The sequence below is a fragment of the Pseudarthrobacter sp. 1G09 genome (assembly GCF_050038305.1).
Taxonomy (GTDB): Bacteria; Actinomycetota; Actinomycetes; order Actinomycetales; family Micrococcaceae; genus Arthrobacter; species Arthrobacter equi.
Genome location: NZ_CP188306.1, coordinates 509,173 through 563,042, shown reverse-complemented (window position 1 = coordinate 563,042; position 53,870 = coordinate 509,173). Strand labels below are relative to the sequence as shown.

Annotated in this window: 62 protein-coding genes and 1 tRNA gene (2 of these 63 only partly in view); 24 read left to right on the top strand and 39 right to left on the bottom strand. The window is 66.7% G+C overall.

The window, feature by feature from the left end:
* Positions 1-103, top strand: the final stretch of a protein-coding gene (locus ACP3TD_RS02695) for a hypothetical protein (protein WP_426765248.1). The gene continues 188 nt to the left of window position 1, outside the view; only the last 103 of its 291 coding nucleotides appear in the window; the start codon falls outside the window, past its left edge; the stop codon is at positions 101-103.
* On the opposite strand, the gene ACP3TD_RS02690 is transcribed toward ACP3TD_RS02695, so the two are convergent.
* A complete protein-coding gene (locus ACP3TD_RS02690; protein ID WP_426765247.1) occupies positions 88-846 on the bottom strand; it encodes an ANTAR domain-containing protein in 759 nt (252 codons plus the stop codon). The genes ACP3TD_RS02695 and ACP3TD_RS02690 overlap by 16 nt on opposite strands.
* A gap of 100 nt (positions 847-946) precedes the next feature.
* Here ACP3TD_RS02690 and ACP3TD_RS02685 point away from each other — a divergent pair, with 100 nt between their 5' ends.
* On the top strand, positions 947-2,506 hold the full coding sequence (locus ACP3TD_RS02685) for a carboxylesterase/lipase family protein (RefSeq protein ID WP_426765246.1): 1,560 nt from the start codon (positions 947-949) through the stop codon (positions 2,504-2,506).
* On the opposite strand, the gene ACP3TD_RS02680 is transcribed toward ACP3TD_RS02685, so the two are convergent.
* Genes ACP3TD_RS02680 through ACP3TD_RS02665 form a run of 4 tightly spaced genes read right to left on the bottom strand, consistent with a single transcriptional unit; the run spans position 2,484 to position 4,183 of the window.
* Positions 2,484-2,924, bottom strand: a complete 441-nt coding sequence (locus tag ACP3TD_RS02680; RefSeq protein WP_426765245.1) for an SRPBCC family protein — start codon at positions 2,922-2,924, stop codon at positions 2,484-2,486. The two genes, ACP3TD_RS02685 and ACP3TD_RS02680, sit on opposite strands and share 23 nt — an antisense overlap.
* Positions 2,924-3,193 (bottom strand): hypothetical protein, encoded by a 270-nt coding sequence (locus ACP3TD_RS02675; protein WP_426765244.1) that lies wholly within the window; start codon positions 3,191-3,193, stop codon positions 2,924-2,926. Before ACP3TD_RS02675 ends, ACP3TD_RS02680 begins: the two co-directional genes overlap by 1 nt.
* Before the next feature lie 14 nt (positions 3,194-3,207).
* The gene (locus ACP3TD_RS02670; protein ID WP_426765242.1) at positions 3,208-3,363 is read right to left on the bottom strand and encodes a hypothetical protein; all 156 of its coding nucleotides are present in this window, start codon (positions 3,361-3,363) and stop codon (positions 3,208-3,210) included.
* A 46-nt stretch (positions 3,364-3,409) separates the two neighbouring features.
* Entirely contained in the window at positions 3,410-4,183 is a 774-nt protein-coding gene (locus tag ACP3TD_RS02665) for an SDR family NAD(P)-dependent oxidoreductase (protein ID WP_426765240.1), read from the bottom strand.
* A 349-nt stretch (positions 4,184-4,532) separates the two neighbouring features.
* Between ACP3TD_RS02665 and ACP3TD_RS02660 the strand changes: the two genes are divergently transcribed.
* The 5 genes from ACP3TD_RS02660 to ACP3TD_RS02640 all read left to right on the top strand — a co-directional run bounded on the left by ACP3TD_RS02660 (position 4,533) and on the right by ACP3TD_RS02640 (position 9,159).
* On the top strand, positions 4,533-5,870 hold the full coding sequence (locus ACP3TD_RS02660; protein WP_426765238.1) for an MFS transporter: 1,338 nt from the start codon (positions 4,533-4,535) through the stop codon (positions 5,868-5,870).
* Positions 5,871-5,903: 33 nt separating this feature from the next.
* Positions 5,904-6,827, top strand: coding sequence for a transketolase (locus ACP3TD_RS02655; RefSeq protein WP_426765237.1), 924 nt, complete (start codon positions 5,904-5,906; stop codon positions 6,825-6,827).
* Positions 6,824-7,843, top strand: a complete 1,020-nt coding sequence (locus ACP3TD_RS02650) for a transketolase family protein (RefSeq protein ID WP_426765236.1) — start codon at positions 6,824-6,826, stop codon at positions 7,841-7,843. The genes ACP3TD_RS02655 and ACP3TD_RS02650 overlap by 4 nt, the downstream gene beginning before the upstream one ends.
* A 116-nt stretch (positions 7,844-7,959) precedes the next feature.
* Entirely contained in the window at positions 7,960-8,619 is a 660-nt protein-coding gene (locus tag ACP3TD_RS02645) for a GntR family transcriptional regulator (RefSeq protein WP_056082735.1), read from the top strand.
* Between the two features lie 93 nt (positions 8,620-8,712).
* A complete protein-coding gene (locus ACP3TD_RS02640) occupies positions 8,713-9,159 on the top strand; it encodes a transferase (RefSeq protein WP_426765235.1) in 447 nt (148 codons plus the stop codon).
* Positions 9,160-9,218: 59 nt separating this feature from the next.
* On the opposite strand, the gene ACP3TD_RS02635 is transcribed toward ACP3TD_RS02640, so the two are convergent.
* The 12 genes from ACP3TD_RS02635 to ACP3TD_RS02580 form a co-directional block, all read right to left on the bottom strand.
* The gene (locus ACP3TD_RS02635) at positions 9,219-10,268 is read right to left on the bottom strand and encodes a HoxN/HupN/NixA family nickel/cobalt transporter (RefSeq protein ID WP_426765234.1); all 1,050 of its coding nucleotides are present in this window, start codon (positions 10,266-10,268) and stop codon (positions 9,219-9,221) included.
* The gene (locus ACP3TD_RS02630; protein WP_426765233.1) at positions 10,268-11,098 is read right to left on the bottom strand and encodes an urease accessory protein UreD; all 831 of its coding nucleotides are present in this window, start codon (positions 11,096-11,098) and stop codon (positions 10,268-10,270) included. The genes ACP3TD_RS02635 and ACP3TD_RS02630 overlap by 1 nt, the downstream gene beginning before the upstream one ends.
* Before the next feature lie 134 nt (positions 11,099-11,232).
* On the bottom strand, positions 11,233-11,847 hold the full coding sequence (ureG, locus tag ACP3TD_RS02625) for an urease accessory protein UreG (protein ID WP_426765232.1): 615 nt from the start codon (positions 11,845-11,847) through the stop codon (positions 11,233-11,235).
* A gap of 30 nt (positions 11,848-11,877) precedes the next feature.
* The gene (locus ACP3TD_RS02620; RefSeq protein WP_426765231.1) at positions 11,878-12,546 is read right to left on the bottom strand and encodes an urease accessory protein UreF; all 669 of its coding nucleotides are present in this window, start codon (positions 12,544-12,546) and stop codon (positions 11,878-11,880) included.
* A 132-nt stretch (positions 12,547-12,678) separates the two neighbouring features.
* Positions 12,679-13,164, bottom strand: coding sequence for an urease accessory protein UreE (gene ureE, locus ACP3TD_RS02615; protein WP_426765230.1), 486 nt, complete (start codon positions 13,162-13,164; stop codon positions 12,679-12,681).
* Positions 13,165-13,183: 19 nt separating this feature from the next.
* Complete coding sequence (ureC, locus tag ACP3TD_RS02610; protein WP_426765229.1) at positions 13,184-14,956, bottom strand: urease subunit alpha; 1,773 nt, start codon at positions 14,954-14,956, stop codon at positions 13,184-13,186.
* Positions 14,953-15,306, bottom strand: a complete 354-nt coding sequence (locus ACP3TD_RS02605) for an urease subunit beta (protein WP_426765228.1) — start codon at positions 15,304-15,306, stop codon at positions 14,953-14,955. Before ACP3TD_RS02605 ends, ureC begins: the two co-directional genes overlap by 4 nt.
* A gap of 9 nt (positions 15,307-15,315) precedes the next feature.
* Complete coding sequence (locus ACP3TD_RS02600) at positions 15,316-15,618, bottom strand: urease subunit gamma (protein WP_426765227.1); 303 nt, start codon at positions 15,616-15,618, stop codon at positions 15,316-15,318.
* A gap of 201 nt (positions 15,619-15,819) precedes the next feature.
* Positions 15,820-16,377, bottom strand: coding sequence for a cysteine hydrolase family protein (locus tag ACP3TD_RS02595; RefSeq protein ID WP_426765226.1), 558 nt, complete (start codon positions 16,375-16,377; stop codon positions 15,820-15,822).
* A gap of 61 nt (positions 16,378-16,438) precedes the next feature.
* Positions 16,439-17,443, bottom strand: coding sequence for a LacI family DNA-binding transcriptional regulator (locus ACP3TD_RS02590; protein ID WP_426765224.1), 1,005 nt, complete (start codon positions 17,441-17,443; stop codon positions 16,439-16,441).
* On the bottom strand, positions 17,443-18,030 hold the full coding sequence (locus tag ACP3TD_RS02585; protein ID WP_426765222.1) for an HhH-GPD-type base excision DNA repair protein: 588 nt from the start codon (positions 18,028-18,030) through the stop codon (positions 17,443-17,445). The genes ACP3TD_RS02590 and ACP3TD_RS02585 overlap by 1 nt, the downstream gene beginning before the upstream one ends.
* A 60-nt stretch (positions 18,031-18,090) precedes the next feature.
* Positions 18,091-19,626 carry an alpha-N-arabinofuranosidase gene (locus ACP3TD_RS02580; RefSeq protein ID WP_426765221.1) on the bottom strand — a complete coding sequence of 512 codons (1,536 nt, stop codon included), beginning with the start codon at positions 19,624-19,626 and terminating at the stop codon, positions 18,091-18,093.
* Positions 19,627-20,116: 490 nt separating this feature from the next.
* Here ACP3TD_RS02580 and ACP3TD_RS02575 point away from each other — a divergent pair, with 490 nt between their 5' ends.
* Positions 20,117-20,971, top strand: a complete 855-nt coding sequence (locus tag ACP3TD_RS02575; RefSeq protein ID WP_426765220.1) for an ANTAR domain-containing protein — start codon at positions 20,117-20,119, stop codon at positions 20,969-20,971.
* 52 nt (positions 20,972-21,023) lie between these two features.
* Here ACP3TD_RS02575 and ACP3TD_RS02570 read toward each other — a convergent pair whose 3' ends face one another.
* The gene (locus ACP3TD_RS02570; RefSeq protein WP_426765219.1) at positions 21,024-21,677 is read right to left on the bottom strand and encodes a dihydrofolate reductase family protein; all 654 of its coding nucleotides are present in this window, start codon (positions 21,675-21,677) and stop codon (positions 21,024-21,026) included.
* Between the two features lie 137 nt (positions 21,678-21,814).
* Positions 21,815-22,090: a three-helix bundle dimerization domain-containing protein gene (locus tag ACP3TD_RS02565; protein WP_426765218.1), complete on the bottom strand. Its 276-nt coding sequence runs from the start codon at positions 22,088-22,090 to the stop codon at positions 21,815-21,817.
* Positions 22,091-22,187: 97 nt separating this feature from the next.
* On the opposite strand from ACP3TD_RS02565, the gene ACP3TD_RS02560 reads away from it, so the two are divergent.
* Entirely contained in the window at positions 22,188-22,694 is a 507-nt protein-coding gene (locus tag ACP3TD_RS02560) for a hypothetical protein (RefSeq protein WP_426765217.1), read from the top strand.
* Here ACP3TD_RS02560 and ACP3TD_RS02555 read toward each other — a convergent pair.
* The 7 genes from ACP3TD_RS02555 to ACP3TD_RS02525 all read right to left on the bottom strand — a co-directional run bounded on the left by ACP3TD_RS02555 (position 22,684) and on the right by ACP3TD_RS02525 (position 27,626).
* Positions 22,684-23,439 (bottom strand): anti-sigma factor domain-containing protein, encoded by a 756-nt coding sequence (locus ACP3TD_RS02555; protein ID WP_426765216.1) that lies wholly within the window; start codon positions 23,437-23,439, stop codon positions 22,684-22,686. The genes ACP3TD_RS02560 and ACP3TD_RS02555 overlap by 11 nt on opposite strands.
* Entirely contained in the window at positions 23,426-24,043 is a 618-nt protein-coding gene (locus tag ACP3TD_RS02550; RefSeq protein WP_426765215.1) for an RNA polymerase sigma factor, read from the bottom strand. Before ACP3TD_RS02550 ends, ACP3TD_RS02555 begins: the two co-directional genes overlap by 14 nt.
* A gap of 13 nt (positions 24,044-24,056) precedes the next feature.
* A complete protein-coding gene (locus ACP3TD_RS02545) occupies positions 24,057-24,803 on the bottom strand; it encodes a class F sortase (RefSeq protein WP_426765214.1) in 747 nt (248 codons plus the stop codon).
* A 124-nt stretch (positions 24,804-24,927) separates the two neighbouring features.
* Entirely contained in the window at positions 24,928-25,758 is an 831-nt protein-coding gene (locus ACP3TD_RS02540) for a DUF4397 domain-containing protein (RefSeq protein ID WP_426765213.1), read from the bottom strand.
* Positions 25,759-25,864: 106 nt separating this feature from the next.
* Complete coding sequence (locus ACP3TD_RS02535; RefSeq protein WP_426765212.1) at positions 25,865-26,884, bottom strand: LacI family DNA-binding transcriptional regulator; 1,020 nt, start codon at positions 26,882-26,884, stop codon at positions 25,865-25,867.
* A 138-nt stretch (positions 26,885-27,022) separates the two neighbouring features.
* Entirely contained in the window at positions 27,023-27,223 is a 201-nt protein-coding gene (locus ACP3TD_RS02530) for a helix-turn-helix transcriptional regulator (protein WP_261618571.1), read from the bottom strand.
* Between the two features lies 1 nt (position 27,224).
* Positions 27,225-27,626, bottom strand: coding sequence for a hypothetical protein (locus tag ACP3TD_RS02525; RefSeq protein WP_426765211.1), 402 nt, complete (start codon positions 27,624-27,626; stop codon positions 27,225-27,227).
* A gap of 194 nt (positions 27,627-27,820) precedes the next feature.
* Between ACP3TD_RS02525 and ACP3TD_RS02520 the strand changes: the two genes are divergently transcribed.
* On the top strand, positions 27,821-28,987 hold the full coding sequence (locus ACP3TD_RS02520; protein WP_426765210.1) for a GDSL-type esterase/lipase family protein: 1,167 nt from the start codon (positions 27,821-27,823) through the stop codon (positions 28,985-28,987).
* A gap of 112 nt (positions 28,988-29,099) precedes the next feature.
* On the opposite strand, the gene ACP3TD_RS02515 is transcribed toward ACP3TD_RS02520, so the two are convergent.
* Positions 29,100-29,172 (bottom strand) — tRNA-Lys (locus tag ACP3TD_RS02515).
* 204 nt (positions 29,173-29,376) lie between these two features.
* On the opposite strand from ACP3TD_RS02515, the gene ACP3TD_RS02510 reads away from it, so the two are divergent.
* The 4 genes from ACP3TD_RS02510 (at position 29,377) to ACP3TD_RS02495 (ending at position 32,533) form a co-directional block, all read left to right on the top strand.
* Positions 29,377-30,036 carry a hypothetical protein gene (locus ACP3TD_RS02510; RefSeq protein ID WP_056082820.1) on the top strand — a complete coding sequence of 220 codons (660 nt, stop codon included), beginning with the start codon at positions 29,377-29,379 and terminating at the stop codon, positions 30,034-30,036.
* A 349-nt stretch (positions 30,037-30,385) separates the two neighbouring features.
* Entirely contained in the window at positions 30,386-30,949 is a 564-nt protein-coding gene (locus ACP3TD_RS02505; protein ID WP_426765209.1) for a nuclease PIN, read from the top strand.
* Position 30,950: 1 nt separating this feature from the next.
* The gene (locus ACP3TD_RS02500; protein WP_426765208.1) at positions 30,951-31,961 is read left to right on the top strand and encodes an anion permease; all 1,011 of its coding nucleotides are present in this window, start codon (positions 30,951-30,953) and stop codon (positions 31,959-31,961) included.
* Positions 31,962-32,125: 164 nt separating this feature from the next.
* Complete coding sequence (locus ACP3TD_RS02495) at positions 32,126-32,533, top strand: hypothetical protein (protein ID WP_426765207.1); 408 nt, start codon at positions 32,126-32,128, stop codon at positions 32,531-32,533.
* Positions 32,534-32,586: 53 nt separating this feature from the next.
* On the opposite strand, the gene pstB is transcribed toward ACP3TD_RS02495, so the two are convergent.
* The 4 genes from pstB to pstS all read right to left on the bottom strand — a co-directional run bounded on the left by pstB (position 32,587) and on the right by pstS (position 36,711).
* Positions 32,587-33,366, bottom strand: coding sequence for a phosphate ABC transporter ATP-binding protein PstB (gene pstB, locus ACP3TD_RS02490; protein ID WP_015935591.1), 780 nt, complete (start codon positions 33,364-33,366; stop codon positions 32,587-32,589).
* A gap of 71 nt (positions 33,367-33,437) precedes the next feature.
* Positions 33,438-34,550: a phosphate ABC transporter permease PstA gene (pstA, locus tag ACP3TD_RS02485; protein WP_426765206.1), complete on the bottom strand. Its 1,113-nt coding sequence runs from the start codon at positions 34,548-34,550 to the stop codon at positions 33,438-33,440.
* On the bottom strand, positions 34,551-35,483 hold the full coding sequence (gene pstC, locus ACP3TD_RS02480) for a phosphate ABC transporter permease subunit PstC (protein WP_056082832.1): 933 nt from the start codon (positions 35,481-35,483) through the stop codon (positions 34,551-34,553).
* Between the two features lie 106 nt (positions 35,484-35,589).
* Positions 35,590-36,711: a phosphate ABC transporter substrate-binding protein PstS gene (pstS, locus tag ACP3TD_RS02475; RefSeq protein WP_426765205.1), complete on the bottom strand. Its 1,122-nt coding sequence runs from the start codon at positions 36,709-36,711 to the stop codon at positions 35,590-35,592.
* Between the two features lie 253 nt (positions 36,712-36,964).
* On the opposite strand from pstS, the gene ACP3TD_RS02470 reads away from it, so the two are divergent.
* Together ACP3TD_RS02470 and radA are read left to right on the top strand one after the other, a co-directional pair.
* On the top strand, positions 36,965-38,092 hold the full coding sequence (locus tag ACP3TD_RS02470) for an FUSC family protein (protein WP_426765204.1): 1,128 nt from the start codon (positions 36,965-36,967) through the stop codon (positions 38,090-38,092).
* Between the two features lie 65 nt (positions 38,093-38,157).
* Positions 38,158-39,531 (top strand): DNA repair protein RadA, encoded by a 1,374-nt coding sequence (gene radA / locus ACP3TD_RS02465; protein WP_045731868.1) that lies wholly within the window; start codon positions 38,158-38,160, stop codon positions 39,529-39,531.
* 75 nt (positions 39,532-39,606) lie between these two features.
* Here the strand turns inward: radA and ACP3TD_RS02460 are convergent, their stop codons facing one another.
* The gene (locus ACP3TD_RS02460; protein WP_426765203.1) at positions 39,607-39,876 is read right to left on the bottom strand and encodes a hypothetical protein; all 270 of its coding nucleotides are present in this window, start codon (positions 39,874-39,876) and stop codon (positions 39,607-39,609) included.
* 110 nt (positions 39,877-39,986) lie between these two features.
* On the opposite strand from ACP3TD_RS02460, the gene ACP3TD_RS02455 reads away from it, so the two are divergent.
* Positions 39,987-40,475 carry an NUDIX domain-containing protein gene (locus ACP3TD_RS02455; RefSeq protein ID WP_426765202.1) on the top strand — a complete coding sequence of 163 codons (489 nt, stop codon included), beginning with the start codon at positions 39,987-39,989 and terminating at the stop codon, positions 40,473-40,475.
* A 90-nt stretch (positions 40,476-40,565) separates the two neighbouring features.
* Here the strand turns inward: ACP3TD_RS02455 and ACP3TD_RS02450 are convergent, their stop codons facing one another.
* Genes ACP3TD_RS02450 through ACP3TD_RS02430 form a run of 5 tightly spaced genes read right to left on the bottom strand, consistent with a single transcriptional unit; the run spans position 40,566 to position 44,438 of the window.
* On the bottom strand, positions 40,566-40,862 hold the full coding sequence (locus tag ACP3TD_RS02450; protein WP_426765201.1) for a hypothetical protein: 297 nt from the start codon (positions 40,860-40,862) through the stop codon (positions 40,566-40,568).
* A 17-nt stretch (positions 40,863-40,879) separates the two neighbouring features.
* Positions 40,880-41,284: a universal stress protein gene (locus ACP3TD_RS02445; protein WP_426765200.1), complete on the bottom strand. Its 405-nt coding sequence runs from the start codon at positions 41,282-41,284 to the stop codon at positions 40,880-40,882.
* Positions 41,281-42,837: a tripartite tricarboxylate transporter permease gene (locus tag ACP3TD_RS02440; RefSeq protein WP_426765199.1), complete on the bottom strand. Its 1,557-nt coding sequence runs from the start codon at positions 42,835-42,837 to the stop codon at positions 41,281-41,283. Before ACP3TD_RS02440 ends, ACP3TD_RS02445 begins: the two co-directional genes overlap by 4 nt.
* A gap of 9 nt (positions 42,838-42,846) precedes the next feature.
* Positions 42,847-43,422, bottom strand: coding sequence for a tripartite tricarboxylate transporter TctB family protein (locus ACP3TD_RS02435; protein WP_426765198.1), 576 nt, complete (start codon positions 43,420-43,422; stop codon positions 42,847-42,849).
* Positions 43,423-43,427: 5 nt separating this feature from the next.
* The gene (locus tag ACP3TD_RS02430; RefSeq protein WP_426765196.1) at positions 43,428-44,438 is read right to left on the bottom strand and encodes a tripartite tricarboxylate transporter substrate binding protein; all 1,011 of its coding nucleotides are present in this window, start codon (positions 44,436-44,438) and stop codon (positions 43,428-43,430) included.
* Between the two features lie 140 nt (positions 44,439-44,578).
* Between ACP3TD_RS02430 and ACP3TD_RS02425 the strand changes: the two genes are divergently transcribed.
* The 4 genes from ACP3TD_RS02425 (at position 44,579) to ACP3TD_RS02410 (ending at position 49,521) form a co-directional block, all read left to right on the top strand.
* The gene (locus ACP3TD_RS02425) at positions 44,579-45,463 is read left to right on the top strand and encodes a LysR family transcriptional regulator (RefSeq protein ID WP_426765195.1); all 885 of its coding nucleotides are present in this window, start codon (positions 44,579-44,581) and stop codon (positions 45,461-45,463) included.
* Positions 45,464-45,640: 177 nt separating this feature from the next.
* Positions 45,641-46,555: a 5-dehydro-4-deoxyglucarate dehydratase gene (kdgD, locus tag ACP3TD_RS02420; RefSeq protein ID WP_426765194.1), complete on the top strand. Its 915-nt coding sequence runs from the start codon at positions 45,641-45,643 to the stop codon at positions 46,553-46,555.
* 27 nt (positions 46,556-46,582) lie between these two features.
* Positions 46,583-48,196: an aldehyde dehydrogenase (NADP(+)) gene (locus tag ACP3TD_RS02415; protein WP_426765193.1), complete on the top strand. Its 1,614-nt coding sequence runs from the start codon at positions 46,583-46,585 to the stop codon at positions 48,194-48,196.
* A complete protein-coding gene (locus tag ACP3TD_RS02410) occupies positions 48,193-49,521 on the top strand; it encodes an enolase C-terminal domain-like protein (protein WP_426765192.1) in 1,329 nt (442 codons plus the stop codon). The genes ACP3TD_RS02415 and ACP3TD_RS02410 overlap by 4 nt, the downstream gene beginning before the upstream one ends.
* Positions 49,522-49,540: 19 nt before the next feature.
* Here ACP3TD_RS02410 and ACP3TD_RS02405 read toward each other — a convergent pair whose 3' ends face one another.
* The gene (locus tag ACP3TD_RS02405) at positions 49,541-50,779 is read right to left on the bottom strand and encodes a beta-ketoacyl-[acyl-carrier-protein] synthase family protein (protein ID WP_426765191.1); all 1,239 of its coding nucleotides are present in this window, start codon (positions 50,777-50,779) and stop codon (positions 49,541-49,543) included.
* A gap of 8 nt (positions 50,780-50,787) precedes the next feature.
* Entirely contained in the window at positions 50,788-52,401 is a 1,614-nt protein-coding gene (locus ACP3TD_RS02400) for a peptide chain release factor 3 (RefSeq protein WP_426765190.1), read from the bottom strand.
* A gap of 141 nt (positions 52,402-52,542) precedes the next feature.
* Here ACP3TD_RS02400 and ACP3TD_RS02395 point away from each other — a divergent pair, with 141 nt between their 5' ends.
* The 3 genes from ACP3TD_RS02395 to disA all read left to right on the top strand — a co-directional run.
* The gene (locus ACP3TD_RS02395; RefSeq protein WP_426765189.1) at positions 52,543-52,749 is read left to right on the top strand and encodes a hypothetical protein; all 207 of its coding nucleotides are present in this window, start codon (positions 52,543-52,545) and stop codon (positions 52,747-52,749) included.
* Positions 52,750-52,844: 95 nt separating this feature from the next.
* Positions 52,845-53,336: a 2'-5' RNA ligase family protein gene (locus ACP3TD_RS02390; protein WP_426765188.1), complete on the top strand. Its 492-nt coding sequence runs from the start codon at positions 52,845-52,847 to the stop codon at positions 53,334-53,336.
* Between the two features lie 264 nt (positions 53,337-53,600).
* Positions 53,601-53,870: the 5' portion of a DNA integrity scanning diadenylate cyclase DisA gene (gene disA / locus ACP3TD_RS02385; protein ID WP_015935570.1), read on the top strand. 807 nt of this gene lie beyond the right edge of the window; only the first 270 of its 1,077 coding nucleotides appear in the window; it begins with the start codon at positions 53,601-53,603; its stop codon lies off the right edge, out of view.

Sequence of the window (53,870 nt, the reverse complement as noted above, 5' to 3'; positions counted from 1 at the left end):
TGAAAGGTGTGCCGAGGCGGACCTGGTGGTCCGGGCACCGTACAGCAGCTCCCCGCTGACAGTGGTTTCCGTGGAGCCGAAGGATCCCTATTCGTCGAAGTAGGTGAACGTCTTCGCGCCGCCGGCTACCGAGGACACCACCAGCGAGGCAACGTCCCGCAGCTTCATGTTCCTGCTGTTGGAGGCTTCGCGCAGCACCTTGAACGCCTCATCCTGGCTGCAGCGGTTCTGCGCCATGATGGCACCCGTGGCCAGGTCGATGACCGTCCGCGTCTGCATGGCGGCGGTCATTCCATCCTTGGTGTCCTGGAGCTTCGCCATCCGCAGCGTCAGGGCCAGGCCCTTGGCCGCCTGTTTCGTGAACGCCTCGGCCATGGCAACGGCATCGGCGCTGAAAGCCTGTGGCTGCCCGCTGTACAGGACCAGCACGCCGCGGTCCTCACCCTCGAGCTGCAGCGGCATGGCCAGCACGGACTGGGCGCCCTGGTGCGTGGCCGCGGCGGCATAGTCCGGCCACCGCGTTTCCTCCCGCAGGTCCTGGACGTGCATGGTGGCTGCGCTGCTGACAGCGGAATCTCCGGGCCCCTGGCCGTACTTGAGTTCCAGCTGGTCAAGCAGCCTTGCCTTGGTGTCGCTGGCGGCCGCTGCTGTGGGTTTCTTGGGGCGGCTGACGGAGATGCTGCAGAACAGCTCCCGGCCGACGTTGCCCAGCCGGGCTACCGCGTAGAGGGCAAGGCTGTCCAGGAGCCGGACCAGATCAGGACTCTGCAGGACAAGGTCCTGCACGTGGGCTGCAACATCGGCAAAAACCTTGCCACCCGAAACCCCGGTGTCAACCACAAGCATTCCCTCCCGGACACAATTGATAAGCCATGGCACACCATGGCCGCCCACTGCCGAACGGTAGTCCTCAGCGTACCCGCGGACACCCCGTAAGGTGTCAATCATGAAGCTCGCCTCCAGCAACGACGGAACCTTCCGCGGAGCCACCCTGGCAGTAGACGGCGCCCCCGTGCACCGGTTTCTCGGCATCCCTTACGCCCAGCCGCCGTCGGGGGAACTGCGCTTCCGCCCGCCGGTGGCCCTCCCCCAATGGACCGGTGAGGTGGACGCCACCGGGTACGGCCCCGCAGCCCCCCAGAACCCGGACGCCCGGGATCCACACGAAACCCCGCTGGCCTGGAGCGAGGACGGCTGCCTGAACCTGAACATCTGGACGCCGGACACCGGCGGGACGGCCCGGCCGGTGATGGTCTGGATCCACGGCGGCGCCTACCTGATGGGCTCCAACAGTGACGGGATGTACGACGGCGCCCGCCTCGCCGCAGCGGCGGGCACGGTGGTGGTCGCCATCAATTACCGGCTGGGTGCGCTCGGCTTCCTTCACCTGGCGCACCTGCTCGGCGATGATTTCGGGGATTCGTCCAACCTCGGCCTGCTCGACCAGCTCGAGGCGCTGCGCTGGGTGCGTGACAACATCGCCGGGTTCGGCGGTGACCCGCACAATGTGACCCTTTTCGGGGAATCGGCGGGCGCGGCAGCCGTCGGCACCCTGCTGGGCATGCCGGCGTCGGAAGGCCTCTTCAGGCGGGCCATCATGCAAAGCGGCACAGCGGAGCGCTTCCGCACCCCGGAGGCGTCTGCGCGCGTGACTGCTGACTTCCTGCGGCTTTGCGGCCTGGACGAATCGTCAGCAGGTGAGCTGCGCACCCTCCCGGTGGAACGGCTGCTGGCTGCCCAGCAGCAACTCGAAGAGAGGATCGCCGCCGACAGCTACGCGGTGCCGCTCCCCTTCCAGCCAACAGTGGGGACCCCGTCACTGCCGGAACCTCCACTGGACGCTGTCCGCAGCGGAATCAACAGTGGCGTGGACCTGCTGGTGGGCACCAACCTCAACGAGGGGTCCTTCGCCGTCGAAATGCGCCCGGACCGGCCGGAAGACCCTGGTTACCCGGACCGGGCCGCCGCGGTCCTGTCCGCCGGCGGCCTGCCTGGAGACTGCGCGCCGGAATATGCGGAAGCTCTGGCGGCCGTGCTGGCACGCGAGCCCCGCGGGAAGGAAGTACTGGAGGCTGCCATTGCCGATGTTGTGTACCGCCAGCCCAGCAACAACCTGCTTGACGCGAGGCTCCAGGCAGCAGGCAGCGCTGCTCACGGCAGGACGTTCGCCTACCTGTTCACCTGGCGCAGCCCGGCCATGGGCGGCAAGCTGGGATCCTGCCATGCGCTGGAAATTCCGTTCGTGTTCCGGCGCCTGGATTCCCCGGACGCCGCCTACCTGACCCGGGGCAAAGCTCCGCAGGCCCTCAGTGACACCATAAGCGGAGCCTGGGCGGCCTTCGCCCGCACCGGGGCCCCAGACCAGCCCGGCCTGGCATGGCCCGAATACGGGCAGGGGCGCTGCACCATGATCCTCGACGACGCTACCCGGCTGGAAGCGGACCCACGGCGCAGGATCCGGGTGTTTTTTACCGGGAACCGGGTCAGGCAGCAGCCAGTGAGTTAAGCGTGTCCCGGAGGCCCTTCAATGCGGGGTCGCGGAGCTGCATGAACAGCGGTTTCAGGAGCGGCTGGATGATCTTGGCCGGCCCCTTGATGCTGAACTCGGCCGTGTACTTCACCACGGATCCGGCGCCGTTGGGGGCGACGTCGATGGAATCGAAGGAGACTACGGTCTTGTTCTCCCCGCGCAGCTTGATATGGCTGCCCGTCAGCTCGATGACCTCGTAAATCAGCGACTGGCGTTTCCCCCGGAACTCGGCCTCAGCGTGGTACTTGTGTCCCACGGCCACGGGCCCCGACGTGATTTTGTCCATCACAGGGGTGCCGGGGTCCCACTTGCTGGTGTTTTCGAACTCACTCAGGAAGGCAAAGGCCTTCTCAGCGGACAGTTTGGTTTCCACACTTCCGGCTACTGTGATCATCACTCCAGTCTAGGAGTACCCGGCAGGTGGAAGGCGGCCATTTTGTAGCAAAGGTTGCCGTCCAACTTGCGCGGGGTGATCCACACCTCGTAGCCGTCAGCGGCGGTGAACAGGGCACGGCTGCCGGTAGCATCGCCTGCGAGCCACACGGCGGAAGAGTCCGGCATGGCGTTGTCCACCACGCCGGACCGCACCGTCCGCCGGTCCTTCCGGACCTCCACAGGGACACCAATCAGGCGGGCCCACTCGGAATACGGGTAGGAATCCACGGCATCTCTCCTGCTCAGCATGTCTCGAAGTCGCTGAGGACCTTGATGTTGCCCATCAAGGCGCCGTCGGCGGCGTCCGCGCCGGTCAGCCCGGCGAAGGCGTGAATGTCGCAGAAACCCGCAAGGGCTTCCCTGGCGAAGTCCGAAGGGTCATTGACGATCTTTGTCATGGTGGGCTCTCTGGCATCCGGAAGGGGGTTAAGGGTTGCAGTTCCCTTAGTGCATGTGGCTTCCGCCGTTAATGTCCACCACGGTTCCGGTGAGGTACGCGGAATCCTCGGAGGACAGGAAAGTGATCACGGAAGCTACTTCCTCGGTGCTGGCGTTACGGCCCAGCGGGATGCCGGCGTTGATGGCGGCTTCCTGTTCCTCGGTGCTGCCCACGCGGATGTTGGTGTCCACCGCGCCCGGGGTGATGGCGTTGACGGTGACGCCGGTGGTGCCGAGTTCCCGGGCCAGAGCCTTGGTGAGGCCCAGGATGGCTGCCTTGGCTGCGGAGTAGGGGACCTTGCCGAAGACGCCGCCGCCTCGCTGGGCAGAGACGGAGGACATGTTCACGATGCGGCCCCAGCCGTTCCCGATCATGTCCGGCAGGAATGCCTTGGTCACCAGGTAGGTGCCGGTGGCGTTGACGTCCATGACCTTGTGCCACAGCTCGAGGGTGGTATCCAAAAACGGGACGGGCGACGTGATGCCGGCGATGTTTGCCAGGGCGCCCACGGGCGGCAGGTTGCCGGCGGCCACCTCGGCGGCAACGGCGGCCTGGGCCGTGGTCACGGAGGCCTCGTTGGCGACGTCGATCTCGTGGCCGTACGCGGGGACGTTGAACTCGTTGCCGATTTCCGCGGCCACCTTGGCGGACTTTTCGCCGTCGAGGTCCAGGATGACGATGCCCCAGCCTTCACGGGCGAAGCGGCGGGCGGTGGTGATGCCGATGCCCCGGTCCGAGGTGGCTCCGGTGAGGACGGCAGTGCGCTGGATGGTGGTCATGGTTGGTACTCCTTGAAAGTGTTTTGTGGATCGGTTGCTCCAGTTGTCGTCATGAGGCGTCCAAACGACAACCATGGAGCAGTCGACGGTCAGATGAGGTTGCTGATGAATCTTGCTGCTTTGGCGGCGGCTGCGGGACGGCATCCGAGTCTGAAGTGGAACATCGTTGATCCCTTGGTTCGTGCAAGCAGTAGTGATGCCGACCACACTAGCTGCGTTAACTGTCAACAGTCAACCCACAAAGTCGACTGTTGACAGTGGGCATGATGCGGGTCACACTTAGGGATATCATTTGTTAACAGTCGACAGCGGTGACTTCCTGAGACCGCTTTTCGAAAGGGAACCCAACATGAGCAAAGATGCTCTGACCATGCGCGGTCCGGTCCACGGAACCAAGGACGCCAGGCGCGTCGCCGTTGGCTCCGGTGTGGGCGCTGTGATCGAGACGTATGACTTCATCGGTTTCGGCACCGCCGCTGCGCTGTACTTCGGAACCGCGTTTTTCCCCGGAACCGATCCGGTCACCGGCACCCTCGCTTCCTTCGCTACGCTGGGCGTCGGCTTTGCGGCCCGTCCCCTGGGCGGCATCATCGGCGGCCACCTCGGCGACAAGGTAGGGCGCAAGCCCGTTCTGGTGGCCTCCCTGATCCTGATGGGCCTGGCCACGTTCGCCATCGGGCTCCTGCCCACCTACGCCGCGGTGGGGCTCCTCGCCCCCGCCCTGCTCGTTTTCGTCCGCATCGTCCAGGGCCTGGCCTTCGGAGCGGAATGGGGCGGCGCCATCCTGATGAGCTATGAGCACGCACCCTGGAAGGCCAAGGGCAAGTACACCGGCATCGTCCAGGCGGGCTTCCCGGTGGGCCTGCTGCTGGCCAACCTGACCTTCCTGTTCAGCGTCAACCTCGGCGGCGAACTGGCTTGGCGCATCCCTTTCCTTGGCAGCATCGTACTGGTGGCGGTAGGCCTGATCATCCGCTCCAAGGTCCCGGAGTCCCCGGTCTTCGACGAGGTCAAGGACAGCGGCGCCATCGTAAAGTCCCCCATCGTGGAGGTCATCAAGACTGACTGGCGCAACATCGTCAAGGGCATCGGCCTCCGCGTGGCCGAGACCGCCGGCTACGCCGTGTCCATCACCTACATGATTTCCTACCTCAACAGCCAGCACCTGGCAGACAAGAGCCAGACCCTCATCGCCCTGTGCATCGCCTCCGCCATCGGCATCTTCGCCACCCAGGCCTGGGCTGCGCTGACCGACCGCATTGGCCGGCGTCCGCTGTATGTCTGGTCCACGCTGTTCGCGGCCCTCTTCGCCATCCCGATGTTCCTGCTGGTCAATACGGGAATGTTCATCGCCATCATCATCACCATCGTCATTTCCTACGCGGTCTGCCAGAACTCGCTCGCCGGCGCCCAGGGCGCCTGGTTCCCGGAGCTCTTCCAGGCCAAGACCCGGGCCTCCGGCGCCAGCCTGGCCTACCAGATCTCGGCCATGGTCTCCGGCTTCACCCCCTTCATCACCACCCTGCTGTTCGTCAGCTTCGGCTGGATGGGCCCGGCCCTGCTCTTCGGTGCCTACGCCCTGATCGGCCTCTGGGCTGCGGTGGCTACCCGGGAAACCTGGGGTAAGCGGGAGCGCGAACTGGCCGAAGAAGCCACCAAAAGCACCCCCAACACCATCAACGCCTGAATGACCGCGCACCCAACAACCACGGAGCACGCAATGCCTACAGATACCGTCCAGGACACCCCACAGGGACAAACATTGCAGGAACAGAACCTGCAGACCGCGGTGACCCCGGAACGGGTGGAGAAGATCAGCGCCGCCGCGTACCGGATCCGGCACCACGCCCTCAACATGGGCGAAGTCCAAGGCCAGGGCTACGTGGGCCAGGCCCTCGGGGCTGCCGACATGCTCGCCACCGTGTACGGGGACCAGCTGAACTTCCGCGCCGAGGACCCGCACTGGGAAGCCCGCGACCGGTTCCTGCTGTCCACCGGCCACTACGCGATCGGCCACTACGCAGCCCTCGCCGAAGCCGGAATCGTTCCAGTGGACGAACTTGAAACCTACGGCTCGGATTATTCCCGGCTGCCGATGTCCGGGATGTCCACGTACACCCCCGGCATGGAAATCTCGGGGGGTTCCCTGGGCCACGGCCTGACCATCGCCGTCGGAATGGCGCTGGGCCTGCGCTATCAGGGCTCGTCCGCCCGGGTGTTCAACTTCCTCTCCGACGGCGAGCTGGACGAAGGCTCCACCTGGGAAGCGGCCATGGGTGCGCACCACCACCAGTTGGGCAACCTCACCGCCATGGTGGACATCAACGCCCTGCAGGCCGACGGAAAAACCGACACCGTACTCCGCACCGAGCCGGTCACCGAGAAGTGGGAATCGTTCGGCTGGTACACGCAGCGGGTGGACGGAAACGACGTCGGCGCGCTGCTCTCAGCGTTCGACAACGCAGCCGCCCAGGCCGCCGCCGTCGGACGTCCTTCCGTGATCCTGTGCGATACGAAGGTGGGCCGCGGCGTCCCGCTGCTGGAGGACCGCGAAAAGGCGCACTTCATGCGCATCGAAGAGAACGAATGGCAGACCTGCCGCGAGCAGCTCACCGCCGGATATGAAGGAAAGGCTTCAGCATGAGCACCACCACCGAGGCTCCCGACACAACGGCGGCCACTAAGCCCAAGCTCAAGACCTCGGCGATGATCGCATCGTTCGCCGATCCCGGCCAGAAGACGGCGTCCGCGCCGTTCGGGCACGCCCTGGTCAAGGCCGCGCAGGAGAACGACAAGATCGTGGGCCTGACCGCGGACCTGGGCAAATACACGGACATGCACATCTTCGCCAAGGCCTTCCCGGAGCGGTTCTTCCAGATGGGCATGGCCGAGCAACTGCTCTTCGGCGCAGCCGCGGGCCTGGCCGAAACCGGACTGGTGCCGTTCGCGTCCACCTACTCCGTCTTCGCGGCCCGCCGCGCCTACGATTTCCTGTGCCTGGACGCGGCAGAGCCGAACCTGAACGTCAACATCGTGGGCGGCCTGCCCGGCCTCACCACCGGGTACGGCCCCAGCCACCAGGCCACCGAGGACATGGCGATCTTCCGCGGCATGCCCAACCTGACCATCGTGGACCCCTGCGACAGCATCGACATCGAACAGGCCGTGCCGCAGCTGGCAGCGTCCGAGGGCCCCACGTACCTGCGGCTGCTCCGCGGAAACGTGCCCACAGTCCTGGACGAGTACGGCTACACGTTCGAGCTCGGCAAGGCCAAGGTGCTGCGCGGCGGCAACGACGTCGTGTTCATCTCCTCCGGGCTGATGACCATGCGTGCGCTGCAGGCAGCGAAGGCCCTCGCGGCACATAACGTGGACGTCGCCGTCGTGCATACGCCCACCATCAAGCCGTTCGACGCCGAGACCGTCCTGAAGGAGATCAACACGGACAGGCTCGCCGTCACCCTGGAAAACCACTCCGTGGTGGGCGGCCTGTTCGAAACGGTTGCCTCCGCCGTCGTCACCGCGGGCCTGGGAAAGCGTGTCGTTCCCATCGGCCTCCCGGACCAGTTCCTCGATGCCGGCGCCCTTCCCACCCTGCACGACCGGTACGGGCTCGCCACCAGCCGCATCGTGGCTAAGGTCCTCGCCGAACTCGGGTAGAGAGCCACTAGACCATCAGAAAGCGCGGCACCGGTCCTAAGCCGGTGCCGCGCTTTCTGCCGTACCATCGAACTACGACTGTAAACAGTCGACTTATGACACTGAGGACGGATGCCATGGCCGGACTGACAGCCCCGCTGCTGGGACTGCAAAAGAAAAGCCTGCGCGAGCAGGCCCTCTCGGCGCTGCGGACCGCCATCACCAGCGGCGAGCTGGCACCGGGCCGGCACCTGGTGGAAACCGAACTGTCCGAAATGCTCCAGATCAGCCGGGGCACGCTCCGGGAAGCCTTGCGGCAGCTGGAACAGGAGGGCCTTCTCTCCGCCGGACCGCGTGGCCGCCTGTCCGTGCGGCACCTGGACCACAAGGAGATCCGGGACATCTTTGCGGTGCGCGCGGCCCTGGAGTCCCTTGCTGCCCGGACACTCTGCGAGTTGGCGGACCGCCAGCACGTCACCGAGTCGTTGCACGCCGCCATCGACGCCATGGCCGCGAATGCCGGGGGAACGCTGGAGGAACGCATCGAGTCGGACCTGGAGTTCCACCGGACCCTCTGCCGGCTGACCGGCAATGAAACGCTCCTGCACTCCTGGGAGTCGCTGGAGGGCTCCATCCGGATGTCCATCATGTTTGCCGGACAGGAAAAAGGCGTCAGCAACATGAGCGTTGACCGCCACCGGGACATCGTGGATGCCATCGATACCGGTGACGCCGGGCTGACACGGAAGACCATCCTCGAACACATGGACACCGCCGCCGCGAACCTCGTCTCCTAGGCCTTCCGTCCGGCTGCGTCCCGGGAATCACTGCGGACCGTCAACCGTTAACTTACTGTGCGGTAGGAAACCCGCCAGTTGGTTAGGGATGTGATGAGCGCAAAGTTTGAATCAGTAGAAGACGACGCCGGCAAGGTCACCCGATACGTCCGGCACGCCAATGGCGGTGGCTTCGTTTCGCCCGGGGCGATTGTGGCCGAGAGCGCCCAGATCGGCCCCATGACGTACGTGGAGCACGGTGCGGTGATCGGCGCCGGTTGCCGGATCGGACACGGCAGCTGGGTTGACCGCGAAGCCAAGATCGGCACGCGGACGGTCATCGGCGACGGTGTCAGAATTGGCCGCGCCACAGTGATCGGTAACCGCGCCAACATCGGCAGCCACTCCCGCATTGGCTCCGGCGTCCTGATCGGGCACGGAATGCACCTTCACTCGGACACCACCATTCCGGACGGCGGGCAGAAGCTGCATGGTGTGCAGGCTGCAGCACCTCCCAAGAGCCGCGCGCACCGCAGGCCGAACCGCGGCATGGCCGCCTGACGCCAGGGCCCACCCAGGCGTCAGTGCCCGGTCCCCATGGACCGGCAGCGCGCCCCGTGTCAGGCGGAGGTTTTGATGGTCCTTCGCGACTTCAGGATCGCCCCGCCCCAGACGGCGAGGAAGGCCGCCACCAGCAGGAGTCCGGCTTCACCAAGGTCGATCTCCCCCAACCAGCTGGTGAGCGGATCGGCCAGGCCAAAAGCGGCGTTGGCGAACCCGCCGAGCGTGATGACGGCGATGAACAGTGCCGACAGCGCTGAAACGCCTGTGACCGCCGCATTGAAGCCGAGCCTGTGCTGCGGGCTGTGGATCGCTGACCTGTACATGCGCATCATCGCCACGCCGTTGACCGTGTCGCAGAGGGTCATTGCCGCGGTGAAAGCGAGGGGAAGCGCCATGAGCGCCACCGGGGACGCCCCGGCCAGGGATGCGGCCGTGGTCACCACCAGCAGCCCGATGGTGGTGGCGGTGTCGAACCCGAGCCCGAACAGGAAGCCAATCACGTAGATGTTCCGTGGCCGCTGCACCCGTGCGAGCGGCCTGGACAGGAGCCGGGCAACAAAGCCTTTGCTTTCCAGGTCTTCGTCCCTGATGGCCGCACCGCTGCGGGCGCTCCGCAACGCCTGCGCGGCACGCAGGAACGCCTGCCCGTTGAACAGTCCCATGGCCAGCAGGAACAGCCCGGACACGCCACTGCCGACCAGGCCCAGCACGTGGTTGCCGGTGGTTCCGTCTTCCATGAACTGGCCGATCACCGCCGCGCCCGCAACCACCAGCAGCCCGGCCAGGACCACCACGGAGCTGTGGCCCAGGCTGAAGGCGAACCCCACGCTGACGGGGTCCTTCCGCTGCGCCACGAATTTGCGGGTGGAGTTGTCGATGGCGGCGATGTGGTCCCAGTCGTAGCTGTGCTTGACGCCGGCCACGTAGGCGGTCAGTACCAGGCCGAGGGCAAGGGGCGCACCGGCTGTTGCCGAGCCGGCGACGAGGAGGACGACGGCGGCAATATGCAGCGCGGCCACGGCACCAAAGGTGGCAAGCAGGCGGGTCCGGAACGGCAGGGTTTCCCGGTCGCGGTACAGGGTTGCAATGTTTGCCAGGGCCGTCATCAGTGCTTCCTCAGGTTCAGTGGGCCTTGCCCGTGCCAGCGTTCCCTCAGGAGGTCGGCGCAGGCGGCGAGCAGGCGGTTCAGTTCACCGGTGCTGTTGGACAGCGAGCGCAGCACCAGGCCGGTGGTTCCGGCAACGGTGCGGGTGAGGGTGATTCCGGTCCGGGCGTCGTATCCCGCCGTGAGGTGGTGAAGGTGGTCTGCGAGCGCCTGGTCCACCCGGGCGTCCACCACCACCAGTGAGCCCAGGTGGCTGAAGCCTTCCATGAACCCCAGCCCGGTGACGTCGCCGAGCGGCGGCCGGATCAGCAGGTTGTCGAGGGCCAGCTGCTGCGTGCCGCCATCCGTTTCGATGTGGATATCGTTCCGCAGCCGCACTTCCTCGTACCGGAAGGCGGCGCCGTCCGGCGACCAGCCAGGGGTCACCACTTCTGCCATGACAAGGCTCGACGAAGGCCGCAGGGTCACGGAGGTCTGTTGCCGGTAGCTGGCCTCCCGGTAGGCGATGAGCTGGTCCGGCAGAAGTTCCAGCCGCGCCCCCTCCCCCAGCCGCACACTCATCCGCTGCTCAGCAAAAGACCCGGGAGTCCGATAAACCTTCGTCGCCGACTGCGTGGTCAACAACAGGTCAGCGCCGTCACCCACCTCCACATCCAGCACAAAAAGGTCAGCCCCAAGATAAGCCCCGCCAGGATTCACAACCACATAACAAACCTGCCCGGAGTCATCCAAGTAGTGAGGCCGGAGTACCCTCAAGGCACCCCGATGGTACTGATGCTCGGCAAAGGATCGCTGACCACGAACGGCGACCCGAAGCTCAAGCTCGCCCATCGGGGGCCGATCAGCGGACGCGGGTGGAAGGGGCCGCGGCGTGGCGGGCACCGCGGAGCGGGCACGGCCCCTTCCACCCGCGGGCGCAGGCCCCGGCGAGGTGCCTGCTTGAGGTGACCCAACCGCCGTCGTACTCATGCCAAATCGAGCATCAGGACGTCGTGGCGGACCCAGTCGATGACCTTGTCGAGGCCTTCGTCGGTTTTGAGGTTGGTGAAGCAGAACGGCTTGTTGCCGCGGAACTCTTTGGAGTCCCGCTCCATGACATTCAAATCCGCGCCAACGTGGGGTGCGAGGTCGGTTTTGTTGATGATGAAGAGGTCGGATTTGATCATTCCCTGGCCGGCTTTGCGGGGGATCTTTTCGCCTTGGGCCACGTCGATGATGTAGATGGAGAAGTCAACGAGTTCGGGGCTGAAGGTGGCGGAGAGGTTGTCACCGCCGGATTCGACGAAGATGACCTGGAGGTCGGGGTGACGGGTTTTGAGTTCTTCGATGGCGGCGGTGTTCATGGAGGTGTCTTCGCGGATGGCGGTGTGGGGGCAGCCGCCGGTTTCGACGCCGATGATGCGGTCCTCGGGGAGGATGCCGTTGGCGGCGAGGATTTTGGCGTCCTCGATGGTGTAGATGTCGTTGGTGATGGCGGCCATGGAAATGCCGCCGCTCATGTGCCGGGTGAGCCGTTCCACGAGTTGGGTTTTGCCGGCTCCGACGGGCCCGCCGACGCCGATTTTGATGGGTTTAGTCATGGTGTTCCTCCTGTAAAGCAATAGGCATTGTTAGCTCATGAACATCCGGGCACGCTGGCGTTCGTGGCGCATTTGCGAGATTTCCAGTCCTGGGCTGACGGCTCCGAAGTCGTCCGGCGTGAGGTGCGCGATCGCCTCGATGGCGGCAGCGACGTCGTCGTGCGCTTTCCGCAGGATCCGTTGGCCGGCGTTCTGCCCGAGCGGGATGGCCCGCACGGCGTTCTGGGTGAGGGACGTGACGGTGGCGAAGAGGTAGGCGGTGAGTGCCTCCTGCAGCGGCACACCCAGTGAGCGGGCGACGACGGCGAACGCCAGCGGCTGGTGCCCCGCGGCCCGGCAGCGGGCCACGGAGTCCCGGTACAGGTTCAGGGCGGCCGAGGGAAACACCTCAGCCCCAATCTCCAAGAGACGGCCACCCATCTTCACACTGGCCTCCCGAACCTCCCGGGGCAACAGAGAAGCGGAGAGTAAAGAATCCAGCTCGCCAAGGTCAGCTCCTTCATAGAGCAGCCGAACAGCCAACCCATCAGAGTAGGTCAAGGACTGCGAGACAAACGCAGACAGCCACACCCCAAAAGAAGCCTCATCAGCAACAACACCGGCGTCGACATACGTCTCAAACCCCAGGGAGTGAGCAAAAGCCCCAGTAGGAAGCGCAGAGTCAACCAACTGCTGAAGAGCAAGCTGATACCCGCTCACGAAAGGCGCACCCAAGTCGACGAACCCAAGCGACGCGAGGGATATGGGGCCGCGGCGTGGCGGGCACCGCGGAGCGGGCACGGCCCCATATCCCTCGCGGCGTCCCAAGCAACCGGACCCAAAGGCGCTGAATCAGTGACTGTGTTCAGCATGGCGGAAGGGCACAGGCATGACGCGTTCCTGGCGGGCGTAGGGCACGGAGTTGTGGATGAGGTAGTCCTCGACGGTGTGGTCGTAGGCGCACACCATGACCTCGGCCCCGTACTCGCTGTCGGCGGCGAAGAATTGTGCCTGGAGGTGCCGGTTGCCGAGGGAGTGTGCGGTGACGCCCATTTCGTGGATGGTGCGGGGTGCGATGACCAGGACGTCGGTGGGAAGCACGGAAACCACGATCATGTTGGTGTCGGCGACATGGAGGATGTCGCCGTCGCGGAGGTCGCCGGATCCTGACGCGAGCCGGATGCCGATTTCATTGCCGTGGTCCGTGGTGGCGCGCTGGATGCGTTTGACCAGTTGGGCGCTGGGCAGCACCACTTTCTCGCGGTGCAGCCCGGTATAGGCGGCGAGGTCGGTTTCGGGCAGGTCGTGGAGGTTGCCGAGGATTTTCTCGATGATCACGTGGTTCTCCGGGGGGGGTTTAGAAGAGGAAGTAGCGCTGGGCCATGGGGAGGACGTCGGCGGGTTCGCAGGTGACGTCCACCCCGTCCACCGTGACTTGGTAGGTTTCCGGGTCCACCTGGATGTCCGGCATCGCGTCGTTGTACTTGAGGTCGGCTTTGGTGAGGTTCCGGATTCCGGAGACGGGCCGGATGACCTTTTCGAGGCCGAGTTCTGCGGGGACGCCGGCGTCGATCGCGGCCTGGGAAAGGAAGGTGATGGAGGTCTGCTGGACGGCCTTGCCGAAAGCGCCGAACATGGGCCGCATGGTGCGCGGCTGCGGGGTGGGGATGGACGCGTTCGCGTCACCCATCAGGGCGTAGGCGATCTGCCCGCCCTTGAGGACGAGTTCGGGTTTGACGCCGAAGAAGGCCGGGTCCCAGAGGACCAGATCGGCGAATTTGCCTTCTTCCACGGACCCGACCGTGTCCGCGATGCCCTGGGCGAGCGCGGGGTTGATCGTGTATTTGGCCACGTAGCGCTTGAGCCGGAAGTTGTCGCTGCCGGCGTTGCCGTGCCCGGAAGCCGACCCGTCGGCACCAAGGTCCGCGCCGCCGTCGGCCGCTAAAATTCCGCGCTGCTTCTTCATCTTGTCCGCCACCTGCCAGGTGCGGGTGATCACCTCGCCCACCCGGCCCATGGCCTGGGAGTCGGAGGAGGTGATGGAGAAGATGCCCATGTCCTGCAGGACGTCCTCTGCGGCGATGGTTTCCGCGCGGATGCGGGAATCGGCGAAGGCCACGTCCTCGGGGATGTCCGGGTTGAGGTGGTGGCAGACCATCAGCATGTCCAGGTGCTCTTCGATGGTGTTGCGTGTGTACGGCAGCGTGGGGTTGGTGGAGGCCGGCAGGACGTTGGGCATCCCGGCGATCTTGATGATGTCCGGTGCGTGGCCGCCGCCGGCGCCTTCGGTGTGGAAGGTGTGGATCACGCGGCCGTTGATGGCGCGGATGGTGTCTTCCACGAAGCCGCACTCGTTGAGGGTGTCGGTGTGGATGGCCACCTGGACGTCGTATTCATCGGCCACGGTCAGCGACATGTCGATCGAGGATGTGGTGGAGCCCCAGTCCTCGTGCACTTTGAGGCCGATGGCGCCGGCCCGGATCTGCTCGGCGAGGGGTTCGACGGCGGACGCGTGGCCTTTGCCGAACAGGCCGATGTTCATGGGGAACGCCTCGGCGGCCTGCAGCATCCGGTGGATGTGCCATTTGCCGGGGGTCACTGTGGTGGCTTTGGTCCCTTCCGCCGGCCCGGTGCCGCCACCGATCATGGTGGTGACGCCGCTGGTCAGGGCCGTGGCCACCTGGTCCGGGGAGATGAAGTGGATGTGCGTGTCGATGCCGCCGGCGGTGAGGATTTTGCGTTCCCCGGCGATGATCTCGGTGCTGGCGCCGATCACAATGTCGACGCCGTCGGTGATCTGGGGATTGCCGGCCTTGCCGATCCTCAAGATGTGCCCGTCCCTGAGGGCAACGTCCGCCTTGTAGATTCCGGTGTAGTCCAGGATGACGGCGTTGGTGATGACGGTGTCCGGAACATCGTCTTCCGGGCGGTCCCCGTCACGGGTGGCCTGGCCGTTCTGGCCCATGCCGTCGCGGATCACCTTGCCGCCGCCGAACACCACTTCCTCGCCGTAGACGGTGAGGTCCTTCTCGATCTCGAGGAACAGCTCGGTGTCGGCCAGGCGGATCCTGTCGCCGGTCGTGGGACCGTACAGGTCGGCGTACTGCCGCCGCGGGATCTCGAAGCTCATTTGGCGTCCCTTTCGGTGGCTGACCCGCCCGGGCGGGGGCCGCCGTCGAGCTTTCCGTTGATAGCGTTGCTGAGCCCGAACACTTCGCGGGACCCTGCGAGTTCGATGAGCCGGACGCTCCGGGAGTCCCCGGGTTCAAACCGGGCAGCCGTCCCTGCGGGGATGTCGAGGCGCCGGCCGCGGGCTGCTGCCCGGTCGAAGTCCAGCGCAGCGTTCGCCTCGGCGAAGTGGAAGTGCGAGCCCACCTGCACGGGCCGGTCGCCGGTGTTGGTCACGGACAGCTCGATGGCGTCGCGGCCCGCGTTCGCCGTCACGGGCTCCTGGCGGAGGACGTATTCTCCTGGAATCACTGCGGCTCCTTAGCGGATGGGATCGTGGACGGTAACCAGCTTGGTGCCGTCAGGGAAGGTGGCCTCGATCTGCACATCGTGGATCATTTCGGGTACCCCTTCCATGACGTCCCCGCGGGTGAGCAGCGTGGTGCCGTAGCTCATGAGGTCGGCAACGCTCCGGCCGTCGCGGGCACCTTCGATCAGTTCGTAGCTGATGATGGCCACAGCTTCGGGGTAGTTGAGCTTGAGGCCGCGGGACTGGCGGCGCCGGGCGAGGTCGGCGGCCACAACAATCATGAGTTTTTCCTGCTCACGTGGCATCAGATGCATGCGGGGTCCCTTCAACGGCCGGCGGACAGCGTGGATTCAGAGTAGGCCCCGCACATTTCCGCCACGTTTCAGGTCCATCATCCGGACGCCTCGGCGCGGACGCGCTGAAACTCCCCTGCTTTGGCTCCCCCATGGCCGCGGACGACGGCGGTTTGCCGGGACACGCCGTCGTCCTCGCTCAAAGGTGGGGAGACTCAGCGGCTACTTGGCTTCGCGGAGCCGGGCGAGGATCTCTTCCGTGGACTGGACCGGCTGGCGGTAGGTGGTGGATAGGATGCGGAGCATGTCCGCCGCGTCCTGGTCATCCTCGGAAGCCATGGCGTCCTTGGCGTAGCTGACGCGGATGTTGTGGGCGAAAGCGTCGGCGGCCGTCTGGGCGATGCAGTTGTGGGTGGAGACACCGGCCAGCACCACTTCGCCGGCACCCCAGTTCCGCAGCCGGGCCAGCAGGTCGGTGCCCACGAACGCACTGTCGCGCGTCTTGTTCAGCTGTGGCAGGTCACCCTTGGCCAGCCCCGGCACGGACTGCGCCTGTTCGGTGCCGCGGAAGATGAAGCCCTGGTCGTCGTCGAGCATGCTGAGGGTCCAGGTGGACTTGTCCCGCTCGTGCTCGGTACCCACGAGAAGCGCCTTGTGGCCGGCGGCCTCGAATCCCTTCAGCAGCCGGTTGCATTCGCCCACCACCCTGTCCTGCTGGGCGGCAAGCTCAGGCGCCTCGAAGAAAGCGTTCTGCATGTCGATGACCAACAGGGCTATCACGTGGGGACCTTCCTCTCGCCGGACTGTTGTGGGTAACGTACCCATCTCCGGCCAAAAGACGCTAGGGCGCGGACTCCCTGATCCTCAGCCGGAATTCGGCTTCAACGTGCACTCCGGCGTCGGCAGTTTCGCGCCCGGCGATCCGGTCCAGCAGCAGCGCCATGGACCGTTCGGCGATCTCGTCCATACCGGGCGAAACCGTGGTCAGGGACGGTGAGGCGAAGCGGGCTTCATCCACGTCGTCGAAGCCGGCCACTGCCACATCCTGCGGCACCCGAACTCCGCGGATCAGGAGTTCGTGCAGCGCTCCGAGCGCCAGAACATCGTTCAGGCCGAAGACGGCGTCGAACTCCACGCCCGCCTCCAGCAGGCCTGCAACGGCGGCAGCTCCGGCGTCGCGGCGCCACTCACCCGGGGCGATCAGCGCCGGGTCGAAGGGGATCCCTGCCTTCTTCAAGGCGGCGCGGTAGCCGTTGAGGCGCAGCCCGGCGGTGCCGGTGGACTCCTCCGGTGTAGCACCAATGACGGCAATGCGACGGCGGCCTCCCGCCAGCAGGTGGGAGGTCAGCGCGGCGGCGGCCTCCTCGTTCTTCATGGTGACCAGGTCGAACCGCGGGTCCACGATATGTTCGCCCAGCATCACCAGGGGCTTGGTCCCGGCCCGCTCGGCAATGGCGTCGGCGCCGATGGACAGCGGAGTGAAAAGCAGCCCGTCAGTGAGTTGCCGGAACGGGCCCTGGAGGGCGTTCAGCTCGGCACCGCTGTCTGCGGCCGACTGCTCCACCAGGACGCGGTAGCCGTGTTTGGTTGCCGCATCCATCAGCCTGGAGGCGAGCTCGGCGTAGTAGGGCGCCGAAAGGTCCGAGAGGACGAGGCCCAGCATGGAGGTCTTGCCGGACCGCAGGCTGCGGGCGGTGAGGTTGGCTTCGTAGCCCAGTTCCGCGATGGCATCTTCCACCCGCTGCTTGGTGGCGGGGCGGATGAACTCATAGTTGTTCAGGACGTTGGAGACGGTCTTGAGTGAAACACCCGCGGCCTTCGCAACGTCGTTCATGGTTACTGCCATTAACGTTCTTTTCCTGCCTTCGCCGCGGCCTTGGCCGCCTGCTTGCTGGCCCGTACCTTGACCAGGGATTCCGGGTCCACGATGTCCGCCACGGACAGGTAGGAGCCGTCCTCACCATAGTGGCCTGCCGCTTCCCGCCAGCCCGGGGCCTGGAGTCCGTGCTGTTTGCCCAGCAGCGCAAGGAAGATTTTGGCTTTCTGGTCGCCGAACCCCGGCAGGGCCTTGAGCCGCTTCAACACCTCGGCGCCGCTGGGCTCGCCCTGGGTCCAGATGGCGGTGGCGTCGCCGTTCCAATCGTTCTGCACGGCTTCGGCGAGCGCCTGGACCCTTGCGGCCATGGAACCGGGGAACCGGTGCACGGCGGGCCGTTCCTTGAACATCTCCACGAAGGCCTGCGGATCATGGCCGGCAATGGCCTCGGGAGAGACGGACCCGATGCGGGTCCTGATCTTTTCCGGGCCCGCGAACGCCGATTCCATGGTCACCTGCTGGTCCAGCAGCATGCCGGTCAGCAGGGCGAAGGCATCCTCACTCAACAACTTGTCCGCGGCGGGGTCCCCCGTGATGTGCAGCTCCATGCCGTCCATCCTCCCACCTGCGGGCGGCCGTCGTCATAAGGACGCCTCCGCAGTCACCGCCCCGGGGTGTTAGCTGCCCACTGCCAGGCGGATCATGGACCAGGACACTGCCGGGAGCTCCGCGGTGAGGTGGCCGCCGTCGGCCTTGGCCGTGACGTTTTCCGCCGGCTCCACGGACGTCGAATCATCCGCGCTTGCCTGCCAGTACGGGTCCTTATTGGCGTAGGTCAGCGCCTCCAGCACGCGGACGTTGCCCAGTCCGGCGACGGCGGCATCCAGGGTGAGTGCGTCCGTTGCCGAGCGGTTGACGGCGAACACCACTACCTCGCCCTTGTCGGCGTCGAAAGTTGCAACGGCGGACAGTGCGGCGACGCCTGCGGTGGTGCCGCCGCTGACCAGAGGGGATTCGACGGCGAGCTGCAGGACAGTGCCGGCGGCGTGCCGGGAGGTCAGGGCGAAGGGGTGGAAGGTGGTCTGCTTCCAGGCGCGGCCGCCGGGTTCGGTCATGATGGGGGCGATGACGTTGACCAGCTGGGCCAGGCTCGCGGAATGGACCCGGTCCGTGTTCTTCAGCAAAGTAACCAGCAGGTCGCCCACCACCACGGCGTCCGCCACCGTGTAGGTGTCCTCCAGCAGCACGGGGGCTACCGGCCAGTCCTTGCCGGAGGGCGCTTTGGACTCGGCCCGGCTCATGTGCCAGACGTTCCATTCATCGAAGGAGATGTTCACCTGTTTGGTGGACTTCTTCACCGACTTCACGTGGTCGATGTGGCTGACGATGTCCTTGATGAAGGCGTCCATCTTGTGCCCGGCAGCCAGGTGCTCTTGAAGGTCGCCGAAGTCTTCAAAGTACTGGTGGGCGGAGATCAGGTCCACCAGCTCGTATGTTTCGGACAGGACCACGCGCTCCCATTCGCCGAACGTGTCCATGGTGGGACCGGAACTGCCGCAGGCCACCAGCTCCAGGTCCGGATCGATCATCCGCATGCCGCGGGCCGTGTCCGCAGCCAGCCGCCCGTATTCGAGGGCGTTCTTATGGCCGATCTGCCACGGGCCGTCCATCTCGTTGCCCAGGCACCACATCTTGATGCCGTAGCCGTCCGGTGCACCGTTGGCGCGGCGCTGGTCGGAAAGCTCAGTACCGCCGTCGATGTTGCAGTACTCCAGCAGGTCCATCGCCTCCTGGATGCCGCGGGTGCCCAGGTTGACGGCCATCATGGGCTCCACGCCGGCCTTGACGGACCACGCCGCGAATTCGTCCACGCCCACCAGGTTGGGGTCCGTGGAGTGCCAGGCCAGGTCGAGGCGTACAGGCCGCTGGTCCTTCGGCCCCACACCGTCCTCCCAACGGTAGCCGGAGACGAAGTTACCACCGGGGTACCGCACGGTGGAGACGCCGAGTTCCCGGGTCAGGCCCAGGACGTCGCGGCGGAAACCGTCCTCGTCGGCGTCGGGGTGGTCGGGCTCGAAGATACCGGTGTAGACGCACCGGCCCAGGTGCTCCACGAAGGCGCCGAACGTGCGGCGGCGGACGGGACCGACAGTGAAAGCCGGGTCAAGGGTTACTTTGGCGGTTGCCGGTTCAGGGGTTGCCACGAAAAACATCCTCGTTCTCTTTGATTTACAACGTTATAGAAAACATTGTTGGCGCTGCGGTGATCCGAGTCAAGGGTGCGGCGCGGAACGGACGCCGGGACGAAACTTTTTCGCGGCCGGGCCGGGGAGCGGAACCGGCACCTGGCGTCCCACCTGCGGCTATGCGCAAAGCAAGTAGCGGTTTCGAGTATCCAAGTAATACCTAATCTGAAAGTCGAGTACCGTTACTCATTCTCCGGCCCCGGACAGCCCACTAGGTTTTTCACAGGGACAGGGCGTGTTTTCTGTTCCGGCAGGACTTAGCTCACCAGGGGGTGTGAGAGTGGCAATGCACGCACGACAGGTGAGCCCAAACTTCCCGGGTCAACGGACCCGGGTACTGAGCGGGGCCGGCGACGAGGAGGCCTTTGAGACCAAGGCCTCTCCCCCAGCCGTCGCCGGCCCTCTTCTTTCTTCACGCCTCCATGGCCCGCGGGCTGCCGCCGGGCTGCCGACGGCTGTGCCGCATAGCACTGATTCGCTCGGTCCGGCCTCAAAAGCAGCACAGGCCGCCGGGAGCGACGGCAGCCAGGCGATGCTGCTTGACCTGGTCACCAGGGCAGACTCGCTGACCGATTCCCTGGACCGGCTGGCCGTCGCTGCGGTGCGGTCGGTGGCGGGTGCCCAACAGGCGGGCCCGATTCAGTCGGCGGACACGCGCATCGAATGCGCAGTGGTGCTGACCCAGCCACGCCGGTCCCCCCTCATTACGGGGACATCGCGGGACGCGGAGCGGATGATGGCGTGGGAGCAGCAGGCGGCTGAGGGCCCCACCAGCGAGGTGCTGGCCGGCGGCCATCCCGTTGCGGTTCTTCAACGGCACGGGGATTTCCGCTGGCCGCGTTACTGCAGCGAGCTGCAGGTTGCCGGTTTTGGCAGTGTCCTGGGCGTCCGGCTCCGGCTTGACGGTGCGGGGGATGCCGCGGGTTCGGGCCCCGCCGGTGAAGTGCCGGGCGCGGACGCGGAAACCCACGCTGCGCTGGCGTTCTTCGCCCCGGATTCCAAAGCTTTCCCGCTGCAGGCTATCGCCGAGGCCCGGGCGTTCGCCGGCCTGGCGTCGCGGAGCCTGCGGATGGCCCTCGACCTGCATACGGCCCGTTCCATGGCGTCGGACCTGCGCTCGGCACTGGACAGCCGCACCTCCATCAACGTGGCGTGCGGCGTCATCATGGCCCAGAACCGGTGTTCGTACCACGAGGCGTTTTCCATTCTGGCCAAGGCTTCCAGCCACCGGAACATCAAGGTCCGCCGGATCGCGGAAGACATCCTCGAGCGGCTGCCCGAGGGTCCCCCGCAGTCCCACTTCGGGCACTAGCCCGGACGCAGGCGCACCGGTCGGTCCTGCGCTCAAACGCAGCGGGGCCGGTCTAGGCGCGGCGGGTGAAGACCATGTGGACCACTCCGGCCGGCGATGTGGTGGATTCGATGTCGAAGCGCTCGTGGAGTCCCTCCAGCCCATCCCACAGCCGCTCGCCGCGGCCAAGAATGATAGGCACCACAGCGATGTGCATGTGGTCGATCAGGCCTGCCTCGAGGAACTGCCGTACCGTGTCGGCGCCGCCGCCTATCCGGACGTCGAGGCCCGGGGCCAGCTCGCGGGCCGTTTCGAGCGCCGTTGCAGGGTCGGCGTCAATGAAGTGGAAGGTGGTTCCGCCCTCCATTTCGAGGACCGGCCGGGGGTGGTGCGTCAGGACCACGACAGGCGTGTGGAAGACGGGGTTGTCGCCCCACCATCCCTTCCACTCCTCATCCTCCCAAGGTCCGCGCTGGGGGCCGAACTTGTTGCGGCCCATGATTTCGACGCCGATTCCGGGGCCCCACTGGCTGGCGAAGGCCTCATCGACGCCAAAGGATGCCTGCCCATCCCCGTGGAGGCCCATGGCGCGGAAGGTACGGGTCCCGAAGGCCCATTCCATGAGCCGTGATCCGGCATGGCCGAATGGGGCCTCGAGCTGCTGGCCCTCACCCGTGCCGAAGCCGTCGAGGGAGACCGAGAAGTTGTGCACGCGGACGAGGGACATGTCATCTCCTGGGGTGGGCTTGCCTGGTCACCTCACCATAGGGGCATTGAACCCGGAAGCTCCAGAGCCTGCGGCCAGGAATCAGCTGCGCTGGTCCGCGCAAGCCAGTCCTTGATGAACCACAGGCCCGCAGCCGCTTAGAGCAGACTGGCCCGCAGTCGCTTAACGGCTGCGTGCTCCACGAACAAGGGAACCATCGTCCTCACAGGGCCCGAGTTGAACGCCGCATATTCCTCGCACACAGCGTCTTCAACTTGAGCTCGGGAGCACGCCGGAAATTTGCCCTCGAGGGCGTTGATCAAAGACACCAGAGCCCGCTGCTCGTCACTGCATTCCACCCTTAACCTCTTCGACGAAGCTTCAGAATTTTCACTAGCCTGCCAAGCATCTAGTATAGCTAGCGAAAAGTCCATGCCTCGGCACAGCGAGTCGATGGGACCCAGCGTTCATCCGCAGCAATTCGGGGTACGGTCCACTGATACTGCCAACCGGATGGATTGAGGAAAACCTGTGAGCACCACCAGAGCCGAGGCCGGGCGCATGCCCGCTGCGGCGCTGGCCTGGCTCCTTGGCCCGATCGCCGCCGGGCTCGGGCTGGCGGCGCATGTCCTGGGCGGCGGCGCCTCACCGTCACTGCTGATAGTTGTGGCGCTGGCGGCGCTGCTGGGCATGGCGGCGGCGATCGGCAAGCCCGGGCGGCTGCCCGGCTGGGGCCTGCTCCTCACCGCCGGGATCGCCCAGCAGTTGCTGCATTTCGCCTTCGCGGCCTTTTCGATATCCACGGGGTTCGACGCGCCCACGCATGGTCACGGCCAAGCGCCCGCCCAGGAACCAGGTACGGCCAACCAAGGCCGGAACCAAGGACCCGTGCCGTACGATCTTCACCTGCTCCTGTACCTGCACATGGCGGCGGCGCTGCTGACGGTTGTCGCCACCCGGCAGCTGAACAAAATCCCCGCACGGCGAAGCCAGAGGAATCCAGCAGAGACGGACGCCGGCGTCCCGGTCAGGAAGTAAGCGTCCCCCGGACGATGCTGACCGTTGAGTGCGCCGGATTGCCGTCCACCGGCTCGTCCGAGACATCCACAATCGGGTAGTCCGCCAGCTGCAGGCCGGCGGGCACCTCGAAGCTTCCGGAGTCCGAGTTCATGATGCCCAGGCTGACCAGCCGCGACAGGTCCGGGGCGATCAGCCAGACTTCCTGGTAGCCCCGCGCCTCATCCTTGTCCAGCGTGACGTCCAGGCGGCGCGAACCGTCGGCCGCCTCCACCACCTTCGCCGATCCGGTGGCGGAGTACTGGGCCAGCGGTGTCAGCTGGGCCTGCGCCAGCTGGGTGGGCTGGGCGGGCCGGGTGGACACCCAGATGCCGCCCGCGGCCACCAGCACTACGGCCGCAGCGGCGGCGATCCACGTCCCGGTGCGCTGCCACCATGCCTTCCTCCGCTGGCTGAACGGGGCAACGTTCGACGGCGCCGCCCCGGCAGGTGCCTCCGCAGGCTTGGTCCCGGGACCACCCAGCGGGTCCGCCTGGACAGCCTCGGCAAGGCCAAGTTGCCGGTGGATTCCGGCCCACACGTGCGGTCCGGGAACAGACAGGCTGATGGTGTCCGGCGTCGTCTTAACTGCGTCAACGGTGCGGCGCAGCGCGGCGTAATCGGCAGCGCATTCGGGGCAGACGCTGAGGTGCTCCCGGCCGTCCGCGTCCTCCCAGTCCTCGTACATCGCAAGGAGGCTCAACTGTTCCGGATCAAGATGCGGCATGGTCTACCTCCAATCGACTTCTCAAATGCGTAAGGCTGCGGCGGATGTGGCTCTTGACGGTACCAAGCGGCAGGTCCAGTTTCCGTGAGATCTGTTCGTGCGTCAGATCCTCGTAGAAGGCCAGCTTCATGATGGACCCCTGCGGTTCGCCCAGCCTGTCCAGTTCGCCGTCCAACAGCAGCCGGTCGGCCAGAACCTCCGCCGCCTCCGTTCCGGCGCCGACTTCTCCGGCGGCCAGTCCGGCCCCGGCCACCGCGTGGGCCTTGCGCACTTCGCGTGCGGTGGCCGAGTGCGCGTCGGTGATGACGTTCCGGGTGATGCCCACAATCCAGGCGGGCAACCGGGCCACCTCCGGCTTGAAGGTGTTCCGCGAGCGCCACACCCGGATAAAAACCTCCTGGGTGACGTCGTCGGCCGCGGACCGGTCCGACAGGGAACGGAGGGCCAGGGTGTGCACCAACGGGGCGAATTCGCGGTAGGCCGCCGCCAAAGCCCTCTCATCACCGGCGAGGAAGGACGCGGTCAGCCCGTCATCCCAGCCGTGGGAGGCCTGCGCGGGAGAGGTCACTCGCGGCTCCTTCCCGGCATCGGTGACGAGAACCATGGCTGGTCACCGCTTACCCGAGGACCGCGGTGACTATCACATTGTCGCTGTAGTCCATCCGCTCGTCCAGCCACCTTCCGCCGCAGGTGACAACCTTGAGCTCGTGCGGCCCGGTGCGGCGGAAGAGCGAGCCGCCGTCGAACCTGTCCTTGGCCATCAGTTCCACCTTCACCACGCGGTAGCTGAGGTCCGGGGCGCCGGCACGGCCCACGCGGATGGCGGTCCCCTCCGGCAGCGATTTCAAGGCGGAGAACGGTGCCCTGTCCGAGGCCGTGTCGATGTGGCCCGCGATCACGGCCGCCCCTTCAGACGCTCCCGGGGCTGGTCCGAACCGGTACCAGGCGGCGCGATCGAAAGCGTCCGGTAATTCCATGGCACCTTCGCCGGACACTCCCCCCGGAACCACCGGCATATCGATAGCCGTGCCGGCGATGGAGATCGACGTCGGCGCAGGGTCTGCCGGAACGGCGCCGAGGGTGGCCGGATGGACGGGAATGGTGGCCGGGGCACCAGGTTGGCCGGCGGGAGCGGCCGCGCCCGGGGCAGCGGCGCCGGGGGCAGTCGGAGCGGCAGTGGGAACCGCGCTGGGAGGGTCGGCTGCCGCGAAAACTGCTGTGCCGGTCGGCGCAATGGAAGGTGCTGTGGACGGTGCGGCTGGCGCACACGCGGCCAGCACCAGAATTGACGCGGCGGCGGCGATCCGCACCCCAACAGATGGACGACGGCGGGACTCCCGTGCCGTCGTCGTGCGTCCGTTCATCGCCGTGGCCTTTCTCAGTCCGGGCCCCGCGCCCGAGCGGGGACCAGTGGTTTTTCGGTAGGGTGGCCGCCCGGCGCAGATGGGCAGGGTACGCCGGGCGGCCGGTCTATCGGATCGCCGGAAGCTACTGCCGGACGCGGCGGGCGGCCACTACGCGGGCCGCGCCGAAGCCGCCCAGCAGCAGGGCGAGGGCGGCTGCACCGAAGCCCAGGACCAGGCCTGCCGGTGCCTGCGCATCGGCGGATCCGTTGCGGGCGCCGGGGACAGAGCCGGGTGCGGAGTGCAGGCCGGGGATAGTCTGAACCGCGAGCTGCAGGTTATTGTCCGCCAGGCTGCCCCACGCGTACACGATGGTGTGCGTGCCCTCAGCGATGGTGACGTCCGCCGGGCCGATCACCGGGGCTGTGGTGCCGGTTGCGGCAACCGTGGCGGACACCGTTCCGGGATCCAGGGTGAGCGTCTGCTCGTTGGGGTTGGACAGGTTGGTGACCACGGCGCTGCCGCCGGCCAGGACGTCGACGGCGGGTGCCGCGGCGGTGTGCCGGACGGTGAGCTTGCCCTTGCCTGCGGCGATCTGGGACACGTCATTGGTGAAGAGGTTGGCTGTGGGCTTGCCTGCCGCGTCCAGGTTGGCCACGGCGGTGTAGTTGCCGTTGGCTGCCAGGTTCACGGTGACGGGGCCGATGACGGCTGCGGATGCATCAGCAGCGTCCGCCGCGGTGATCGCGATCTGGTAGGCGCCAGCGGGCAATGCCAGCGGCCCTGCCAGGCTGCCCGGGGTGAAATCGTCCAGGGTGCGGTCGCCATTGACCCAGACATCCACCGTCAGTCCGGGGACGCCGTGCAGCACCGACAGCTGTGCGTCGCCTTCGGCGGCGTTGGCGGGACCGGCCAGGGCCATCGCGGCGGCGATGGCTGCGGCACCGATACCTGCTGTGAAGATCCTCTTTCGCATGTCCTTCTCCTTGATCGGCCCGCCGGGCGGGCGCTTTACGCTTACACCCCTATTACTGGAGCGGGCGCGGAGTTGGATGCAGAATCATGGACCTATTTGTGGCGGCCTACCCGGCCACTGGCGGGGCAGTGCTGGACCTTGGGACGAGCTCCGGTGTGACCACGGTGGAGCTGACCCCCGCGCCGGCCTCGATCTCCTTCAGCATGATGTCCAGGCAGCGGCGGCCCAGCTCCTCGAAGTCCTGCCTGACGGTGGTCAGCGGCGGGCTGAAGTACCCCGATTCCGGCTGGTCGTCGAACCCGACTACGGAGACGTCGTCGGGCACGCGGACGCCGGCCTCGGCGAAGGCCCTCAGGACTCCCAGCGCCATCTGGTCGTTGCCCACGAACAGTGCGGTGGCGCTGCGCCCCGCCGCCAGCCCGCGGCCAATGGCGTAGCCGCTGCCGGCACTCCAATCCCCTTCCACCAGCAGATCGTCCGCCAGCCCAGCTGCGTGGAGGGCTTCCCGCCACCCCTCGGCGCGCTCAGCGGCGTCAGTCCAGCCGGCGGGACCGGAGACATGGCCGATCCGCCGGTGGCCCTGGGCGATGAGATGCTCGACGGCGAGCCGCGCCCCTGCGCGCTGGTCCACCATGGCGCCGCTTACGTCCGTGTTGCCCAGCGATCCCACGGCCATTACCGGCACCGGAATGTTCAGTGCATCGAGCGCCTGGAGGGTCTCGGCGTGCGGCACCAGCACGGCAATGCCGTCCACCGCCTGGTCCAGGAAATGGCTAACAGCGTCGGCGATGGCCGCTCCGCTGACCTCGCGGAGTGCGGCGATGCTGACGAAGTAGCCGGCGTCGCGGGCGGCCTGCTCCACGCCGAGGAGGGTATTGGCCGGCCCGTACTGGGACAGCTCGCTGCCAAGGACCCCGATGGTCTGGGACCGCCTGGTGACCAGGCTCCGGGCAGCCGTGTTCCGCCGGTACCCCAGCTCCGCAATGGCGGCCTCCACCTTTTCCCGGGTGGCCTTGCTGACATTCGGGTGGTTGTTGATGACGCGGGAGACGGTCTGGTGGGAAACGCCGGCCACATCGGCCACATCCTCCAGGCGAGGCATCCTGCCCTTGCTGCTTTTAGCCATCTGCCTATTGTCCCCGCTGGAACAGGTGGCCCGCCCCCGGCGCGTCCTAAGCTACTTTGCCGGACCGTGCCGTGAAGGCTCTGATGAACGAACAGGCTTATGAGGAAGGCCCGGCTGGCATGGGTGAACGGGGCCTGGCTAGGGATTCCCGTCCGGAAGGAACAGTTCTTCAAGGGTGGTCTCAAAGATCCGGGCGAGCCGGAAGGCCAGGGGCAGCGACGGGTCGAACCGTCCGCGTTCAATGGAGATGATGGTTTGGCGGGAGACGCCCAACTGGTCCGCAAGCCGTTGCTGTGACCACCCGAGCCGAGTCCGGCACTCGTTGACGCGGTTTTCCATCTCAGCCCAGGAGGCGCAGCAGCAGGTAACGGATGCCGAAGGAGGCGAAGCAGACAGCCAGGATCGCCGGCAGGACCAGTTTCAGGTCAGCCGCAAGATCGGCAGGAACGAACGCGGCCACGGCGGCAAGGACGCCCAGGCCCAGGACGAGGTCCGTGAACGATCCTGAGGCAGCCTTGTCATACCACTTGCCTTCCACCGACTCCTCGGGACGGTCAACCGCACCTTCGACAGTGCTTCTGTCGACCACCAGGACGTACATCAGCGCCATCGCCGGCATTGCCAGGCAGGCAGTGAAAACCGCGAAGCCAAGCAGGGGGCTTGACCCGGCGAGGCCGGTTCCCACGGCGAGCCAGCCGCCGGCAGCACCCAGGAGTAATCCGCCGGGCATGGCGATCAGCACCGCAGGAATCCGGCCACTCCCGAATTTTGCCTGCCCCCATCTGGTGCGTGTCTGCTGCCTTGCCATGGCGTCCCCCTCGATATGTACAACAAACTTTACATGTCTAGTGTGCTTTACATCGCCGGTTTCTTCAAGGGACGTCATCCGCCGGACGGCGCGCGCGGATCAGCGGGGCCGCGTGATGGAATGGCGATATGACCCTGGACAACGGCGCGCCCGGTACGTTGCTGACCGCGATCAAAGGCGCCCTGGACGTTTCCTTCGACGGCGGGGGCATGTCGGTCAAGCGCCTCCCGGCCTGGACGCAGGCCCAGTTCGGCGGCGACGTGCCGCTGGCCAAGGCGAATTCCACCCCTTCCGGGGTGCGGCTGGAATTCCTGACGGACGCGGCCTGGCTGGAACTGGACCTGACGTTCACCCGGGAATCAGCTGCCTGGCGCTGGCGTCCGCTCCAGGCGGCCGTGATCAGCATGACCACGTCGGATGGCCGTGCCGAAAGCCGGGACTTCCATGAGGGGGACGTTCTGGAAACCTTTCCGGACGGGTCCAGCACCCTGACTCCTGGCACCCCATCCACGGCACGTTTCGAGATTCCGGGGCCGCGGCAGGAGCGCACTGTCACAGTGTGGCTGCCGCACCGGGGAAGCGCCCGGATCCACGGCGTGCGTTCCGAAAGGCCGCTGCAGCCAGCACCCCGCACGGGTCCCCGCTGGGTCCACTACGGAAGCTCCATCAGCCAGTCCTCGCACGCCGACGCCCCGCTGGGGGCGTGGCCCGTCATTGCCGCCCGCAACCTTGGCCTGGACCTTAACAACCTGGGGCTTGCAGGTTCCGCCCATCTCGACCAGTTCGTTGCGCGGACCATCCGTGACCAGCCCGCCGATCTCATCACGCTGAAGGTGGGCATCAACATCATCAACAGCGCCAGCCTCCGCCGGCGCACTTTCGCGCCGGCCGTTCACGGATTCCTGGACACCGTGCGGGACGGCCACCCTGAAACCCCGCTGGTGCTGATATCGCCCATCTTCTGCCCAGAGCATGAGGACGCCCCCGGCCCCTCGCGGCTGGTGGACGGGAAGTTCCTGGCCACCGACCTTCCCCGCAAGCCCGGCGACGGGCTGCTGACCCTCCGCAACGCCAGGAACATCCTGGCGGAGGCCGTCGGCGAGCGCAGCACGTCCGATCCGAATCTGCATTACCTGGACGGGCTGCGGCTTTTCGGGTCAGCCGACGCACATCTCCTCCCGGATCTCCTGCACCCGAACGACGAGGGTTACCGGCTGATCGGCGAACGGTTCACGGATATTGCGGCAGGCAGCCCGTGGCTTGCCCCGGCAGTGCAGGCTCCCGTCAGAAGCTAGTTCGCCGGACAGTGCCTTCAAGGTTCTGGACAGCGAACAAGCCCAGGACCGGCGTCACAACGGGCAAACAAAAACGGGCCGGAAGCTCTACGCTTCCGGCCCGCTGAATGGGTGGGCCCTGTGGGGCTCGAACCCACGACCCACGGATTAAAAGTCCGATGCTCTACCAACTGAGCTAAAGGCCCCAGCCGGCTGGTCAACGCTGCAGTCTGCCACGTTTGCCATCCCGGCCCATCCATTTCTGGACGTTAATACTCTAACCCATGGTTCCGGCCCCTCCGCACGCAGCCCGGACGCCGCCGTCGGGCGTTCCACGGCGGATCCGGCACCCGCTTTCCTGCCCGCTTGGCATGCTCGATTCAGGCACGGCACAGGAGTAGCGTGGGGGCATGAGCGAGCAAGCAGGATCCAAGCCATACGGCGGCGCGAACCGGCACCACAAGCCCAAGCCGTTCGCCCCCATCGACTTCGAGCCCTTTGCCGGCGGCGCCGATCCCGCCCGGGTGTCCGAGGCCGCGCATCTCGCTGCGCAGGCGCTGGTCCGGCATGGCCGCGATAGCGACGACCCCGTCATCACCGAGCGCCTGGTGCGGCTCGCGGACGAACAGGGCCTGGAAGCCATTGCGGAGATGTGGGCCGAAAGCCCCGCCCGCTCGCTGCCCGGCGCACTGTGGCGGCTTTACGCCCTGCGTGCCGCCACAGTCCAGGACCCCGAGCGCATCTCCGTCTACTTCCGGGCGGGCAAGGACACCGCGCAGGTATCCAACGTTGTGGCCGGCGTCGCCGAGCCGCCGGGGGCGGATGAGATGCGGACCATGGCGGACGCCGTACTTTCCGGTGCGTTCGACGGCGAGTTCGACGTCGCGCTGGAACGTTCCGCGGCTTTCTGCCGCGTGGTGGCGCTCGGCCAGGTGACGCTCGCCGACGGCGCCGAGCACGCCAATGAGGCCCATGCCAGCCGGCTGACCCGCAACTCGCACCAGCTGGTGAAGACCGCCGAGGACCTGGAACACGCCGCCAACGCGTGGCGCCTCGGTGAACTCGACTGAATCCACCTGCCCAAGCACCGCCAACTGTCAAGATTGACTTGGGCGAAGCATCGTAGAAGACTGAAATCGGTGCCGAACCGCGAAACCCCCGGGCTTCAACACTCAGCCGCCTAGAGCGGCCTACCGCCGAGAGGCGTATCCGGTTCGGCACCATTTTTCTGCCCTTTTTACCGTCCGCCCATTTCAGGCCCGCAGTGACGGGCCGGTAGAGTTAGCGTCAGTTGCGCGCCCGGGTCAAGTCACACGGCGGCAATCCCCCGCCTTGAACTTTTCCCGGAAACCGGTAAGCCACGTGAAGCAATTGCGTCTATTTCCCCAGGAGCCCGCCGGGCTGAAACTCCTCTCCCAGATGGCGCAGCAGATTGTCCTGGCCAGCGGCACCCTGGCGGAAATCCTGGGAGTCTCGGCTGCGGACCACGCCAAGCTCGTGGAGGACATGCACAACCACGATGCAAAATCCTCCGAGCTGCACTATGCCCTGCTGACCCACATGCGGACCAGCTTCGTGAACCCGCTCCCCCGCGAGGACATGTACACCCTGTCCCGCTACCTCAACGAAGCCATGGAAAAGATGGACGCCGCGGCCGAACTGGTTGCGCTGTACAGGCTGGAGCGCCTTCCCAAGCGCGCCGCGGACCAGCTGGAGATCATCAGCAGGCAGGCTGAACTGACCGTGGACGCCATGCGCCGGTTGAACAACCTGGACGACCTCGAGGACTACTGGATCGAGATCCTCCGCCTCACCAAGCGGGCCGAGCGCACGCACCGGGTGTGGGTGGCGGACATGATCTCGGACATGAAGTGGGCCCAGTACTCCCGCAACCGGGACGTGGCCAACCAGCTGGTGGAGGTCACCAAGGACATGCGGCGCATCGCCACGCAGGTGGGCAGCATCATCGTCAAGGAATCGTGAGGTGACGGCAGTCTTCTTCGGCGCGGTGGTGCTCCTCACCGCCGCGTTTGCATTCCTCAACGGCTTCCGGGACGTTTCCCTCTCCACGGCCCTGCCCGTCCGCAACCGGGCACTCACGCCCAGCGTGGCGGTCCTGCTGGCCGCCTTCTTCAACTTTGTGGGCGCGCTCCTGAGCGCCACCCTGGCCGTTGCCGTCAGCCAGACATGGATCAGCCTGCCTTCCGGTACCGACGGCCTGACCATCCTGGTTTCCGGCCTCCTTAGCGCCTGCGCCTGGGGCCTGCTGATGTGGTGGCGGGGCATCCCCGTCCCCTCCACGCACACCTTGGTGGGCGGCCTGGCGGGGGCCGGCCTGGCCAGCCTCGCCGTCGGCGGGACCGGGGTGGGCGGCGCAGACCAGTCGCTGCTGCTGCAGGTGGTGCTGCCACTGCTGCTCTCCCCCCTGGTGGCGTACAGCGGCGCGTTCCTGCTGGTGTATCCGGCCACGTGGGCCGCCCGCCATACCCAGCCGAGCGTGGTGAACCAGCGCTTCCGCCGCAGCCAGGCCATCGCCGCCGGCGCGGTGGCATTCGGCCACGGCCTGCAGGACGGCCAGCGGGTCAGCGCCGTGCTGCTTCTCGCCCTGCTCGCGGCAGGATATTCCGACGGCGGGAGCATTCCCGTGTGGGTTGTCCTCCTGTCCGCGGTGATGATCACCGCAGGGACCCTCTTTGGCGGATGGCGGATATCCCACACCATTGGCTACAAGCTCACCCGGGTGGATCCGCTGCGCGGTTCGGTGGCCCAGATCTACAGTGCCCTCATGCTGTTTGTGGGGGCACTGGCACTGCACTGGCCCCTGTCCACCACCCACACCGTCACGGCGGCGGTCCTGGGAGCCGGCGAGAACCAGCATTTCTCCGTCACCAACCGGAAGCTGGTGATCCGCATCGTGGGGCTCTGGATCCTCACCCCGCTGGCGACGGCGGCACTCGCCTTCGTGCTGGCACTGGCCCTGTCCGCGGTAGGCTGAGCGCCCGATATTCCTGTACAGTCCCCGCGGCGGTGACGTACATTCGAAAGATGTCCCCAGGGCTGGGTGCCGGGGATGCGTCCGGCGCCGCGTGCAACCGCCGGATTAACGCCGCTGCTGCAAACCGGCGGCATGAATGCACATCGCGGAAAAGAGCAGGCTTCATGTCTACTTCAAATCCCCGGCGCCCGCTGCCCCAGCCACGGCAGCTCGGCTGCGCAACCTGCGGCACGGAAAACCACGTGACCATCCACTCGATCACGGCCCTGGATCCCGGTGGCGGGGACCTGGTGACGGTGTCCTACACCTGCGATGACTGCAGGCAGTTCCAGGAGCACCTGGCCTACGCGACGGACGTGGCCGCCGCCCTCCACCAGGTGCGCTCCATGACGCAGGTGATCATGTTCGGCGATGACTACGTCCACTGCGGCTACCCCATGGAGGAAGCCGGGTTCGGGATCGAACGGCTGGGCTACCGGAACCGCAGCGCAGGAGGCGGCCACAACGCCGTCTGCCTTCCCACCAGGATCCTGCGGTGCCGGTGCGGTTTCCAGCTGGAAGTCCCGGAGTAGGCCCGCCTGGTGGACGCAGTGCCTGCGCTCCCCTTTACCCGAAGTGGCCGTATTTACCCGAAGCGGCCGGAGACGTAATCCTCGGTGGCCTTCTCCACGGGGTTGCTGAAGATGGTGTGGGTGTCGCCAAACTCGATCAGCTTGCCGGGCTTTCCGGTACCGGCGATGTTGAAGAACGCGGTCTTGTCAGAGACGCGCGCGGCCTGCTGCATGTTGTGGGTCACGATCACCACGGTGTACTGGTCCTTGAGCTCATTGATGAGGTCCTCAATGGCCAGCGTGGAGATGGGGTCCAGGGCGGAGCAGGGCTCGTCCATCAGGATCACCTGCGGCTCCACGGCGATGGCACGGGCGATGCAGAGGCGCTGCTGCTGGCCGCCGGAGAGGCCGGAACCGGGCTTGTCCAGGCGGTCCTTGACCTCGTTCCACAGGTTGGCGCCCTTCAGCGAGCGTTCCACCAGGACGTCGGCCTCGCCCTTGGAGATTTTCTTGTTGTTCAGCTTCACGCCGGCCAGCACGTTGTCCCGGATGGACATGGTGGGGAACGGGTTGGGGCGCTGGAACACCATGCCGATCTGCGAGCGGACCGTCACGGGGTCCACTCCGTTGCCGTACAGGTTGTCTCCGTCGAGGAGGACCTCGCCCTCCACGCGGGCGCCGGGGATGACCTCGTGCATGCGGTTCAGGGTCCGGAGGAACGTGGACTTGCCGCAACCGGACGGGCCGATGAACGCGGTGACGGACTTGGCCTCGATGTTGATGCTGACGTCCTCTACGGCGAGGAAGTCGCCGTAGTAAACGTTCAGGTCCTTGACGTCGATGCGCTTAGACATGGTGTTCCTTCACTGACTGGGGATGAATTAAGTCTGGCATCCGGCCCGGGGGGCCGGAAGGGGCAGCGGGCTCAGCGGCCCGTCCTGGGGGCGAAGATCCTGGCGATCAGCCGTGCGGCGAGGTTGAGGATCATCACCAGGATGATCAGCACCAGCGCCGCGCCCCAGGCCCGCTCGGACGACGGGTCCGGGTTGGCGGGCGAGGTGGGGTTGAGGATCTGGGTGTAGATAAAGGTGGGGAGCGAGGCCATCCAGCCGCCGAAGACGTTGCCGTTGATGCTGGTGGCAAACCCTGCGGTGACCAGGATCGGCGCGGTCTCGCCGATCACCCGGGCGATGGCCAGGGTGACGCCGGACGCGATGCCGGAGATCGCCGTCGGGATGACCACCTTGAGGATGGTCCGCCACTTCCGCACGCCCAGGGCGTAGGCGGCCTCGCGGAGTTCGTTGGGGACGATCTTCAGCATTTCCTCGCTGGAGCGGACCACCACGGGAATCATGAGGACGGACAGCGCGACGGCGGCCACCGCACCGGTCTTGGTTCCCGGGCCCACCACAGCGAAGAAGAAGGCCGCTGCGAAGAGGCCGGCCACGATGGACGGGATGCCGGTCATGACGTCCACGAAGAAGGTGATGGCCCGGGCCAGGCGGCCGTCGTTACCGTACTCCACCAGGTAGATGGCGGTCAGCAGGCCCACCGGCACGGAAATGACGGTGGCCAGGAGGGTGATCTGCATGGTGCCCAGGAGCGCGTGGTAGATACCGCCCAGCACGGGGGCGCCCTCTTCAACAGCCCGGTTGTCGTAGACGCCGGTGACGCCGTTCATTGAGCTGGTCAGGAAGCCGGGGTTCAGGAGCCCGGGCACGCCGTTGACCAGCACGGTCCAGATCACGGAGACGAGCGGGAGCAGCGCCACGAGGAAGGAACCCACCACCAGGCAGGTGGCCAGCCGGTCCTTGGCCTTGCGGGACCCTTCCACTGCGGCGCTCCAGGACACGAGCCCGACGGCGAACAGCAGCGCCGAGACGAGGCCCCACCCGAAGGCGTTGAAGCCAATGAGCGCCAGGATGGCGGCGCCCACGACCAGGGCGGCGGCCAGGACGATGTACGGGGCGTACTTGGGCAGCTGGCCCTTGGTCAGTGCCGAGCGCTTGCTGCGCACCGGGGTAAGCGTGGAGGTCATTTAGTTGGCTCCCGAGAATTCTTTGTGCCGGGTGATGATCCAGCGCGCAATCATGTTGACGGCCAGGGTGATGACGAACAGGACCAGGCCTGCGGCAATCAGCGTGCTCACCTTCAGGCCGCTGGCCTCCGGGAAATTCAGGGCGATCTCAGCGGCGATGGTCTGGTTGCCGGACTGGATCAGGCTGGCGGTCAACGCGCCGGAGGACAGCACCAGGGCCACGGCCATGGTTTCGCCGAGCGCACGTCCAAGGCCGAGCATGACGGCGCTGATGATGCCGGGCCGGGCGAAGGGCAGGACGGACATCTTGATCATTTCCCAGCGGGTGGCGCCGAGGGCCAGGGCGGCTTCCTCGTGCAGTTTGGGGGTCTGCAGGAAGATTTCGCGGGACAGCGAGGTGATGATGGGCAGCACCATCACGGACAGGACGATGCCCGCCGTCAGGATGGTCTTGCCGGTGGCAGAGGCGGGTCCCTGGAAGATGGGCAACCAGCCCATGTTGTCTGCCAGCCAGTTGTAGGCCGGGGAGATCTCGCGGGCCAGGAATGTTGCGCCCCAGGCACCGTAGACCACCGACGGGATGGCGGCCAGCAGGTCAACTACGTATCCCAGGCCGGCGGCCAGGCCGCGCGGGGCGAAGTGCGAGATGAACAGTGCAACGCCGATGGCGATGGGCGTGGCGATTACCAGGGCGATGACGGCGGCGATCAGCGTGCCGATCACGATGGGCCAGATGTAGGCGAAGAAGCCTGCCCCGCCCTGGATTTCGGCGGCGGGGGCGGTGAGCGCCGGGATGGCCTGGACCACCAGGAAGAGCGCAACGCCGAACAGGACGGCAAGGATGAGGCAGCCGGCGGCGAGCGCGGCGCCCGAGAAGATTTTGTCCCCGGTGCGGCCGGCGCCCTGGGTGCTGGTCAGGGAGGTGGCGGTCATTCGACGGCCCTTCGATCGTTAACTGGCACGAAAAAGATTGCTGCGTCCAAACCGAAGTTCCCCGCCTGCCTCTCGGCAGGCGGGGAACCCGGTTTTGGTGCGGCTGCTAGGACTTGACCTTGATGGAGTCAATGGCCTTCTGGGCCTTCTCCGCGAGGGAGGAGGACAGCGGGGCGGACTTCGCGGAGTCGGCGGCGGCCTGCTGGCCTGCGTCGGAGACTACGTAGTTCTCGAAGGCCTTGACCAGGTCAACGGTCTCCTGCTTGTCGTAGGCGCTGCAGACCACGTGGTAGGAAACCAGCACCACCGGGTAGGCGCCGGCAGCGGTGGTCTTGCGGTCCAGCTTGATGGACACGTCGTTGGCGGAGCGGCCGTCAACGGGCTTGCCGGCTTCAACAGCCTTGGCGGCAGCGTCGGCGGAGATCTTGACGAACTCCTCGCCCACCTTGATGGAGGCGGTGCCGAGCTTGCCGCCCACGGCGGAGTCGTCAGCGTAGGTCACGGCCCCGGGGGTGTCGGTGACGGTCTTGACCACACCGGAGGTGCCCTTGGCGTTCTCGCCCTGAAGGCTGGCCGGCCAGACGCCGGAGGACTTGTCCGTCCAGACCTCGGGGGCAGCGGAGGCCAGGTAGTCGGTGAAGTTGGTGGTGGTGCCGGAGTCGTCAGAGCGGTTTACCGGGGTGACCTTCAGGTCCGGCAGGCTGACGCCCTCGTTCAGGGCGGCGATGGCGGGATCGTTCCACTTGGCGATCTGGCCGCGGAAGATCTTGGCAACCGTGGTGGCGTCCAGCTTCAGCTCAGTGACGTTGGGGATGTTGAACGCAACGGCGATGGGCGAGATGTAGACCGGAATGTTGAGGGCGCCGTCGGGGCCGCAGACGGTCTTGGAGCTTGCGAGCTCCTCATCCTTGAGGTACGCGTCGGAGCCGGCGAACTGTGCCGAGCCGTCGATGATGGCCTTGCGTCCCGCGCCGGAGCCGTCCGGGGAGTACTGCACGGTGGCGCCCTGGTTGGCGGAGGCGAAGCCTGCCTTCCACGCGTCCATGGCTGCGCCGGTGGAGGAGGCGCCGATGCCGGTGAGGGTGCCCGTAACCTTGGGACCGGAGGAAGTCTGGTTGCCGGCAGGCGTGGTGCCCGTGGCGTTGTCTGAACCGCAGGCGGTAAGCGCGAGTGCGCCGGCTGCGATAACAGCGATAGCCGCGTGGCGGCCGAAGCGGAGTGCCTTCACTAGGTGTACCCCTTCCAGGGATATTCAGTGCGGGCAGGGACGGAGAACCCTGCTGCGCGATGCGTACGTTCTGTACCTTCAATGAAGTTATGGGCCGCAGGTAACGGGATGGGCTGCCCAAAGTGAACGGGACCTTAACGACGGCGGGACTTTGGTTAACACTTGCCGGGTCACCATTGCGCAGATCACATTCGCCGCCGTAGTGCAGCTTCGCGCGCCGGAACCGGCCCGGGCAGCAAATAGACTTGACGCCATGGCCCCCGCAGCAGGACTTTCAGCAAGCAGGCACTTCCTGCACGGCCGCTTCCGCACCGGGCTGATCCGGAGCCGCAATTCCCTGGTTCCGGCCATCCAGATGACTGTCTGCGCCGTGGGCGCCTACGCGTTCGCCGAATACGTGCTGGGGCACTCCGGGCCGCTGTTCGCCGCCACATCGTCGCTGATTGCACTGGGGTTCTCGCGGGAGCCGCGGCTGCGCCGGGTGCTGGAGGTGGGCCTGGGCTGCACTATCGGCATCGCAGTGGGCGACCTGCTCCTGCACTGGCTGGGCAGCGGAATCTGGCAGGCCGCCGTCGTGCTCCTTTTCTCCATCCTGCTGGCCCGATTCCTGGACAGCGGCAATATCTTCACCACCCAACTTGCCCTGCAGTCACTGCTGGTGGTGCTGCTGCCGGCGCCGTCCGGCGGTCCGTTCACCCGCAGTATTGACGCCGTGGTGGGCGGATTGTGCGCCCTGCTGGTGACCATCCTGATGCCGAAGGATCCCCGAAGGGAGCCCCGGAAGGACGTCCAGAACCTGCTCCATGAACTGGCGGAAGTGCTGCGCGAGTGTGCGGAGGCGCTGGCGCACAGCGATTCCACCAAGGCGTGGCACGCCCTGGTCCGCGGCCGCAACTGCCAGCCGCTGGTGGACGGGATGCGGCACTCGCTGCGGGCCTCCAATGAGGTTGCCCGCCTGGCGCCCGCCTACCGCCGGCACCGGGACGAGCTGGACCGGCTCAAGGAATCCCTGGACTTCATCGACCTGGCTTTGCGCAACAGCCGGGTGTTCGCGCGGCGGCTCACCAGCGCCATCAACCATGCGGCGCTCTCCGACGAAGCCACCGAGAACATCGCCGAAGTGCTGCAGGAGACCGCTGCCGCGATCGAGGAGTTGTCGCTGGGCCTCGCGGAATCGCACGACGGCGTCCGGCGCGCCCACCTGCGCACGGCACGGAACGACCTCAGCGGGATCGCCCTCCGGCTGCACCCGAAGCTGCTCGAGGTGCAGCGGCTGGAGGGCGAAACAGTGGTGATGTTGTTCCGGCCGCTGATGGTGGACCTGCTGGAAGCCACGGGCATGGACGCCCAGGAGGCCCGGGACGTGCTGCCAACGCTGTAGCCGCCGGACCGTAGGCGGGCAGGGCTGGAGGCCCGATGTCGGTGCCCGCCAGTAGGGTTGGAGGCATGGCAACAAAGACTTCCCGGGCTTCCAAGGCGCCCGCGTACAAATGCGCCGAGTGCGGCTGGACCACCGTCAAGTGGGTGGGGCGCTGCGGCGAGTGCCAGGCGTGGGGCACTGTTGAGGAAACGGGCACCGCTGTTGCACGTACGACGGCGGCCACCACCGTTGTGGAGCCGGCCCGGCGGATTGCCGAGGTGGACGCCACCACGGCGGCTTTCCTGCCCACGGGCGTGGCCGAGCTGGACCGGGTGCTGGGCGGCGGCTTGGTCCCCGGCGCCGTGATCCTGCTCGCCGGCGAACCCGGCGTCGGGAAATCCACGCTGCTGCTGGATGTGGCCGCGAAGTTCGCCCGGACGGCACAGGATGTCCTATACGTGACCGGTGAGGAATCCGCCGCACAGGTGAAGCTGCGTGCGGAACGGATCGACGCCGTCGCCGAATCCCTTTACCTGTCGGCGGAAACGGACCTTGGCCAGGCACTGGGCCAGGTGGAAAAGATTGAACCGCGGCTCCTGATCGTGGACTCCGTGCAGACGCTCAGCAGCGCCGACGTGGACGGCAGCGCCGGTGGCGTGTCCCAGGTCCGGGAGGTGGCCGCCTCCATCATCGCGGCGGCCAAGCGGCGCAACATGACCACCCTCCTGGTGGGCCACGTGACCAAGGACGGGTCCATCGCCGGGCCCCGCCTGCTGGAGCACCTGGTGGATGTCGTCTGCCAGTTCGAGGGTGAGCGGCACTCCCGGCTGCGGCTGCTCCGAGCCGTCAAGAACCGTTACGGGCCCACGGATGACGTCGGCTGTTTCGACCTGAACGAGAACGGTATTGAGGGGCTCACCGATCCCAGCGGGTTGTTCGTCAGCCGCACGAAAGATCCGGTGTCCGGCACCTGCATCACCGTGACCATGGAGGGGCGCCGTCCGCTGCTGGCCGAGGTGCAGTCGCTGTTGGCCGAAAGCCCCAACTCCCAGCCGCGCCGGGCCACCAGCGGCCTGGACAGCTCAAGGGTGTCCATGCTCCTGGCCGTGCTGCAGCAGCGCGCCGGAACGCAGCTGCACAAGGACGATTCCTACGTGGCAACAGTGGGCGGCGTGAAGCTCAGCGAGCCCGCCACGGACCTGGCCGTTGCCCTGGCCGTGGCCTCGGCCAAGGCCCGCAAGCCGCTCCCGGTCCGGCTCATCGCCTTCGGCGAGGTAGGCCTGGCCGGTGAGGTCCGGCCGGTTCCCGGCATCAACCAGCGGATCCAGGAAGCCCACCGGCTGGGGTTCACCCACGCCGTGGTCCCTGCCAGCCATACGGGGCCCGGGCCGGTTCCGGCAGGTTTCTCGGTCCGCGAGGTGGAGCACCTGACCGAGGCGCTGAGCCTGCTGATCGGCTGAATCCGTTGGGCCGCGGGGTGGCGCCGGCGTCCAACCGCGGATGTCCCGGGTCAGCTGGCCGAATCTGTGTCCCCGTCAGGGGTGCTGCGGAAGCTGGTCCGGATCGTCCCGGTGGGCGCTGAACAGCCACGTGGAGACATCGCTGCGCAGCACCAGCAGCGGGCCGCCCGTGGAGCTGACGTTTCCCGTGGGCACGTAGTAGCCCCTGCCGGAACCTGGCCCGCCTGCCGCACGGTCCAGGGCGTCCTGGAGGTGGCGGGGCAGGTGCCCCTGCGGCCCAAGGCGGTGAAGCTCATCAAGTTCTTCCGGCGTGAGCCGTCCCATAACCTCAGCGATGTTGGCCATGATGGTCCCTTCGAGCAGAGTGCCTGAAGGAATAACCTAAAGCAGTGCCGTGAACTGCGGGTTAACACCGGACGGCAGTTTTCCACTTTTGATTCGACCTTGGAGGGCAGATGCCGGTTCGAAGCGCAGGACTCCTGCTGTACCGGCGGGACGCGGATGGTTCCGGCTCGAATCCGGATGTTCACGTGTGGATCGCCCACATGGGCGGACCGTTCTGGGCACGGAAGGACGCCCATGCCTGGTCCATTCCGAAGGGTGAGTACGGCGACGGCGAGGACCCGCTCGCAGCGGCCCTGCGGGAATTTGCCGAGGAGATGGGCGTACCCGCTCCCGCCGCCGAGTACAGGCTGCTGGGTGAGTTCCGGCAATCGAGCGGCAAGGTCATTACCGTGTTCACGGCGGAACTGGATTTCCGGCCTGAAAGTATCGTCAGCAACACGTTTCCGCTCGAATGGCCCAAGGGGTCCGGACGCATCCAGCACTTTCCCGAGATCGACGACGCCCGCTGGTTTCCGGTGCCGGCCGCAAGGGACAAACTCGTCAAAGGCCAGATTCCCGTGCTGGACGCGCTGCTGAAGGAGCTCAGCGCGGCCGGATGATGGCAGGATGCCAAAAAGCCGGTGGTCCATAAAGAACCACCGGCTTTTCGATCAGAACAGCTTCGTTCCCCAACCTGTGGGGCGCCTCACCTAGGCGGCAGAATGCTCCAGCGGTGCGGCCTTTGCCCGGGCTATCATCGCAACGCTCACGTCGTCGCCGGAGCAGACCATGGTCCGCCCGCCGCCATCGTGCCGGATCATCCAGAACACACTGCGGTCCCCTGCGATCATGTCGATCGTCCCGACAACGGCCGTTCCCCGGGCTGCCAGCACCTCGACGTCGTCGCCCCGGCCCAGCCTGGACCAGTCGGGGACCTGGGCCGGGGCGGCCACGCGGACCGGCCCGCGCCTGGCGGCGATCCTGCGAAGCGGGCTGCGCTGATACATTCCGGCTCCCGTTCCTGCTAGAAGTTGCCGCCGTCGGCCTTGACGGCCAGCACGGGACGGTCGGCCTGCATCAGGATCTGCTGCGCGTGGCTGCCCAGGATGAACTTGCCCACCTGGGTGCGGTGCCGCAGTCCGATGACGATGAGCGAGGCATCCACCTCCCGGGCAACATCCAGGAATTCATCAGCGAGGTCGTGCTGGTACGGCGGCTGGATGACTGTTGCCTTGATGCCCGCGGCCGTAGCCCGGGCAGCGGCCTTCGCCAGCACGTCCTCGGGTGCGACAGACTTGTCCACCAGCGCACCCTGGCGGGCCGAGTTGACGATGAACAGTTCCTGGTTCCTCAGTTGCGCCTCGGCGATGCCTGCGGTGAGGGCAGCCTCCCCGGCAGGTGTGGGGACGAACCCGACGATGATGCTCATACCTTCTCCTTGATGTTGTTGGCGCCGTCGTTGTTGGTGCCACCGGCCGAGGCGGATGCCGCCGTCGTGCCCTTGCGCTTGGCGATTAGGCTGCGGATGCCCGGCATCAGTGCCACCAGGACAAAGACCGCCAGCAGCGAGGCCGAGATGGGCCGGGTGAAGAACCCGGTGGGGTCGCCGTCGAACACCAGGAGCGAGCGGCGGAGGGAGCTTTCCAGCAGCTCGCCCAGGACGAATGCCAGAACCAGCGGGCCGGGTTCGAAGCCGAACTTCTTCATCAGGTAGCCCACCACGCCGAAGACCACCACGAGCGTCACATCGAACATGCTGTTGTTGATGGTGTAGGCACCCAGCAGCGTGATCAGCGCGGTGATCGGCGCCAGGATGGCGGCGCGGACACGCAGGATCCGCACGAAGATTCCCACCAGCGGCAGGCTCATGATCAGCAGCAGGATGTTGCCGATGTACATCGAGTTCACCACGCCCCAGAACAGCTCCGGCTCCTGCTCCACGAGCTGCGGGCCCGGGGTGACGCCCTGGATCAGCAGCGCGCCGAACATCAGGGCCATGGTGGCGTTGGCGGGGATGCCCAGGGTCAGCAGCGGAATGAACGAGGACGTTGCTGCCGCGTTGTTCGCCGTTTCGGGGCCGGCCACGCCCTCGGGCGCACCCTTGCCGAAGCGTTCGGGCTGCTTGGCGCGCTTCTTTTCCATGGCGTACGAGGCCATGGAGGCGATGGTGGCGCCGCCGCCGGGAAGGATGCCGAGGAAGAACCCGAGCACGGAGCCGCGGCCGATGGCACCGGAAGCGTGCTTCAGTTCGGCTTTCGAGGGCCAGACGTTGGAAACCTTCGACGGCGCTTTGGCGGCGCGGTGCCGCTCCTCCAGGTTGTAGAGGATCTCGCCGAGGCCGAAGATGCCCATGGCGATCGGCACGAAGTCGATGCCGTCCGCCAGCTGGATGCTGCCGAAGGTGAAGCGGCTCTCGCCGGTGAAGATGTCCCGGCCCACGGTGGCCAGCAGGAGGCCCACCGACGCCGCAATCAGCGCTTTGGCTTTGGACCCGCCGCTGATGGTTGCCACGAGCAGGATGCCCAGCATGGCCAGCGCGGAATACTCGGGCGGCCCGAAGTCCAGGGCGAAGCCTGCCACCAGGGGCGCCAGGAAGGTCAGGCCGATGATGGCTGCCGTGCCGCCGATGAACGAACCGATCGCGGCCAGGCCCAAAGCGGTGCCGGCCTTGCCCTGCCGGGCCATCTGGTACCCGTCAAAGACGGTGACCACTGATGATGCTTCGCCGGGGAGCCGCAGCAGCACCGACGTGATGGTGCCGCCGTACTGGGCCCCGTAAAAGATGCCCGCGAGCATGATGATGGCCGTCACCGGCTCCACGCCGTAGGTCAGCGGCAGCAGGATGGCGATGGTGGCTGCCGGTCCCAGGCCGGGGAGCACGCCGATCAGCATGCCGATGACGACGCCGACCAGGCAGTACAGGAGGTTCATCGGTTCCAGGACGACCGAGAAACCGTTAATCACAGGATTAAGAAAATCCACGGTGGTCTCCTAGAAGAGGTGGGGAATGGAGGTGCCCAGGGCCAGAATGAAGATCGCGTAGAACGCAACCACAACCAGGACACTGACCAGGATGGTTGAGCGCCAGGTTTCGCCGCCGAGGAATTTCATCCAGATGACGCACAGGACCAGGGCGGGGATTTCGAAGCCGATCACCGGCATCAGTGCAACCATCGTGGCGAGGGTTGCCAGGCCAATCAGCGGGGCGAACGACATCCGGGTGAATTTCTCCGCGTCCCGGTTGCGCCGGCCCAGGATCAGCTGGAAGAGCCCGAGGGCCACCATCACGCAGCTGGCCATGAAGGGCCACAGCCCGGGCTGCGGGGCGGACAGGGTTCCCAGGCCCATGGCCACTGAGAGGACCAGTGCGCCGATACCGACGCCGAGCACCACCAGGGAGGACGCGGCATTGGCCAGCGGCCCGGCAGCGGGAGGCTTTTCCTCCTCCCATTGCGCGGCGAGCTGCTCCGGGGTCAGGGCTTCGGGCAGTTCGCTGGGGGCGTCCGCGCCGGGCGTGACGGCGGTGCTGCCGTCACGCCCGGCGGATACTGCTGGAGTTGTCTCCATGGTTCTTACTTGTTCCCGCCGAGGCTGATGTCGTACTTCTCCACCAGCTCCTTGTACTTCTCGGCGTAGCCCTTCCACTCAGTGACAACTTCCTCGCCGCTGAGCTCCTTGGGCGTCAACAGGTTCTTCTTGTTGAACTCCTTGTAGGCATCAGTTTTGAAGGTGTCCTGGAAGGATGCCAGAAGCTTGTCCTTGACCTCCTGCGGGGTGCCCTTGGGCGCTGCCACCGCACGGTACTGGGCCACCGGGACGTCGTAGCCGGCTTCCTTGGCTGACGGCACGTCGGGCAGGAAGCTGTTGCGCTCTTCTGAGAAGACGAGCAGCGGGGAGACCTTGCCGGCTTCGATTTGCGCCATGGCCTCGCCGAGCTGGATGGTGGCCAGTTCAACCTGGTTGCCCAGGACGGCGGTGAGTGCTGGCTTGCCGCTGTCGAAGGGGACGTCGGTGCCCTTCACGTTGGCCTGCTTGAACAGGACGGTCTGGGCCAGCTGGCTGCCGGTGCCCACACCCGTGGTGCCGAACGTGACGTTGCGGCCGGCGTTGGTGACATCCTTGAAGCTCTTGAATCCTGACTGCTGGCTGGCCACGAGGACGTAGTCGTCCTGCGACAGCCCGGCAATGATGTCCAGGTCATCGATGTTCACGGCTTCGTCGGCGCTGACGGCCAGCGGGGTGATGGTGATCAGCGATGCGGTGAGCAGTACCAGCTCCTGACCGTCTGCGGTCTTGCCTGCCACTTCCTTGGTGGCGAGGGCTCCGTTGGCACCGGGTTTGTTGACCACGGGCATGGGGGAACCGAGGGTCTTGGTAGCCCCTTCAGCCAGGGCACGGGCGATGAGGTCGGTGCTGCCACCGGCCGCCTGGCCGACGGTGAGCGTGACAGGACCGCTGGGGAACTTGGACGAATTGCCGGCTGCGGCGCCGCCGCCAACGTTGCCGCCGCATGCCGTCAGGGCCAGCAGCGTAAAGGCCGACGCGGTGCCGAGGATGGCGCGGCGGGTGGGGAAGTGCTTCATTGGAACTCCTCATTAAGTCTCCGGGTGGGGCCCGGAACAATCTGTGAACCGGGTCACCCCGTTCGCTTTGTCGAGTGTAGGGAGCGGTTATGATGCCTGTCTAAGCCCATATCTGCATCATTTGATACCCGGAAGGCATCATGTTTACTTTCGACCAGTTGGCCGGTTTCATCGCCGTGGCCGAGGAGCTCCACTTCGGGCGTGCGGCCGAACGGCTGAACATGACGCAGCCGCCGCTGAGCCGGCAGATCCAGAAGCTGGAAAAGATCGTCGGGGCGGAACTGCTGGAACGGGACAACAGGAAAGTCACCCTGACCTCCGCCGGCGAAGCCTTCCTGGACGAGGCCCGGCGGCTGATGGCACTTGCAGAGAGGGCGCCTGCCGCCGCCCGGCGGATCGCCTCCGGGCGGTCGGGTGTCCTGCGGGTGGGGTTTACCGCAGCCAGCGGCTTCAGCATCCTGGGCCCCCTCCTGGGGGAACTGGCGGCCATCATTCCGGACGTGGACATCGACCTGCAGGAACTGGTGACCGGTGAGCAGCTCAGCGGCCTCCTTACCGGAGAACTCGACCTGGGGCTGGCGCGGCCGCCGTTCGACAGTGAGACCTTCGATTCACACCTTCTCTACCGCGAGTCCATGATGATAGCGGTGCCGGCCGGGCACCCGCTGACGCTCTTGGCACGGGACATCACGGCCGAGGACTTCAAGGACGAACCCTTGATCATGCACTCTCCCACCCAGGCCCGGTATTTCTACGACCTGGTGGTGCGGATGCTGCCGGTCCGCCACGCCAACGTGGTGCACACCGTCAGCCAGATCCTCACCATGGTTTCCCTGGTGGCCGCCGGCCGCGGCCTTGCCTTCGTGCCGCACTCCGCCACCCTGCTGGGCATCAAGGACGTGGAGTTCCTGCCGCTCGAGGCCGGGCGCGGGGAGGAAGTGGAACTGCACGCGCTGTGGAACCGCAGGATCACCAACCCCGCTTTGGCCCGGCTGCTGCGCGACCTCGAGTTCGCTATGGAGTGATCCCCCGGCGGCTCGCCACGCGGCACGAGATGCCTCTGGGTGCGTGCGGCACCATGATGCAACAAAGGTATCAATACATATAAAAATACACTTAGACAGGCATCGGCGGCGCTCCTACGCTGGGAGGGAATCATCAGCCTGCCGCCTTCGCGGCGCACACACCCGGAGGACCACACCGTGGCAAAGTACACCCCCCAGGAACTGGCGGACACCCTCAAGGAAGGCCTGCTGTCCTTCCCCGTGACGTCGTTCGACGCCAACCTCCAGTTCGATGAGGAGAACTACCGCAAGCACCTGTCCTGGCAGGCAAGCTTCCCCGTGGCCGGCCTCTTCGCCGCCGGCGGCACCGGCGAAGGCTTCTCCCTGACCCCCGCGGAGTCCGAGCGCGTGGTCCGCACCGCCGTCGACGAAGTGGGCAGCCGCGTTCCGGTCCTGGCCTCCGCCGGCGGATCCACCGCCCAGGCGATCGAAAACGCCCAGGCCGCGGAAGCTGCCGGCGCCGACGGCATCCTGCTCTTGCCGCCGTACCTGACCGAAGCCGACCAGGCCGGCCTGGTGGAGCACGTCAGCGCCGTCTGCCGCGCCACCTCCCTCGGCGTCATCATTTACAACCGTGCCAACGCCATCTACAAGGACACCACCGTGGCCACCCTTGCGGACCGCCACGAGAATCTCATCGGCTTCAAGGACGGCGTGGGCGACCTCGAGCACGATGCCCGCGTCTACGCCAAGCTCGGCGACCGGCTCTTCTACCTCGGCGGCCTCCCAACCGCCGAAACCTTCGCGCTGCCGCTGCTGCAGCTGGGGATGAGCACCTACTCCAGCGCCATGTACAACTTCGTTCCGCAATTCGCCCTGGATTTCTACCAGGACGTCCGCAACCAGGACCGCGCCGCCGTGAACAAGAAGCTGAACGACTTCGTCATCCCCTACCTGGACATCCGCGACCGCGTGAAGGGCTACTCTGTCTCCATCGTCAAGGGCGGCCTGGACGCCATCGGCCGTTCCGCGGGCCCGGTGCGCACGCCGCTGCAGAACCTGGCGCCGCAGGACCTCGCGGACCTCAAAGCCCTCATCGCCACCGTTTCCTAGCCGTCACCGAAGACACAGGAGCAATCCATGACCCTCACCGGACATTCACTCATCGCAGGCCGGACGGTTGCCGGCGAAGGCAAGACCACCTTCGGGTTCAACCCCGCCACCAACGAGGCCCTCGACCCCGCCTACACGCTGCTCACCGAAGAACAGCTCGCGACGGCCACCACGGCAGCGAAGGAAGCCTTCCCCTCCTTCAGCACCCTGGACCCGGAAACCCACGCCGCCTTCCTGGAGTCCATCGCAGACAACATCGAAGCCATCGGAGACGAACTGCTGGTCCGTGCCGGACAGGAAACCGGGCTCCCGGCCGCCCGGCTCACCGGTGAGCGTGCCCGCACCACCGGCCAGCTGCGCCTCTTCGCCGCCGTGGTCCGCCAGGGCGACTTCCGCGGCGTCCGCATCGACCCCGCCATCCCGGACCGGGCACCGCTGCCCCGCGCAGACATCCGCCAGCGGCAGATCCCGCTTGGCCCCGTGGCCGTGTTCGGCGCCAGCAACTTCCCGCTGGCCTTCTCGACGGCGGGCGGCGACACCGCCTCGGCCCTCGCCGCCGGCTGCCCCGTAGTCTTCAAGGCCCACAACGCCCACCCCGGCACCAGCGAGCTCGTAGGCCAGGCCATCAGCAAAGCCGTCCAGGACAACGGCCTGCACCCCGGAGTCTTCTCACTGATCTACGGGCCCGGCTCCAGCATCGGCCAGGCCCTCGTGGCAGACCCCGCCATCAAGGCCGTCGGGTTCACGGGATCCCAATCCGCCGGCATCGCCCTCATGAAGACCGCTGCCGCGCGCCCCGAACCCATCCCGGTCTACGCCGAAATGTCCTCCCTGAACCCCGTTTTCGTCTTCGACGGCGCCCTCGCCGGCAGCCCCGAAAGCATCGACGCCCTCGCCGCCGCCTACGTCACCGCCGTCACCGGATCCTCCGGGCAGCTCTGCACCTCCCCCGGCCTGCTCTTCGCCCCCGCAGGCGAGGCCGGCGACAAACTCGCCGCCGCCGTCGGACGCGCCGTGGCCGCCAGCGCCGGGCAGACCATGCTCACCGCAGGCATCGCCGGGTCCTGGAACACCGGCACCGAGGCACTCGGCGCAGCGCACGGCGTCGAACTCATCGGCCAGGGCACCCCGGGGCCCACCGAAAACGCCCCCGCACCGGCGATCTTCGGCACCGGCGTTGACCAGTTCACCACCAACCACGTCCTGCACCAGGAAATCTTCGGCGCCGCCTCCCTGGTGATCCGCTACACCGACACCGCGGACCTGCTCAAGGCAGCCTCCCGGATCGAGGGCCAGCTCACCGCGTCCCTGCACCTCACCGAGGCAGACTACGCAACAGCGGCGCCCCTGATCCCCGTCCTCGAACAGAAAGTGGGCCGCATCATCGTCAACGGCTGGCCCACCGGCGTCGAAGTAGGCCACGCCATGGTCCACGGCGGCCCCTTCCCCGCCACCTCCGACACCCGCACCACCTCCGTCGGAACCCTCGCCATCAACCGGTTCCTCCGCCCGGTGGCCTACCAGAACATCCCCCAGGAACTGCTCCCGGCACCCCTGCAGGACGCCAACCCCTGGCACCTCAACCGCCGCATCGACGGAGACGTCGTGGCAGCGCCCGAGAAGGCAGAGGTGGGGGCATGAGCGGCCAGCCCACCATTGCCGGCATTGAGGTAGTACCGGTCGCCGGGCACGACAGCATGCTGATGAACCTCAGCGGAGCCCACGGCCCGTTCTTCACCCGCAACGTGGTCATTCTGACCGACTCCGACGGGCGCACCGGCCTGGGCGAGGTACCCGGTGGCGAAAAGATCCGCACCACCATCGAGGAAGCCGGAGCCCTGCTCAAGGGCAAGCCGGTGGCCCGCTACCGCTCGCTGCTGCGGGACGTCGCAGCGGAGTTCGCCGACCGCGACGCCGGTGGCCGCGGACTGCAGACCTTCGACCTGCGCACCACCGTCCACGCCGTCACGGCCGTTGAATCGGCCCTGCTGGACCTGCACGGGCAGTTCCTCGGCGTTCCCGTGGCGGAACTGCTCGGCGACGGGCAGCAGCGCACCTCGGTGCCCATGCTCGGATACCTCTTCTTCGTGGGCGACCACCGGCGGACGGACCTGCCCTACCTGGTGGAGGAATCGCCGTCGGACCGCTGGGAAGAACTCCGCCGGCAGGAGGCCATGACTCCGGAAGCCGTCGTGGCACTGGCCGAGGCCGCGCAGGAGCGCTACGGTTTCAGCGACTTCAAGCTCAAGGGCGGCGTCCTGTCCGGCGACGACGAAGTGGACGTGGTCACGGCCCTGGCCAAGCGTTTCCCGGATGCCCGGGTCACCCTGGATCCCAACGGCGGCTGGCTCCTGGACGATGCCATCCGGCTGGGTAAAAGGATGCAGGGCGTGGTGGCGTACGCCGAGGATCCGTGCGGCGCCGAAGGACGTTTCTCCGGCCGCGAGGTCATGGCCGAATTCCGCCGCGCCACCGGCCTGAAGACGGCCACCAACATGATCGCCACGGACTGGCGCGAGATGTCCCACGCCATCCGCAGCAACGCCGTGGACATCCCGCTGGCGGACCCGCACTTCTGGACCATGCACGGCTCTGTTCGGGTGGCACAGCTGTGCAACGAGTTCGGCCTTACCTGGGGCTCGCACTCCAACAACCACTTCGATATTTCGCTGGCCATGTTCACCCACACCGGTGCCGCGGCGCCGGGTGAAATCACCGCCCTGGACACGCACTGGATCTGGCAGGACGGCCAAGGCCTGACCAAGAGCCCGCTCCAGATCAAGGGCGGCGCCATCGAGGTCCCGGCCGCGCCCGGGCTGGGCATCGAACTGGACCGTGAAGCGCTGGACAGGGCACACCAGCTGTACCTGGAGCACGGGCTGGACGCGCGTGACGACAGCCTCGGCATGCAGTACTACGTCGACGGCTGGTCCTTCGATCCGAAGCGGCCCTGCCTGGTCAGGTAGGACTGCGGCGGCAGGCGACTCAGTTGCCCGCGATCACCAACGCCACGCTGTGGCCGCCGAAGCCGAACGCGTTGACCAGCCCTGCCCGGGGAGAGCCGGCGGCCAGCCCGTGCGCGGTTTCGGTAATGACGTTCAGGTCCACCTCGGGATCCAGCGCCTCCACGTTCAGCGTCCCGGGAAGCTGCCCAGTGCGCAGCGCTTCAAGGACCACGACGGCGGCAAGGGCACCGGCGCCACCCAGCAGGTGGCCCGTGTGCCCCTTGGTGGAGGTCACGGGCACCTCGGGGCCAAAGATGGCGCTGATGGCCTGGCCCTCGAGCCGGTCGCCTACAGGGGTGGAGGTGGCGTGGGCGTGGACGAAGCCGATGTCCGCCGGTTCCATCCCGGCCGAGGCCAGTGCTTTTTGCATGACGCGGCGCTGCATGGCCGGGTCCGCGGCCACGATGTCGTTCGCGTCGGAAGTCACTGCACCCCCGGCAACTTCCCCGAGGATTGCGGCGCCCCGGGCACGGGCGTGGCTTTCGCTCTCCAGCACCACCATCCCTGCCCCTTCGGACAGCACGAAGCCATCCCGGCCGCCGTCGAAAGGCCGTGATGCTTCCGCCGGGTCCCCCGGGCGCGTGGACAGCGCACGGATCTGGGAAAAGCCGCTGATCACGAGGTCGTTGACGGAGGCGTCCACGCCGCCGGCAATGACGACGTCGGCAGCACCGGAGCGGATCATCTCGGCTGCCTGGACAATCGCCTCAGCCCCGGAGGCGCAGGCGCTCACGGGAGTACGTGCACCGCCGCGGGCACCGAGGTCGATGGACACCCAGGCGGCGGGGCCGTTGACCATCAGCCGGGTCAGCGTGTGCGGCGAGACCTTGCGGGGGCCGGACGCCGCCAGCACCCGGTCCTGCTCGATGGTGGAACCCAGCCCGCCGTATGCGGAGCCGATCACCACGGCGAACCGTTCCGGGTCCACCTCAGGAGCGCCCGCCTGGGACCAGGCTTCGCGGGCGGCGATGAGTGCCAGCTGGCCGCACCGGTCCATGCGCTTCAGCTCCCGGGTGCTGAGGTGCTGCGAGAGGTCCGCGGCCACCTGTCCGGCGATCTTGACGGGCAGCTGCCCGGCCCAGTCCCCGGTCAGGGCGGTGATGCCGGATTTCCCGGCGAGCAGTGCCTGCCAGGTCTCCGCCACGGAGGCGCCCAGCGGGTTGATGGTGCCGGCGCCGGTAACGAGGGCGCGCGGCTGGGCCGTGGTGGGTTCCGTCATTGGGGCCCTTACTTTGCGGGGTTGTGCGTGCCGATGGGCACCAGGGTCAGGTCCGGGTGGTTCTTTTCGATCCGGCGCAGGGCCCAGACGTCGTTGAACAGGGCGAGGTATTCGCCGTCCGACCGCAGGAGCACCTCCGCGCCCGGAACGTTGGCCAGCGCGGGCATGGCGTCCGCCGTCGAGATCCTGGCCAGCGAGTAGGGCAGGCGCTCCAGGCGCATGGGGGCGCTGAAGTCGTGCGCCATCCTGTCCTCCACCACTTCGAACTGCATGGGGCCGACGGCGGCGAGCACCGGCGCCTGGTCCCCGCGGACGTCGGAGCGGAGCACCTGGATGACGCCCTCATGCTCGAGCTGTTCGATGCCGCGGCGGAACTGCTTGAACTTGCTGGGGTCCTTGGACCGGGCCACTTGGAAGTGTTCGGGGGCGAACAGCGGGATGGCCGGGTATTCCACCGGGTCCTCGAGGAACAGGCTGTCTCCCACGCGCAGGGAGGAGGCGTTGACCAGTCCCACCACGTCGCCGGGGTACGCCTCGTCGATGACTTCGCGTTCGCGGCCGAACACCTGCTGGGCGTATTTGGTGGCGAAGGACTTGCCGGTGCGGGTCTGGGTGACCACCATGCCGCGTTCGAAGACGCCGGAGCAGACGCGGATGAAGGCCACGTGGTCGCGGTGGGCCTTGTTCATGCCGGCCTGGACCTTGAACACAAAGCCGGAGAACGGGGATTCGACGGGGCGGGGGCTGCCGTCCACGTCGGGGCGGGGTGCAGCGGGCGGGGCGAAGTCCACCAGCGCGTCCAGCAACTCCTTGACGCCGAAGTTGAGCGCGGCGGAGCTGAACAGGATGGGGGTGGCCTTGCCGGCGTGGAAGGCGTCGACGTCGAACTCGAGGTTGGACTCGACCACCAGGCCGGCCTCATCCACGGCGTCGGACCAGTTGCTGCCTTGGCTTTCGGCGGCTTCCTCCGGGGTGAAGTACTCGGTAAGCGCGATCTGGGCGCCTGCGTTGTTGCGCTGGAACCGGGCGAACCGGTCGTTGCGCAGGTCCCAGACACCGCGGAAGTCACCGGAGATGCCCACGGCCCAGGTCAGCGGCATGGGCTGCAGGCCGGTGCGTTCGGTGATCTCGTCCATCAGCGCCAGGGCGTCCAGGCCGGGCCGGTCCCACTTGTTGATGACGGTGATGATGGGCAGGTTCCGCTGCTTGCAGACCTCGAAAAGCTTCATGGTCTGGGTTTCCAGGCCCTTGGCGGCGTCCACCAGCATCACGGCGCAGTCGACGGCGGCCAGCACGCGGTAGGTGTCCTCGGAGAAGTCGGCGTGGCCGGGGGTGTCCAGGAGGTTGATGACAGTGTCCCGGTAGGAGAACTGCAGGGCCGCGGAGCTGATGGAAATGCCGCGGTCCTTCTCCATCTGCATCCAGTCCGAGACCGTTTCCTTGCGGTTGGCCTTGCCGCTGGAAGCGCCGGCGGTGCCGATCACCTTGGCGTGCAGGGCGAGGGCTTCCGTGAGGGTGGACTTGCCGGCGTCGGGGTGGGAGATGACGGCGAAGGTCCTGCGGCGGCCCGCTTCCTTGTGAATCTCATTGATCCGGGCGGGGGTCAGGACATCTTGGGACACGGTGCTACTTTCGCTGCGGTTGCGGCTGGATGAAGCCAAAGTCCAATTTTATCGCAGGCCCGCAAACCGGGGCTGGTCCGCTTAACGCCCGCGAAACCGGGAGTTCAAGGCAGCGAAACGAGGGCCCGCTACCGTGGCGGCATGACGACGCCGGGAAACCCCTTCCACGATCCCTTCGCCTCCAGCATTGCTCCTGCCAGGATGCAGGAGCACACTAGCGGCCAGGATGACGCCGGGCCGCATCCAAGGGGCGTCCAGTCGGCGGCCGAGCTGAAGGCGCTCCGGGCAGCATCGCTCGCCAGGGTCAGCAAGGACCTTGAGCGGATGCTGCGGGTCAGGGCTCGCTAAAAACGGTCTTTCATTCGCTTTTCCCTCCGGTCTTCCTCCCCGGCCTTCCGTTCCGGGATCACGCGGATTGTGTCCTGAAAAGGCATGATGGGTGCATGCGCAGCATAGAGCTGGTGTTCGACGACGATACCGAGTCCGCCATCCGGGCCGACTGGGTGCGGCTCGCCGAGGCCGGACTTCCGAGCCTTGCCAGCCATACCGGCACCAGCAACCGGCCCCACCTCACGCTCGCGGCCGGGGCGGAACTCATGGTCCCGCACCTTCACGCGTTCGATGGGGCGCTTCCCATGGAAGCCGCCTTCTCCGGTGTGCAGGTTTTTGCCGCCGGGCGGGACAGGTACGTCCTGGCCCGGTCCGTGGTGCTGACAACCCCGCTCCGCAAAGTGCACCAACGCCTGCACCGGGAGATCAGCGGCGCCGTCCCGCAAACCCTGCCCGGGGCCTGGACGCCGCATGTCACTCTGGCCCGGCGGGTTACGGGAGAACAGCTGGGCAGGGCCATGGATCTGCTGAACCTCCGGCTCAGCGGGCACATTGCGGGTGCACGGCTGTGGGACAGCAGCACAAAGTCGATCACCGGGCTCTGAGTTCCTTCCCCGGACACAGCCGGCCTCCATCCGACTGCTGCCCTACGGCCAAAGTGCATGCTGCGCGCAGTGCGGCGCAGGGTCGGTCCGGGCATTTCCGTCGCACCCCCAACGGTGCACTTTGGGGCTTGTCCATGCGGAATTTGGGGGTGGTTGCCCCTATCATTGTGCTTGCGGGAAAATGAGTACTTTTGATCCGGCCGGTGCAACAGGGATGCCGGCATTCTTGCGGGGTGTCTGCCCGCACCTTTGAAGGGAAAACTTATGGCGCGGAGCCCCGAAGAATCACTCAGGGCGACTCTGGGCAGGGTGGCCCCGGGAACTCCCCTCCGCGACGGACTTGAACGCATCCTCCGCGGCCGCACGGGTGCACTGATCGTGCTGGGCTCAGACCGCACAGTGGATTCGATCTGCTCCGGCGGTTTTGACATCGGCATCGAGTTTTCACCGACGCGCCTGCGTGAACTGGCCAAAATGGACGGCGCCATCATCTGCGACAAGGACGCCGGCAACATCCTGCGCGCGGCAGTCCAG

Excerpts from the sequence above, each read along its gene's own strand:
- ACP3TD_RS02650 (WP_426765236.1), top strand. The coding sequence starts at position 6,824 with ATGAGCACCACCACCGAGGCTCCCGACACAACGGCGGCCACTAAGCCC.
- ACP3TD_RS02430 (WP_426765196.1), bottom strand. The coding sequence starts at position 44,438 with ATGAAGCACTTCCCCACCCGCCGCGCCATCCTCGGCACCGCGTCGGCC.
- ACP3TD_RS02450 (WP_426765201.1), bottom strand. The coding sequence starts at position 40,862 with ATGTATCAGCGCAGCCCGCTTCGCAGGATCGCCGCCAGGCGCGGGCCG.
- ACP3TD_RS02505 (WP_426765209.1), top strand. The coding sequence starts at position 30,386 with ATGGCGCAGCAGATTGTCCTGGCCAGCGGCACCCTGGCGGAAATCCTG.
- ACP3TD_RS02580 (WP_426765221.1), bottom strand. The coding sequence starts at position 19,626 with ATGTTTTTCGTGGCAACCCCTGAACCGGCAACCGCCAAAGTAACCCTT.
- ACP3TD_RS02445 (WP_426765200.1), bottom strand. The coding sequence starts at position 41,284 with ATGAGCATCATCGTCGGGTTCGTCCCCACACCTGCCGGGGAGGCTGCC.
- ACP3TD_RS02390 (WP_426765188.1), top strand. The coding sequence starts at position 52,845 with ATGCGCAGCATAGAGCTGGTGTTCGACGACGATACCGAGTCCGCCATC.
- ACP3TD_RS02570 (WP_426765219.1), bottom strand. The coding sequence starts at position 21,677 with ATGTCCCTCGTCCGCGTGCACAACTTCTCGGTCTCCCTCGACGGCTTC.
- ACP3TD_RS02455 (WP_426765202.1), top strand. The coding sequence starts at position 39,987 with ATGCCGGTTCGAAGCGCAGGACTCCTGCTGTACCGGCGGGACGCGGAT.
- ACP3TD_RS02685 (WP_426765246.1), top strand. The coding sequence starts at position 947 with ATGAAGCTCGCCTCCAGCAACGACGGAACCTTCCGCGGAGCCACCCTG.
- ACP3TD_RS02425 (WP_426765195.1), top strand. The coding sequence starts at position 44,579 with ATGTTTACTTTCGACCAGTTGGCCGGTTTCATCGCCGTGGCCGAGGAG.
- pstB (WP_015935591.1), bottom strand. The coding sequence starts at position 33,366 with ATGTCTAAGCGCATCGACGTCAAGGACCTGAACGTTTACTACGGCGAC.
- ureC (WP_426765229.1), bottom strand. The coding sequence starts at position 14,956 with ATGAGCTTCGAGATCCCGCGGCGGCAGTACGCCGACCTGTACGGTCCC.
- pstC (WP_056082832.1), bottom strand. The coding sequence starts at position 35,483 with ATGACCGCCACCTCCCTGACCAGCACCCAGGGCGCCGGCCGCACCGGG.
- ACP3TD_RS02640 (WP_426765235.1), top strand. The coding sequence starts at position 8,713 with ATGAGCGCAAAGTTTGAATCAGTAGAAGACGACGCCGGCAAGGTCACC.
- ACP3TD_RS02410 (WP_426765192.1), top strand. The coding sequence starts at position 48,193 with ATGAGCGGCCAGCCCACCATTGCCGGCATTGAGGTAGTACCGGTCGCC.
- ACP3TD_RS02660 (WP_426765238.1), top strand. The coding sequence starts at position 4,533 with ATGAGCAAAGATGCTCTGACCATGCGCGGTCCGGTCCACGGAACCAAG.
- ACP3TD_RS02555 (WP_426765216.1), bottom strand. The coding sequence starts at position 23,439 with ATGCCGCATCTTGATCCGGAACAGTTGAGCCTCCTTGCGATGTACGAG.
- ACP3TD_RS02535 (WP_426765212.1), bottom strand. The coding sequence starts at position 26,884 with ATGGCTAAAAGCAGCAAGGGCAGGATGCCTCGCCTGGAGGATGTGGCC.
- ACP3TD_RS02435 (WP_426765198.1), bottom strand. The coding sequence starts at position 43,422 with ATGGAGACAACTCCAGCAGTATCCGCCGGGCGTGACGGCAGCACCGCC.
- radA (WP_045731868.1), top strand. The coding sequence starts at position 38,158 with ATGGCAACAAAGACTTCCCGGGCTTCCAAGGCGCCCGCGTACAAATGC.
- ACP3TD_RS02645 (WP_056082735.1), top strand. The coding sequence starts at position 7,960 with ATGGCCGGACTGACAGCCCCGCTGCTGGGACTGCAAAAGAAAAGCCTG.
- ACP3TD_RS02655 (WP_426765237.1), top strand. The coding sequence starts at position 5,904 with ATGCCTACAGATACCGTCCAGGACACCCCACAGGGACAAACATTGCAG.
- ACP3TD_RS02520 (WP_426765210.1), top strand. The coding sequence starts at position 27,821 with ATGACCCTGGACAACGGCGCGCCCGGTACGTTGCTGACCGCGATCAAA.
- ACP3TD_RS02495 (WP_426765207.1), top strand. The coding sequence starts at position 32,126 with ATGTCTACTTCAAATCCCCGGCGCCCGCTGCCCCAGCCACGGCAGCTC.
- ACP3TD_RS02460 (WP_426765203.1), bottom strand. The coding sequence starts at position 39,876 with ATGGCCAACATCGCTGAGGTTATGGGACGGCTCACGCCGGAAGAACTT.
- ureG (WP_426765232.1), bottom strand. The coding sequence starts at position 11,847 with ATGACTAAACCCATCAAAATCGGCGTCGGCGGGCCCGTCGGAGCCGGC.
- ACP3TD_RS02665 (WP_426765240.1), bottom strand. The coding sequence starts at position 4,183 with ATGACCACCATCCAGCGCACTGCCGTCCTCACCGGAGCCACCTCGGAC.
- ACP3TD_RS02690 (WP_426765247.1), bottom strand. The coding sequence starts at position 846 with ATGCTTGTGGTTGACACCGGGGTTTCGGGTGGCAAGGTTTTTGCCGAT.
- ACP3TD_RS02545 (WP_426765214.1), bottom strand. The coding sequence starts at position 24,803 with ATGAACGGACGCACGACGACGGCACGGGAGTCCCGCCGTCGTCCATCT.
- ACP3TD_RS02395 (WP_426765189.1), top strand. The coding sequence starts at position 52,543 with ATGACGACGCCGGGAAACCCCTTCCACGATCCCTTCGCCTCCAGCATT.
- ACP3TD_RS02635 (WP_426765234.1), bottom strand. The coding sequence starts at position 10,268 with ATGACGGCCCTGGCAAACATTGCAACCCTGTACCGCGACCGGGAAACC.
- ACP3TD_RS02540 (WP_426765213.1), bottom strand. The coding sequence starts at position 25,758 with ATGCGAAAGAGGATCTTCACAGCAGGTATCGGTGCCGCAGCCATCGCC.
- ACP3TD_RS02565 (WP_426765218.1), bottom strand. The coding sequence starts at position 22,090 with ATGGACTTTTCGCTAGCTATACTAGATGCTTGGCAGGCTAGTGAAAAT.
- ACP3TD_RS02510 (WP_056082820.1), top strand. The coding sequence starts at position 29,377 with ATGAGCGAGCAAGCAGGATCCAAGCCATACGGCGGCGCGAACCGGCAC.
- pstA (WP_426765206.1), bottom strand. The coding sequence starts at position 34,550 with ATGACCTCCACGCTTACCCCGGTGCGCAGCAAGCGCTCGGCACTGACC.
- ACP3TD_RS02405 (WP_426765191.1), bottom strand. The coding sequence starts at position 50,779 with ATGACGGAACCCACCACGGCCCAGCCGCGCGCCCTCGTTACCGGCGCC.
- ACP3TD_RS02550 (WP_426765215.1), bottom strand. The coding sequence starts at position 24,043 with ATGGTTCTCGTCACCGATGCCGGGAAGGAGCCGCGAGTGACCTCTCCC.
- ACP3TD_RS02415 (WP_426765193.1), top strand. The coding sequence starts at position 46,583 with ATGACCCTCACCGGACATTCACTCATCGCAGGCCGGACGGTTGCCGGC.
- ACP3TD_RS02590 (WP_426765224.1), bottom strand. The coding sequence starts at position 17,443 with ATGGCAGTAACCATGAACGACGTTGCGAAGGCCGCGGGTGTTTCACTC.
- ACP3TD_RS02470 (WP_426765204.1), top strand. The coding sequence starts at position 36,965 with ATGGCCCCCGCAGCAGGACTTTCAGCAAGCAGGCACTTCCTGCACGGC.
- ACP3TD_RS02530 (WP_261618571.1), bottom strand. The coding sequence starts at position 27,223 with ATGGAAAACCGCGTCAACGAGTGCCGGACTCGGCTCGGGTGGTCACAG.
- ACP3TD_RS02680 (WP_426765245.1), bottom strand. The coding sequence starts at position 2,924 with ATGATCACAGTAGCCGGAAGTGTGGAAACCAAACTGTCCGCTGAGAAG.
- ACP3TD_RS02630 (WP_426765233.1), bottom strand. The coding sequence starts at position 11,098 with ATGGGCGAGCTTGAGCTTCGGGTCGCCGTTCGTGGTCAGCGATCCTTT.
- ACP3TD_RS02600 (WP_426765227.1), bottom strand. The coding sequence starts at position 15,618 with ATGCATCTGATGCCACGTGAGCAGGAAAAACTCATGATTGTTGTGGCC.
- ACP3TD_RS02670 (WP_426765242.1), bottom strand. The coding sequence starts at position 3,363 with ATGACAAAGATCGTCAATGACCCTTCGGACTTCGCCAGGGAAGCCCTT.
- ACP3TD_RS02585 (WP_426765222.1), bottom strand. The coding sequence starts at position 18,030 with ATGGACGGCATGGAGCTGCACATCACGGGGGACCCCGCCGCGGACAAG.